42 protein-coding genes and 5 pseudogenes are annotated in these 48,332 nt (G+C 58.8%); 28 read left to right on the top strand and 19 right to left on the bottom strand.

What is annotated here, in order from left to right; genetic code table 11:
* Nucleotides 1-203, top strand: a 203-nt coding sequence (locus tag L981_RS35020; RefSeq protein WP_043616249.1) for a hypothetical protein, incomplete at its 5' end; no start/stop codon positions are given.
* Between the two features lie 231 nt (nt 204-434).
* On the opposite strand, the gene L981_RS12820 is transcribed toward L981_RS35020, so the two are convergent.
* Complete coding sequence (locus L981_RS12820) at nt 435-845, bottom strand: 4-oxalocrotonate tautomerase family protein (protein WP_043616246.1); 411 nt, start codon at nt 843-845, stop codon at nt 435-437.
* A gap of 110 nt (nt 846-955) precedes the next feature.
* Here L981_RS12820 and L981_RS12815 point away from each other — a divergent pair, with 110 nt between their 5' ends.
* Nucleotides 956-1,819 (top strand): LysR substrate-binding domain-containing protein, encoded by an 864-nt coding sequence (locus L981_RS12815; RefSeq protein ID WP_043616243.1) that lies wholly within the window; start codon nt 956-958, stop codon nt 1,817-1,819.
* A 124-nt stretch (nt 1,820-1,943) separates the two neighbouring features.
* On the opposite strand, the gene L981_RS12810 is transcribed toward L981_RS12815, so the two are convergent.
* The gene (locus L981_RS12810; RefSeq protein ID WP_043616240.1) at nt 1,944-2,693 is read right to left on the bottom strand and encodes an SDR family oxidoreductase; all 750 of its coding nucleotides are present in this window, start codon (nt 2,691-2,693) and stop codon (nt 1,944-1,946) included.
* Between the two features lie 349 nt (nt 2,694-3,042).
* Between L981_RS12810 and L981_RS12805 the strand changes: the two genes are divergently transcribed.
* Nucleotides 3,043-4,101 (top strand): GNAT family N-acetyltransferase, encoded by a 1,059-nt coding sequence (locus tag L981_RS12805; RefSeq protein WP_043616237.1) that lies wholly within the window; start codon nt 3,043-3,045, stop codon nt 4,099-4,101.
* Nucleotides 4,102-4,127: 26 nt separating this feature from the next.
* Here L981_RS12805 and L981_RS12800 read toward each other — a convergent pair whose 3' ends face one another.
* The 3 genes from L981_RS12800 to L981_RS12790 form a co-directional block, all read right to left on the bottom strand.
* A complete protein-coding gene (locus tag L981_RS12800; protein WP_043616234.1) occupies nt 4,128-4,907 on the bottom strand; it encodes an ABC transporter substrate-binding protein in 780 nt (259 codons plus the stop codon).
* 125 nt (nt 4,908-5,032) lie between these two features.
* Nucleotides 5,033-5,428, bottom strand: a complete 396-nt coding sequence (locus tag L981_RS12795; RefSeq protein WP_043616269.1) for a VOC family protein — start codon at nt 5,426-5,428, stop codon at nt 5,033-5,035.
* A gap of 76 nt (nt 5,429-5,504) precedes the next feature.
* Nucleotides 5,505-6,413 carry a DMT family transporter gene (locus tag L981_RS12790; protein WP_043616267.1) on the bottom strand — a complete coding sequence of 303 codons (909 nt, stop codon included), beginning with the start codon at nt 6,411-6,413 and terminating at the stop codon, nt 5,505-5,507.
* Nucleotides 6,414-6,869: 456 nt separating this feature from the next.
* On the opposite strand from L981_RS12790, the gene L981_RS12785 reads away from it, so the two are divergent.
* Nucleotides 6,870-7,973, top strand: coding sequence for a DUF475 domain-containing protein (locus L981_RS12785; RefSeq protein ID WP_043616232.1), 1,104 nt, complete (start codon nt 6,870-6,872; stop codon nt 7,971-7,973).
* Nucleotides 7,974-8,093: 120 nt separating this feature from the next.
* Nucleotides 8,094-8,369, top strand: coding sequence for a hypothetical protein (locus tag L981_RS12780; protein ID WP_043616229.1), 276 nt, complete (start codon nt 8,094-8,096; stop codon nt 8,367-8,369).
* 91 nt (nt 8,370-8,460) lie between these two features.
* On the opposite strand, the gene L981_RS12775 is transcribed toward L981_RS12780, so the two are convergent.
* The 4 genes from L981_RS12775 to L981_RS12760 form a co-directional block, all read right to left on the bottom strand.
* Nucleotides 8,461-8,628 carry a hypothetical protein gene (locus L981_RS12775; RefSeq protein ID WP_089045897.1) on the bottom strand — a complete coding sequence of 56 codons (168 nt, stop codon included), beginning with the start codon at nt 8,626-8,628 and terminating at the stop codon, nt 8,461-8,463.
* Between the two features lie 206 nt (nt 8,629-8,834).
* Nucleotides 8,835-10,352, bottom strand: a complete 1,518-nt coding sequence (locus tag L981_RS12770) for a tripartite tricarboxylate transporter permease (RefSeq protein ID WP_043616223.1) — start codon at nt 10,350-10,352, stop codon at nt 8,835-8,837.
* A 14-nt stretch (nt 10,353-10,366) separates the two neighbouring features.
* Complete coding sequence (locus tag L981_RS12765; protein ID WP_043616220.1) at nt 10,367-10,858, bottom strand: tripartite tricarboxylate transporter TctB family protein; 492 nt, start codon at nt 10,856-10,858, stop codon at nt 10,367-10,369.
* Nucleotides 10,855-11,799 (bottom strand): tripartite tricarboxylate transporter substrate binding protein, encoded by a 945-nt coding sequence (locus tag L981_RS12760; protein ID WP_043616217.1) that lies wholly within the window; start codon nt 11,797-11,799, stop codon nt 10,855-10,857. The genes L981_RS12765 and L981_RS12760 overlap by 4 nt, the downstream gene beginning before the upstream one ends.
* A 461-nt stretch (nt 11,800-12,260) precedes the next feature.
* On the opposite strand from L981_RS12760, the gene L981_RS12755 reads away from it, so the two are divergent.
* Nucleotides 12,261-12,710, top strand: a complete 450-nt coding sequence (locus L981_RS12755) for a DUF1801 domain-containing protein (protein ID WP_043616215.1) — start codon at nt 12,261-12,263, stop codon at nt 12,708-12,710.
* Nucleotides 12,711-12,769: 59 nt separating this feature from the next.
* On the opposite strand, the gene L981_RS12750 is transcribed toward L981_RS12755, so the two are convergent.
* Nucleotides 12,770-13,837: an ABC transporter substrate-binding protein gene (locus L981_RS12750; protein WP_043616212.1), complete on the bottom strand. Its 1,068-nt coding sequence runs from the start codon at nt 13,835-13,837 to the stop codon at nt 12,770-12,772.
* Between the two features lie 77 nt (nt 13,838-13,914).
* Here L981_RS12750 and L981_RS12745 point away from each other — a divergent pair, with 77 nt between their 5' ends.
* Both L981_RS12745 and L981_RS12740 read left to right on the top strand, forming a co-directional pair.
* On the top strand, nt 13,915-14,592 hold the full coding sequence (locus L981_RS12745; protein ID WP_043616209.1) for a response regulator transcription factor: 678 nt from the start codon (nt 13,915-13,917) through the stop codon (nt 14,590-14,592).
* Nucleotides 14,589-15,968, top strand: a complete 1,380-nt coding sequence (locus L981_RS12740) for a sensor histidine kinase (RefSeq protein WP_043616206.1) — start codon at nt 14,589-14,591, stop codon at nt 15,966-15,968. Before L981_RS12745 ends, L981_RS12740 begins: the two co-directional genes overlap by 4 nt.
* 112 nt (nt 15,969-16,080) lie before the next feature.
* On the opposite strand, the gene L981_RS35795 is transcribed toward L981_RS12740, so the two are convergent.
* The 6 genes from L981_RS35795 to L981_RS12710 all read right to left on the bottom strand — a co-directional run bounded on the left by L981_RS35795 (nt 16,081) and on the right by L981_RS12710 (nt 22,362).
* The gene (locus L981_RS35795; protein ID WP_255381084.1) at nt 16,081-16,203 is read right to left on the bottom strand and encodes a hypothetical protein; all 123 of its coding nucleotides are present in this window, start codon (nt 16,201-16,203) and stop codon (nt 16,081-16,083) included.
* Between the two features lie 213 nt (nt 16,204-16,416).
* Complete coding sequence (locus L981_RS12730) at nt 16,417-17,442, bottom strand: ABC transporter permease (protein WP_043616203.1); 1,026 nt, start codon at nt 17,440-17,442, stop codon at nt 16,417-16,419.
* Between the two features lie 34 nt (nt 17,443-17,476).
* A complete protein-coding gene (locus L981_RS12725; protein WP_043616199.1) occupies nt 17,477-19,018 on the bottom strand; it encodes a sugar ABC transporter ATP-binding protein in 1,542 nt (513 codons plus the stop codon).
* Nucleotides 19,019-19,183: 165 nt separating this feature from the next.
* Entirely contained in the window at nt 19,184-20,113 is a 930-nt protein-coding gene (locus L981_RS12720; protein WP_043616196.1) for a sugar ABC transporter substrate-binding protein, read from the bottom strand.
* 174 nt (nt 20,114-20,287) lie between these two features.
* Nucleotides 20,288-21,154, bottom strand: coding sequence for a TIM barrel protein (locus L981_RS12715; protein WP_052201771.1), 867 nt, complete (start codon nt 21,152-21,154; stop codon nt 20,288-20,290).
* Between the two features lie 176 nt (nt 21,155-21,330).
* A complete protein-coding gene (locus L981_RS12710; RefSeq protein WP_043616194.1) occupies nt 21,331-22,362 on the bottom strand; it encodes a LacI family DNA-binding transcriptional regulator in 1,032 nt (343 codons plus the stop codon).
* 164 nt (nt 22,363-22,526) lie between these two features.
* Here L981_RS12710 and L981_RS12705 point away from each other — a divergent pair, with 164 nt between their 5' ends.
* The 15 genes from L981_RS12705 to L981_RS12645 all read left to right on the top strand — a co-directional run bounded on the left by L981_RS12705 (nt 22,527) and on the right by L981_RS12645 (nt 42,589).
* The gene (locus L981_RS12705; protein WP_043616191.1) at nt 22,527-23,618 is read left to right on the top strand and encodes a fatty acid desaturase family protein; all 1,092 of its coding nucleotides are present in this window, start codon (nt 22,527-22,529) and stop codon (nt 23,616-23,618) included.
* A gap of 30 nt (nt 23,619-23,648) precedes the next feature.
* A complete protein-coding gene (locus L981_RS12700) occupies nt 23,649-23,966 on the top strand; it encodes a MocE family 2Fe-2S type ferredoxin (protein ID WP_043616188.1) in 318 nt (105 codons plus the stop codon).
* Between the two features lie 48 nt (nt 23,967-24,014).
* Complete coding sequence (locus L981_RS12695; RefSeq protein ID WP_043616185.1) at nt 24,015-25,241, top strand: NAD(P)/FAD-dependent oxidoreductase; 1,227 nt, start codon at nt 24,015-24,017, stop codon at nt 25,239-25,241.
* Between the two features lie 48 nt (nt 25,242-25,289).
* On the top strand, nt 25,290-26,087 hold the full coding sequence (locus L981_RS12690) for a 3-methyl-2-oxobutanoate hydroxymethyltransferase (RefSeq protein WP_043616183.1): 798 nt from the start codon (nt 25,290-25,292) through the stop codon (nt 26,085-26,087).
* Nucleotides 26,088-26,170: 83 nt separating this feature from the next.
* Nucleotides 26,171-26,983, top strand: a complete 813-nt coding sequence (locus tag L981_RS12685; protein WP_052201770.1) for a sterol desaturase family protein — start codon at nt 26,171-26,173, stop codon at nt 26,981-26,983.
* 145 nt (nt 26,984-27,128) lie between these two features.
* On the top strand, nt 27,129-29,063 hold the full coding sequence (locus L981_RS33285; RefSeq protein WP_197067127.1) for a glycosyltransferase: 1,935 nt from the start codon (nt 27,129-27,131) through the stop codon (nt 29,061-29,063).
* 92 nt (nt 29,064-29,155) lie between these two features.
* Nucleotides 29,156-30,163, top strand: a complete 1,008-nt coding sequence (locus L981_RS12675; RefSeq protein WP_156134067.1) for a hypothetical protein — start codon at nt 29,156-29,158, stop codon at nt 30,161-30,163.
* 59 nt (nt 30,164-30,222) lie between these two features.
* Nucleotides 30,223-30,795: a dTDP-4-dehydrorhamnose 3,5-epimerase gene (gene rfbC / locus L981_RS12670; protein WP_043616181.1), complete on the top strand. Its 573-nt coding sequence runs from the start codon at nt 30,223-30,225 to the stop codon at nt 30,793-30,795.
* A 17-nt stretch (nt 30,796-30,812) separates the two neighbouring features.
* Nucleotides 30,813-31,868, top strand: coding sequence for a dTDP-glucose 4,6-dehydratase (rfbB, locus tag L981_RS12665; RefSeq protein ID WP_043616178.1), 1,056 nt, complete (start codon nt 30,813-30,815; stop codon nt 31,866-31,868).
* Complete coding sequence (rfbD, locus tag L981_RS33750) at nt 31,865-32,752, top strand: dTDP-4-dehydrorhamnose reductase (RefSeq protein WP_082006003.1); 888 nt, start codon at nt 31,865-31,867, stop codon at nt 32,750-32,752. The genes rfbB and rfbD overlap by 4 nt, the downstream gene beginning before the upstream one ends.
* 14 nt (nt 32,753-32,766) lie before the next feature.
* Complete coding sequence (gene rfbA, locus L981_RS12660; protein WP_043616175.1) at nt 32,767-33,627, top strand: glucose-1-phosphate thymidylyltransferase RfbA; 861 nt, start codon at nt 32,767-32,769, stop codon at nt 33,625-33,627.
* A 32-nt stretch (nt 33,628-33,659) separates the two neighbouring features.
* On the top strand, nt 33,660-38,465 hold the full coding sequence (locus L981_RS12655) for a glycosyltransferase (RefSeq protein ID WP_197067126.1): 4,806 nt from the start codon (nt 33,660-33,662) through the stop codon (nt 38,463-38,465).
* 242 nt (nt 38,466-38,707) lie between these two features.
* The gene (locus L981_RS36015; protein WP_197067125.1) at nt 38,708-39,943 is read left to right on the top strand and encodes a glycosyltransferase; all 1,236 of its coding nucleotides are present in this window, start codon (nt 38,708-38,710) and stop codon (nt 39,941-39,943) included.
* A gap of 38 nt (nt 39,944-39,981) precedes the next feature.
* Complete coding sequence (wecB, locus tag L981_RS12650) at nt 39,982-41,094, top strand: non-hydrolyzing UDP-N-acetylglucosamine 2-epimerase (protein WP_043616252.1); 1,113 nt, start codon at nt 39,982-39,984, stop codon at nt 41,092-41,094.
* 13 nt (nt 41,095-41,107) lie between these two features.
* Nucleotides 41,108-42,589 carry a hypothetical protein gene (locus L981_RS12645; RefSeq protein WP_156134066.1) on the top strand — a complete coding sequence of 494 codons (1,482 nt, stop codon included), beginning with the start codon at nt 41,108-41,110 and terminating at the stop codon, nt 42,587-42,589.
* 51 nt (nt 42,590-42,640) lie between these two features.
* Here L981_RS12645 and L981_RS36010 read toward each other — a convergent pair.
* Nucleotides 42,641-42,795 (bottom strand): annotated as a pseudogene (locus tag L981_RS36010) (transposase domain-containing protein); the annotation flags it as partial.
* 196 nt (nt 42,796-42,991) lie between these two features.
* Between L981_RS36010 and L981_RS12640 the strand changes: the two are divergent.
* Nucleotides 42,992-43,225: a DUF6429 family protein gene (locus L981_RS12640; protein ID WP_082006000.1), complete on the top strand. Its 234-nt coding sequence runs from the start codon at nt 42,992-42,994 to the stop codon at nt 43,223-43,225.
* On the opposite strand, the pseudogene L981_RS12635 reads toward L981_RS12640, so the two are convergent.
* Nucleotides 43,206-43,561, bottom strand: a pseudogene (locus L981_RS12635) (transposase domain-containing protein); the annotation flags it as partial. The gene L981_RS12640 and the pseudogene L981_RS12635 sit on opposite strands and share 20 nt — an antisense overlap.
* 195 nt (nt 43,562-43,756) lie before the next feature.
* Between L981_RS12635 and istA the strand changes: the two are divergent.
* The 3 genes and pseudogenes from istA to L981_RS33740 all read left to right on the top strand — a co-directional run bounded on the left by istA (nt 43,757) and on the right by L981_RS33740 (nt 46,641).
* Entirely contained in the window at nt 43,757-45,298 is a 1,542-nt protein-coding gene (gene istA / locus L981_RS12630) for an IS21 family transposase (RefSeq protein ID WP_043616165.1), read from the top strand.
* Nucleotides 45,299-45,316: 18 nt separating this feature from the next.
* A pseudogene (gene istB / locus L981_RS12625) lies at nt 45,317-46,082 on the top strand (IS21-like element helper ATPase IstB).
* Nucleotides 46,083-46,329: 247 nt separating this feature from the next.
* Nucleotides 46,330-46,641: a transposase gene (locus tag L981_RS33740; protein WP_156134065.1), complete on the top strand. Its 312-nt coding sequence runs from the start codon at nt 46,330-46,332 to the stop codon at nt 46,639-46,641.
* Nucleotides 46,642-46,697: 56 nt separating this feature from the next.
* Here the strand turns inward: L981_RS33740 and istB (L981_RS12615) are convergent.
* A pseudogene (gene istB, locus L981_RS12615) lies at nt 46,698-47,453 on the bottom strand (IS21-like element helper ATPase IstB); the annotation flags it as partial.
* Nucleotides 47,454-48,123: 670 nt separating this feature from the next.
* Between istB (L981_RS12615) and L981_RS35380 the strand changes: the two are divergent.
* Nucleotides 48,124-48,332, top strand: a pseudogene (locus L981_RS35380) (hypothetical protein); the annotation flags it as partial.

The following is a 48,332-nucleotide window of genomic DNA, read 5'->3' as shown; positions in this document are numbered from 1 at the left end:
ACGGCCTGATCCTGTCGCCGACGATCGGCGCCGATGTCGGCTTTGCGTCGCTCGATGGCGAAGGCCTGTTCGGGCGGGTCTCGGCCGGGCTTGCGCTTTCCAACAACGACAACTGGGACCTCGACTTCTCGCTGTTGTTCAACATCGAGGGCGATGGTTCGCAAGCCGCCGGCGCCAAAGTCGGCGCCCGCGTCCGGTTCTGACGCCCACGATACGGCGGTATCGCGTTGCGCTCGACGCGATACCGATGGATGGGTGGCGCTTGGGCGATACGTCTGTTGCGATCGACCGAACTTCGATTGACCGGCGGCTCACCGGCGACCATTGGCTCCATGCTATGCGCGTGCCCGTTTGGGTTTGCCGGGTAAACGTCTCGCCATGGTCAAGCTTCGCCTGCGCCTGAATGAAGGCCGCAGAAAGCGGGCCGAAGGGCTTCAGATGCCGGATTTGAGCTTGCCGCTGATGTAACGGAACTCCTGCGTCTTGCCGCCATAACCATAGGCGGCGGCCGAAACCTCGTGGACGAGAACGTAGCTCTCGTGGTGCACCCGCCCGAGCAGCTGTTCAAAGCGCCCGAAGATGGCTTCGAGATAGGCAGCCATTTCCTGCTTGGTGTTGGTGCCGTCGACGACCTTGATGTCCAGCCAGAAGCTGTTGGTATCCTGCTCGGCAAGCGACTTTCCGCCGGCGAACCAATGTTCCGGGTCCGCATAGGTGACGACGATGGCTGTGATCGTCGGATCCTTGCGCAGGTGGGCAGCCGTCAGTTCGCTGACTGAAGCGGCAATCCGCGACGAGAGTGCCGGATCCGGCTTGCCGCTGACGGTGACGTTGATGATGGGCATTGGCTGGTTCCTTTCGTGTTTCCCATTTCTTGTGTGAGCCCAATCTGCCATGTCCCTATCTTCGGAAAAATCGAATTGTTTGGCATTATAAATTCGACTAAATTGAAGTAATGCAAACCTTCGATCCTGACCTGCTTCGCACCTTTCTTGCTTTCGCCGAGAGCGGGTCTCTCGCGAATGCGGCTGCGGCCGTGGGGCGGACACCTTCGGCGGTGACCGCCCAGATGCAGCGCCTTGAAACGATGATCGGCGAACCGTTGCTTGCACCCTCAGGCAGAGGGCGGATTCTGACTCCGGCCGGAGAGGAACTGGTCGTTCATGCGCGCCGGATCCTCGAGGTTCACCGGGACGCGTGGCTGAGCCTCAAGGGCGCCAGCACCGACGGCCGCCTGGCGCTCGGCTGCACCCAGGATTTTGCCGACAGCAACCTGCCGGATCTCCTACGTCGCTTCGGGCGCACCCATCCGCGTGTGCGGCTGGACTTGAGGGTCGGCCGGTCCCGCGAACTGACATCGGCCTACGATCAGGGGCTGATCGAGGTGCTGATCGTGATGCGGGAAGGGCCGACACCTGACGAGATCACCATTCTGCGCGAACCGATGCTGTGGCTATCGGCATCGGATGTTCCATCCATGGCTGACGGCGAATTGCCGATTGCTGTGCTGGATCCGCCTTGCGGCTTCCGCGCGGCTGCGACGGCGGCCCTCGACGAGGCGGGGCGCCATTATCGCATCGCGGCGACCAGCCCGAGCCTTTCTGGTCTGCGCGCGGCGGTGAGAAGCGGCATCGCCGTCACCGCCCGCACGCCGCGCTTCCTCGGAGAAGGCATAGCGCTTGCACCCCCGGCACTTTCGCTACCGGCATTGCCGAATGCGGATTTCAGCCTGCGGCTGAAAGCAAAGGCCGACAAGCCGGCGTCGAGCCTGGCGGCACTGCTTGCCGAAGGCTTGGCGGTCGGTATCGAGCGGTGGTGAAGACGATCGCCCGGCAAGGCTGCGGCGCGGCCGCGCTGATCTACGGGCACTTCAGATCCGAGCACACAGCGAAAAAGCGAGATGCGAAGCAGCCGCTGCAGCGGAAAATTGTCGACGATGACACTCACATCTGCGCGGTCATACCGCCGTCCACGGTCAAGGTGATGCCGTTGACGAAGCTGGCAGCGGGCGAGGCCAGGAACACAGCGGCCGGCGCGATCTCCTCCGGTCGGCCCCAGCGTTTCAGGGGAATGCGGACATCGACGAAGGCCTGCAGCGCCGGATCGGCGGCAAGGGCCGCATTGGTCTCGGTTGCAAACCAGCCGGGCGCGATCGCATTGACCGTGAGTGTCGCCGACCCAAGCTCCACCGCCAGCGAACGGGTGAGGGCATCGAGACCACCCTTGGCCGCGGTATAGGCGGGGTCGCCCGGCCGCGCCACGGAGGCGGCGATCGAGGTGACGAAAATCAGTCGGGCGGACGAGGACCGGCGAAAATAGGGAAGTGCCGCTCGCGCCATAGCATAGGCGGCCGTCAGGTCCGTGTTGACGAGGGCGGCAAAGGCTGCAGGGTCCATGACGTCGGTCCCACGCCGATCGCGCTCGCCCACGGCATGAATGAGGATGTCGAGTTGGCCGGTCTTGGCCGCGGCCGCCGCGACGATCTCTTCCGCATCCGTCGAAACGTCGCCGACGACAAGGTCGAGTGCGATGCCTTCGGCGGCGGCCTCGTGGCGCGCCAGATCGAGGGCCGCTTCATTACGGCCGTTGATCGTAACGATCGCGCCGGCCCGCGCGAGCGCCTTTGCCATTTCAAGGCCGAGACCGCGGCCGCCGCCCGTTACCAATGCCGTCATTCCGCTGAGGTCGAACATGTCGGTCTCCGATGCTTTCCGCCGATTCCGGGGTGAGGCTACACCAAATCCGGGCAGGAGAGCTTTAGCGCCTGCCGTTGCCGCCGCCAATGGCGCAAGCCCGCCGGACCGCAGACCAGTCTGGAGCGGTTACCGTAAGGCGCTTGCGCTGCACGGCCCGGCTGTCTAGTCCGACGATTGCAATCGCGCTCGATCCGAGGGCGCAGGTATAGAGAGGTAACAAGATGACAGTGTCCAACGCCGTGCGCCGGTCGGCTGAAGCCGGTCTGAAACGGGACGACCTGATCGTCTCCACCCTTTCTTCTAGCGGCAGGGATGGGATATCCCGCCGCAACAGGATTGCATTTTCATGTTTCTACTCGAACAAGCCGCCTATCCGGCTGCTCAATCCCTCCTAAAGGACCTTTCCTCCACGCACGTGGCCATCGCTGCCGTACTCGACGGCATCATAGAAGGTGAAGTCTGGGTCGATCGTCCGGTAGAGCCGCGCGTTGCGCTGCTCGCCAATGGCGATGCCTACTATCTCGCGGGCGTGCCGGACGAGGCGGCCGACAGCTTTGCCGAGCTGAAGGAACTGATCCCCGACTGGGCCTATTTCTTCGTCGAAGACCGCTGGTCCGATCGTCTGGGCGATATCTGGTCCAATGGCTTCGCCCGCCCGCATCCGCGCGTCAGGATGGGCTTGCCGGGAGTAAGGCATGGCCTCACGGCGACGGCGTTGCCTGACGGCTTCCGCCTCGTGCAGATCGACCAGTCCCTGCTCGATCTGGGACCCGGCGATATCGAGACCGTGACCGATCTCATGGAAGGCTGGGCCTCCCCCGAAGTCTTCCTGGAGAACGCCATCGGCTTCTGCGTCCTTCACGACGGATCCATCGTCAGCCATTGCGCAACCGACAGCGTCAGCGGCACCCGTTGCGAAGTGGGTGTCGGGACCGAGCCTGCGTATCGGCGCCTGGGGCTCGGCAAGGCGGCAGCGGCTGCGACGATTGCCGAGTGCGTCAAGCGAGGTCGGCCCGATATCGAATGGCACACGCATGCCTCCAACAAGGGATCGATCGCGATTGCCAGGAGCATCGGCCTCATCGAACGCGACCGGCATGTTGCCTATAGCGGCAACTTGCCGGCGGAGAACGTCGGCGATCTCGATCTCGATACTTGCCGGGAATGGGGGCTGCATCTGGAGCGGGCAAGCGATCACATCAACTGGTATCGCTTCCACGCAACCGGAGCCTGGGCGCTTGCCGGCGACCGCACCCGGGCGCTTGCCAATCTTCGCCAGCTTGTCGATGGCGGTTGGGAAGGCGAGGCCGAGTGGCTCGAGGGCTACTGGGCCGTGCAATCGCTCGTCGACGATCCCGAATTCAAGGCGATCGTGGCGGAGCAGCGCGCGGTAAACGAAGCCTAGCCATAAACAGACCGGCCATCCATGCGTCACTTCATCGTATAGACGTCGATGGTGAAGTACTTGTCGTTGATCTTCTTGTAGGTCCCGTCGGCACGGATTTCGTCGAGGGCCTTGTTCAGCCGCTCGCGCAGGTCGTTGTCCTCCTGGCGCACGGCAATGCCGACGCCTTCGCCGACAAATTTCTTATCGGTGATCGGTTCGCCGATCAGTTCGCAGCATGCCTTTCCGTCGGCATTCTTCGTCACCCAGTCGAGTAGCGGCAGCATGTCGCCCACCTGCAGGTCGAGGCGGCCGTTGACCATGTCGAGATTGGCCTCGTCCTGGGTCGGATAAAGCTTGATCTCCGCATCGGGATAGGTGGCGGTGATGTAGTCGGCCTGGGTCGTGCCCGACTGCGCGCCGATCACCTTGCCCTTGAGCGCTTCATTGGTGAACGCGGTGATGCCGGCGCCCTTCGGGGCGGCATGGGTCATGGCGGCGAGGTAGTAGGGGTTGGTGAAGGCGACCTGCTTCTTGCGTTCGTCGGTGATGAACATCGAGGCGATGATCAGGTCGTATTTCTTGGCGACCAGACCCGGAATGATGCCGTCCCAGTCCTGGGCTACCACTTCGCATTCGACCTTCATGCGCTCGCAAAGCGCAAGTCCGATATCGACGTCGAAGCCGCCGATCTTGCCGGCGGGATCGATGAAGTTGAAGGGCGGATAGGCGCCCTCCGTGCCGATCTTGATCTTCTCGGCGGCCTGGGCCGTGACCGCCGTTGTCGCCATGATGGCGAGCACTGCTGCTGCAATCCGCTTCTTCATTCGCGTTCCCCTGTTGTGCATCATTCTTGATGCTTCCAGGGAAGACTAAGTCGCGCTCGCCTATAAGCGAAATAGATAGGCGCGATAATCGCTATTGTTTTCGTTGATTGCCATGGCCCGCTCGGTCACTTGTAGCGACCGTGGCGCTGCAGTACCTCGACCTTGTAACCGTCCGGATCGACCAGGAAGAAGAAGCGCGCAAGCAGGGCGCCGTCGCGGTTGAAATCGACGATCTTGCCCGGGTTAAGGCCAGCGTCCGTCAACCGCTGGTGCTCGGCACCGAGGTCGTCGACCGACAGCGCCAGATGGCCATAGCCGTCACCGAGCGCATAGGGCTCGGTCCGGTCCTTGTTGACCGTCAGCTCCAGCTCGAATTCGCCTTCCTCGTTGCTGAGATAGATCAGCACGAAAGTTTCGAACTCCAGCCGTTCGGCGATTTCGAGCCCGAAGGCCACACGATAGAAATCGATCGATCGCTTCTCGTCGAGAACACGGATCATCGAATGGATCGCTTTGGCCACGGGCATCTCCTTCACGCTTTGACCTCGGCGGCGTAGCAGAGTGTCGCCGATGATGGAACCCCGCCGGGGGTGGAGGTCAGGCTTTTGCCTTTCGCTTCTTCAACTGCTGTTCGCGGAAGAAGATGAAGAGGCCCGAGGCGACGATTAGTGCCGCGCCGACGAGCACGGTCGGACGTGGTGTGTCGCCGAAGAAGAACCAGCCGAAGACGACGGCCCAGAAGAGCAGCGTATATTGCAGCGGGACGACGGTGGCGGCATCGGCCAGCTTGAGCGACCGATTGACAAGGATATGCGCGAGCATCGCGACGATGCCGAGTGCCCCGAGCTGCAGCAGCGCCTCGCCATCGACGGGTGCCCAGCCCGAAGGATTGGCGGCAACGCCGACGAGCGAGAAGATGAGCGCGCCGACGATCTGCCAGAAGACCAGCGTGGTGTCAGGCGTGGAGCGAAGCGTGCGACCGAGCATGAGCGCAAAGGCGAAGGCGGTGCTGCCGGCAAGCGCAATCAGGGCCGGGAGGCCGAGGCTTTCCTTGGAGGGCTCGAGCGCGATCAGGACCCCGGCAAAGCCGATGAGGATCGCCGTCCAGCGACGCCAGCCGACCTTCTCGCCAAGCAGGAACGGCGAGGCTGCAGCGACATAGATCGGCGCTGCCAGCCAGTAGGTCATGGTATCGGCAAGCGGCATGTAGGCGACCGCGAAATAAAACGCCGAGGCGTCGATGGCAAAGAGCAGCGAGCGGAGAGCCTGGAGGCCGGGACGTTCGACCTGGAACATCGAGCGCAGGCCGCGCCTGAGAATGAAGGGCGACAGGAACAGAAGGGCCGCGACGCTTCGGATCACCATCAGCTGGCTGACGGAGTAGGTCGCGACCAGCCACTTGCCCATGACGTCGTTCAGCGAAAACATCAGCATGCCGAGCAGCATGATGAGAACCCCGGTCCGGGCGGCGTTCGGGGCGGTTATGGGGGCGGTCATCACGGTCATGTCGGGGCTCTCGATAAGTTGCGCACGCCATGCCACATTCGGTGCGGCCGATCCATCGCCGTGTGCATATGGAACCATAAGTTTTGCGAATGAATCGGCGCCGGCGCCCGGGGCGATAGCAGAACCAAGGCAGAGCTTGGTAACAACCGTTTTGTGATCCTTTGTCAAAGCGCGAAGCGGCCCCCTTGACGTTCCGCCCGACACTGCTAATTAGTCAATCGTTCCCGCCGTCCAGACATCGGATCGCGGGTCGAACACTGGTGCCGGGCCCCTCTGGCGAGAGTTTTTACGGCGCTCTCGTGATGTCGGTACCGCCAGCAAATTAGCCGGCGGATTAGCTCTCATGAAAACTGATCTCATGCCTCACGCATGTGCCCCTTCGGCCGTGCGCATTTCTGTTTTGAAACCCCATCTTTTCACCGAATCCGGCGTCGTCCGCGCGAAGGAGGCACGTCGATGAACCAGCCTCAATCGCATTCGAGCGCGCTCGGCTATTTCACCTGGGCCTTCATCGTCACCGGCGTCGGCCTCTTGCTCGGCGCCTGGCTCGGCTGGCAGTCGACCGGCACCATCGGTGGCATGGCCTCCGTCTTCTTCATCTGCACCGTGCTTGCGGTGCTCGAAATCTCCCTGTCCTTCGATAATGCGATCGTCAATGCCAACAAGCTCAAGGACATGACGCCTGAGTGGCAGCATCGCTTCCTGACCTGGGGCATTCTCATCGCCGTCTTCGGCATGCGTATCGTCTTCCCGCTCCTAATCGTCGTTATCGCAGCGAAGATCGGTCCGATCGAAGCGATCGTTCTGGCGGCAAGCAAGCCCGAAGAATACGCGCGCATCATGAACGACGCGCACCTGCCGATCGCGGCTTTCGGCGGCACCTTCCTGATGATGGTCGGCCTCAGCTACTTCTTCGACCATGAGAAAGACGTGCACTGGATCAAGTGGGTCGAAACCAAGATGGCGCGTTTTGCGACCATCAAGGGCGTCGAGATCGCGTTTGTCCTCGCGCTTATCCTCGGCTTCTCGACGCTGCTTAAGCCGGAAGACGTTCACACCTTCGTCTATTCGGCGATCTATGGCCTCCTGACCTTCCTCGTGGTCGAAGTGGTCGGTGGCCTGCTCGATGCGCAGCAGGAAACCATGAGCGCTGCAGCAAAGGGCGGCTTCGGTGCCTTCCTTTATCTCGAAGTTCTCGATGCCAGCTTCTCGTTCGACGGCGTTATCGGCGCCTTCGCGCTGACGCAGAACCTCTTCATCATCGCGATCGGCCTTGGCATCGGCGCCATGTATGTGCGCTCGATGACGATCATGCTCGTCGAAAAGGGCACGCTCAGCGAATATCGCTACCTGGAGCACGGCGCGTTCTACGCAATCCTGATCCTCTCGGTGGTCATGTACTTCCAGACGCTGGTCCACATTCCGGAAGTCATCACCGGCCTCGGCGGTGCTGCGCTCATCGGGATCTCGCTCTGGTCGTCGATCCGCTACAACAAGCGGGAACGCCAAGAAGAGCTTGCTGGCGCACACCAGGAAGAGCGGGCTCGCGCAGAAGCCTAAGCGGCGGACGCTCTTTTCAAATCGGAAACGGCCCGGCGGAAACGCCGGGCCGTTTTTCTTTTGGTCTGGGTTCGACCGTGCCGCGTTGTCAAATCACGCAGCACACCGGATAAGGAACGGATGCTGGCTGCCGATCTGAAGAATGTACTTGAGGAGCTGTACAGGGCAGGCGCCCATCGCGTGCCGGCCGAAGATATCGATTGGCCAGAGCACCTGCATGCGGCGGTCTTCCGTGCGCTCAACATGCAGTACATGGTCCGCCGGCAGGACGACGCCGGTCGGGTCGAGTTCTCGCTGACGCGAGCCGGTTACGCGGCGATCGATGCGGAGCTTCCCTGGGCGCAGATTCTTCGGATGCGATTGCGGGATTTCCTAACCTTCCGAAAATCTCGCTGATACCCAAATGCAAAGCGGCCCGGTGGTCTCTCGACCCCGAGCCGTTCTTCATCCTTGGGAGGATAAGGCGCCCCTGAGGGCGCTGGAATTGTTAGCCGCGGCGCGTATCCGGGAAGTTCGCGGGGTCGATGCCCAGCGTGCGCAGGTCGCTTGCCTTCGGGCGGCGGTGACCTTCGACAGCGGCGGCGGCAGCGCTAGCAGCGCCGAGAACTGCGAATGCACGACCGATGAAACCCTTGTGATAAGTTGTGGTGGCCATCTTCTTGCTCGCTTTCGTTTTCTCTTTGATGAGCAAAAGATGGGGTGCGGGCAGACTTTTTGCAATGCACAATCGGACACGCCAGCCATGCAAAGGAAGCAGGCCCGGTCGGTTTTCAAACCGGCCGGGCCTGCGGATAGGCCTTGGGAGGAGGCGCTAATTCGATCAGGTCCGGAAGGGTTTCCGGACCTGACTGTTATTGGGGCTTAGTCTTCGTTGGCGGCGAGCTGCGAAAGGACTTCGCCGCGGCCACGGGCCCGAAGGATCAGCGGTACGATCAGTGCGGCAGCCGCGATGATCAGGAGGCCGGCGGCGATAGGTGAGGTGAACAGCACCGAGATGTCACCCTGGCTGATCGCGAGGGCACGACGGAGCTGTTGCTCGGCCAGCGGCCCAAGGATCAGGCCGACGACGACAGGAGCGATCGGATAGCCGAAGACGCGCATCGCGTAGCCAAGCAGGCCGAAAGCGAGCAGCATGCCGAGTTCGTAGACCGACGGGTTGGCGCCGATGGTGCCGAGCGTCGCGAACAAGAGGATGCCGGCATAGAGCCACGGCTTCGGGATCGTCAGCAGCTTCACCCAGAGCCCGATCAGCGGCAGGTTCAGGACCAGCAGCATGAAGTTGGCGATGAGCAGGCTGGCGATCAGGCCCCAGACGAGCTGCGGGTTGGTCGCAAACAGCAGCGGGCCAGGTTGAAGGCCATATTGCTGGAAGCCGGCGAGCATGATCGCGGCCGTTGCGGTGGTCGGCAGGCCGAGCGTCAGCAGCGGCACGAGCGTGCCGGCGGCCGAGGCGTTGTTGGCCGCTTCCGGACCAGCAACACCTTCGATCGCGCCATTGCCGAACTCTTCGGGATGTTTTGCCAGCTTCTTTTCGGCCGCATAGGACAGGAAGGTGCCGATCTCGGCGCCGCCGGCCGGCATCGCGCCGATGGGGAAGCCGATGAACGTGCCGCGAAGCCAAGGCTTCCATGAACGCGCCCAATCGAGCTTGCTCATCCAGACCGAGCCACGCACGGCCTCGACCTTGTCCGGGCCTTTTTCGCCTTGCGCGGCGATGAACAGCGTCTCACCGATCGCGAACATGGCAACGGCAAGGGTCGTAACCTCGATGCCGTCGAGCAGTTCGGGAACGCCGAAGGAGAGGCGCGCCTGACCGGTCAGCTGATCGATGCCGACGACGGACAGCGCCAGGCCGACGAAGAGGGCCGTCAGGCCGCGAAGCGTGCTGTCGCCGAATGCCGAGGATACGGTGACGAAGGCAAGAACCATCAGCGCGAAGTATTCGCGCGGACCGAAGACCAGGGCCAGCTTGACGATGTAGGGTGCGATAAAGGCGAGGCCCAGCGTCGCGATCAGGCCGGCAACGAATGAGCCGATGGCGGCGGTGGCAAGGGCCGGTCCACCGCGTCCGGCGCGCGCCATCTTGTTGCCTTCGAGCGCGGTGACGATCGAGGCGCTTTCGCCCGGCGTGTTGAGCAGGATCGAGGTGGTCGAGCCGCCATACATGCCGCCATAATAGATGCCGGCGAACATGATCAGCGATCCGGCCGGATCGAGCTGGTAGGTAACGGGCAGAAGAAGTGCCACGGTCAGCGCCGGGCCGATGCCGGGAAGGACGCCGACGGCGGTCCCGAGCGTCACGCCGATCAAGGCGTAGAGCAGGTTCATCGGCTGGGCAGCAACCCACAATCCCTGGATCAGGAAGTCAAAAGTAGCCATGGTCGACGGCCCTCTTAGAAGAACAGGTGTTCAAGCGGCCCTGCGGGCAGCGACAACTGCAGAAGCTTGGCGAAAATCACCCACACGACGAAACAGAGCGCGATGCCGACTGGCAGGGAGAACCAGAGCTTGCGCTTGCCAAAGCCGCGCGCGGTGAGCGCAAAGAGAATGCCGGTGGCGATCGAGAAGCCTGCGACCTTCAGGAGCAGCATCTGTGCTGCAAGGCCCGCCACGATCCAGATGACCGGTGCGACTTCCTGGCGCTCGCGCTCTGGAAAATCGTTGCGAAACGCAGCGAAGATCGTCCAGACAGCGAGGGCTGCAAGACAGCAGGCAATCGCATAGGGGACCGTCGTCGGTCCAACCTGGGAGTAACCGGCAGCGCCCGTCAGGCGCGACACGTCCCAGAAGATGAGGCCAGCGATAGCGGCGAGAACCGCCGCGATGAAGAGCGCCGCCCGATCCGGGCGACGCGTTGAAGTTGAAGGGTTATGCCCCGTGGTCATTTCACCAGTCCAATGTCCTTGAGAACACCTTCGGTGGCCGCAACATCCTTGTCGAGCTGGGCGCTGAAGGCGTCACCGGCGAGGTAGCTGTCCTGCCAGCCCTTGGTCTTCAGCACTTCCTGCCAGCCAGCGGACTTAGCAAGCTTTTCGATGTCGGCAGAGACGGCTGCCTTCTGCTCGTCGGAGAGGCCCGGAGCTGCTGCGACCATGCGCCAGTTTTCGACGACCACGTCGAGACCGGATTCCTTGAGCGTCGGGGCATCGATGCCGGCGACACGCTCGGGACCGGACACGGCGAGCAGGCGAAGCGTGCCGGCCTTGACCTGCGATTCGAATTCGCCGTAGCCCGAAATGCCAGCCGTTACCTGGCTGCCGAGGATTGCGGCTAGTGCTTCACCGCCGCCCGAATAGGCGATGTAGTTGATCTTGGTCGGGTCGACGCCGGCCGCCTTGGCGATCAGGCCAACGGCGATGTGGTCGGTACCGCCGGCCGAACCGCCAGCCCAGGAAACCGCGCCAGGATCTTTCTTCAGGGCTTCGACGAGGTCGCCCATCGTCTTGATGTCGGACGAAGCCGGAACGACGATTGCTTCGTATTCGCCGGTCAGGCGAGCGATCGGGGTGACGTCCTTGAGGGTGACCGGCGACTTGTTGGTGAGGATCGCGCCGACCATGACGTAGCCGCCGACGATCAGGGCGTTGGCATTGCCCTTCTGCTGGCTGGCAAACTGGGCAAGGCCGATCGTGCCGCCGGCGCCCGGTACGTTCTGGACCTGAACGTTGCCGGAAATGCCTTCCTGCTGCAGCACCGTCTGAAGCGAACGGGCCGTCTGGTCCCAGCCGCCGCCCGGGTTTGCCGGAGCAATGATCGTGTAGTCAGCGGCAACCGCCGGGAGCGACATGGCGCCGGCGAGAATCGTTGCGAGGAAAATATGTTTCAAGGTCAGTCCTCCGTGAGGCGCGTTTTCACCGCGCACGTTGTTGCTGTGTGCGAACGGGAAGACAGCGACGGGCTCTTTCGACCCTTATCGCTTGACCGGATTGGTGGCTTCCTCCCAGTGCGCAACCGGCGGCCCGCCTCCACGGGTGCCAGTGACCTTAAGGCACCATAGAAAGCTGACATTTAGCTGACATCAAGTCCCGAATGCGAAAATCCTGCCGCACCGTTTACGGAATTTTAGGCTCTCGCATGCGCTGACGGGCGATGTTTCCGGTCCTCGGCACCCCAAATGAGCAGGCCCGCAGACCGAATTTCGCGACGGAGCTTCGAATCGCTACTCGGATATTGCCGCCAGCGGGGGCGAGCCTAGGTATGAGGAGGCGGCGCCGGCAAAGTGACGACAGGTTTGCGCCGGCGCGCCTGAGGGCGAGTTCCGGCAAGGATGACGGGAGAGTAAATTCGATGGCGAAAGCGACGACAAAGGCGAAAAACAACGATGTGGCGGAAGAGGCCGTTTCCGCCTCCAGTCAGATCGATGCGAGGATCGCGGAACTTGGCGACTGGCGCGGAGCGACGCTCGCGCAGATCCGCAAGCTGATCAAGGAAGCCGATCCTGATATGGTCGAGGAATGGAAATGGCGGGGTGTTCCGGTCTGGGAACATGCCGGCATCATCTGTACCGGCGAGACTTACAAGGCGGTGGTGAAGATGACCTTTGCCAAGGGGGCAGCGCTTGAGGATCCGGCCGGACTTTTCAACTCCAGTCTGGAAGGCAATACCCGACGCGCCATCGACATCCATGAAGGCGAGGCGATCGACGAAGAGGCTTTGAGGGCATTGGTTTTGGCAGCCGTTGAACTGAACCTTTCCGCGCAGGCCTCACGGTCCGGGCGCCCGCGGAAGAAGGTTTAAGGCCGGGGCCTAGCGCGTTTCCGGCTTGGCCCGAGGTGTCGCGCTTCCGTCCACTGCGGTCAATGAAGCCTCAGAACCTCGTTCCATTTGGCAATCAGCCGTGAGCGCTTCACCTGGTCGAGATAGACCATCAGGCCCGGGCTTACCGGGACGGGGCGCAACTGGCCGCCAAGCATCTCCTGCATGGTGTTGGCGGTGTTTTCGCCCGCCACTTCGGGGCTGACGGCAGGGATCTGCAGTTCCCGCGCCATGATCGTCTGGCCTTCCTTGGACATGAAGAATTCGAGGTAGCGCCGGCCGAGGTCGGGGGAGGCGGCGGCCTGGGGCACGAGGCCGATACGCGACATCACCACGGTGTAATCCTTCGGCAGGACGATGCCGACATCCGGATGCCGTGCCGCCCAGTCGGCGGCATAGGAGCCGAGGATGTTGTAGCCGAGCACGAAGCGGCCGTCGGCGACGCGCTCGAGGATTGCTTCGCTGGTCGAGTAGAGCTTGACGCCGGCCGCCCCCATGGCCTGGATGACGTCCCAGATATCGCCGAACTGTTCCTGGTCGCGCGACATGAAGAGGAAGCCGACGCCGGACCGCTCGATGTCATAGGTTCCGATCCTGCCGAAGACGGCCGCCCCCTGGCGCTTCAGGTAATCGACGAATTCTGCGCGCGTCGACGGCGGCTTTTCCTTGGTGAAGCTCGGCTTGTGGTAAACGAAGACGGCAGGCTCGAAGGTCAGCGCATAAGCCGTGTTGCGCCAGTTGGCCCAGGCCGGCCAGCGTTCGCTCATCGGCAGGTCGCTGCGCTGGGCGTAACCGTCGTTGCTGAGCTTGACTTGCAGGTCCATGGCGGAAGAAAAGGCGAAGTCCGCCGTCTTCATTCCGGCGTCGGTCTCCTTGATGATGCGGTCGTAGATTTCTCCGGTCAGCATGTCCTCATAGCGCACGGCAACGTCCGGATTGGCCCGCTGGAAACCGATGATCATCGGCTTTGCAAGCGGTTCGTCGAGCGATGAATAGACGACCAGCGTACGCACGTCCGCTTTGCCGGAAAGAGCCGGGAATATGATGGGGGCCGCAAGGAGCAGCTGGGGACAAAGGGCGAAAAAAAGAAAAGAAATCAAGAACCGCATGAATCCACAATGCCTCAGTGTCGCACCGTTCACAAGCAAGGCATCGGCGGATAAGGTGGTCGGGGGAGTGATGATAATTGCGTATCTTGCTTGTTGAGGACAACCAGGACCTGGCTGAGGGCCTGTCGGCGATTTTGCGCGGCAGCGGCTATGCCGTCGATGTCGTCAGCGACGGTGCGTCGGCGCATGCGGTGGCCGCCACCGAAACGTTCGACCTTGTCATTCTCGATCTCAATCTGCCGGAGATGGATGGCCTGGATGTGCTGAGGGCGATGCGCGCCCGCCAGAACCGCGCGGCGGTCTTGATCCTTACGGCAAGGGGCGCGCCCGAAGAACGGATCAAGGGGCTCGACCTCGGCGCCGACGACTACATGATCAAGCCGTTCGACGTCGGCGAGCTCGAAGCGCGCGTGCGCGTGCTCTTGCGCCGTCAGGCGGGGCTTAGGGCCTCGACCGTCAGCTACGGCAATGTGTCGCTCGATCTCAACACGCGCAGCTTCTCGTCCGGTGGCGCGCCGATCGAGATCCCGGCGCGCGAGCTCGGCCTTCTAGAGCTCCTGTTCATGCGTGCCGGCAAGGTGGTCGCCAAGGATGCGATCATGCAGTCGCTGACCGGCTTTGACGACGATCTGAGCCCGAATGCGATCGAGCAATATGTCAGCCGGCTGCGCAAGCGCCTTGCGCCGCATGGGCTGACCGTGCGCACTGCCCGCGGCATCGGCTACTATCTCGACAAGGCGGCCGGGCCGGAATGAGGGCGACGGTCTACTCCCTCCGCCGGCGCCTGCTTGGCTGGCTGTTGATCTCGACGGTGGTCATCGGGGTCATCGCGCTGACGGATACCTATCGGGAGGCCGTGACGACCGCCAACGTCGTTTCCGACCGGGTGCTTGCCGGCTCGGCGCTGGCAATCGCCGAGCGCGTGGTGGTGGCCGAAGACGGGTCGCTCGAAGTCGACATTCCCTATGTTGCCTTGGAAATGCTGACGTCGGCCGCGCAGGACCGTGTGTTTTACCGGGTCGACGGACCGCCCGGCCAGTTCATCACCGGCTACCAGACATTGCCGTCGCTGGCGGAGGAACCGGGAGCATCGACCACCTTTGCGGATTCGATCTTCCGCGGCGAACCGATCCGCATCGCTGCCCTACGACGCTCCGCCTCGACGGGTATCAATTCCGTGCCCTTCGTGGTCACGGTCGCCGAAACGACGATCGCGCGCCGACATCTGGCGCAGACGATCCTGGTGCGATCGGCGCTGCGCCTCGGGATGATGATTGCGGGTGCGGCCGTGATCGTCTGGATCGCGGTCACGTTTTCCTTGCGGCCACTTTACAGGCTGGGTGACGCGATCTCGGAGCGCAGTCCGGACGATCTGCATCCGATTGGCGAGCGGGTTCCGAACGAAGTCCAGGGTCTCGTCGATACCGTCAATTCCTTCATGGGGCGCCTGCAGTCGGCGCTCGATGCGCTCCGCAACTTTACCGGCAATGCCAGCCATCAGCTGCGTACGCCGCTCGCCATCATCCGCACGCAGCTCGCGCTTGCGCAACGCGCCGGCTCGATCGAGGAAACGCGAAGTGCTGTGAAAAAGGCCGACGAGGCGGTTGCCAATGCCGAGCGCATTCTGGGGCAACTGCTGCTGATGGCGAAGATCGATGCTGCCGGCAAGGATGAAGCGCGTTCGCTGGAGCGCGTCGATCTCATCGAACTCGTGCGGGAGATAACGGCCGAGCACGTGCCGGCGGCCGGGGACGCCGATATCGATCTCGGCTTTGACGGCGAGGGCGAGGCTTTCATTCGCGCCGAGCCGTTGCTGATTGGCGAGCTGCTCAAGAACCTCATCGGCAATGCTTTGCTTTATGCCGGCCGCGGCGCGGAGGTGACGAGCCGTGTCTTTGCGCGGGACGGTTCGGTGTCGCTGGAGGTGGAGGACAACGGACCGGGAATTCGGCCGGAATTGCGCGAGACGGTGCTCCGGCGTTTCGAACGTGGCGGCAGTGATGCGCCCGGTTCCGGGCTCGGTCTGCCGATCGTCGAGGAGATTGCCGAGCTTTACGGCGCGACGACCAGTCTCAGCGAAGGGGCTGACGGTCGCGGTCTCAAGGTGACCATTCGCTTTCCGGAGGGCTAAGCACAAATGGGCTCTATCCGGCGCCGCCAAATGCGGGCCGGTTGAGCGAAAGCCATCTGTGAGCGGTGACACGCTCAGATGGTTCAGGCAGTTTTCGTTTTTTGGGTCTTGCTTAGCGGCCGCGGTGGCCGAAGAAGGAAGCTGTCTCGCGGGTCTGTACCCGCAGCATCGCGTTCCAAAGCTGAAGAACGAAACGCGGCTGAAACTGGCTCGCAAGCTTGCGCTGCGACAACATGGGAAGTCTCCAATAGTTTTGAACGCCTGGCATATAGTGCATCCCCAAGGATTTTGCCAGAGCGCGTGCGCTGGGGCAGCCCTGCGCGCCAAGCATATGTGGAAAACGCCTTGAACCTGCCGATATAGCCTCCTGAACAAAATAAAATGCCGGGATGACTTTCGTCATCCCGGCCAGTTGGCTTCACTGGGAGGAGGGTATTACTTTTGGGTGTCAGGCCTTCTTGCGGTTCTTCTGTCGATAGACGTCGATGACGACGGCGGCGACGATGATCAGGCCCTTGACGATTTCCTGGTAGTAGGCGTCGACCCGGAGGAAGGTGAAGCCCGAAGTCATGACGCCAAGGATGATGGTGCCGATGACCGTGCCGGTGACCCGGCCAACGCCACCCGTCAGCGAGGTTCCACCGATGACGGTCGCGGCGATCGCGTCGAGTTCGTACATCACACCCATGCCAGCCTGTGCCGTCTGGGCACGGGCAGCCGTGACGACACCGGCGAGGCCCGCCAGCATGCCGGCAATCGCATAGACCTTGATCAGATGCGCCTCGACGTTGATGCCGGAGACGCGGGCGGCCTGGACGTTGGCGCCGATCGCATAGGTGAACTTGCCGTAGCGGGTGTAGCGCAGTGCGATGTGGAAGATGATCGCGACGACGAGGAAGACGATGACGGGCCAGATGCCGGTGCCAATGAAGTTGAACTGCTCGGTGAGGCCCGAGACCGGCTGGCCCTTGGTGTACCACTTGGAGATGCCGCGTGCAGAGACCATCATGCCGAGCGTGGCGATGAAAGGCGGGATCTTGGTGCGGGCGATCAGCTGACCGTTGATGAAGCCGGCGAGCAGGCCGATGCCGATGCCAAGGCCGATCGGAACGATCGCCGGCATGTCGGTGAGCGACGGATAGAGCGCACGCGGCCAGGTGGACGCCTGGGCCACACTTGCCGAGATCATCGCCGTCATGCCGACGACGGAGCCGGAGGAAAGATCGATGCCGCCGGTTATGATGACCTGGGTGACGCCGACGGCGATGATGCCGATCACGGACACCTGCAGGATCATGATCGTCAGGCGCTGCGGGTTCATCAGGAAGCTCTGGCCGACGAAGATCCAGCCAAGGATCTCATAGACCAGCGCGATGCCGATCAGCACCAGGAAGATGTTGAATTCGGGGGGCAGGCGGCGCTTTGCGCCGGCAAGCTGTGTGCTCGCGCCCTGTGCGGCGATGTTGGTGTCCATTTTCATTCCTCCCTTTCGTCAGGTGGCTCTTCGCTCAGCTCGCGGCGAGCTCCATGACCTTGATCTGGGTTGCTTCCGCCCTGTCGAGGAAGCCGGTGACGCGGCCTTCATGCATGACCATGATGCGGTCGCTCATGCCGAGCACTTCGGGCATTTCCGAAGAGATCATGATGACCGCGACGCCGTTGCGGGCGAGTTCGGTGACGAGGCGGTGGATTTCCGCCTTGGCGCCGACATCGATGCCGCGTGTCGGCTCGTCGAGGATCAGGATGCGCGGATTGGTGAGCAGCCAGCGTCCGATCAGCACCTTCTGCTGGTTGCCGCCCGACAGGTTCTCGATGCGCTCCTGCAGGTTCGGCGTCTTGACCCGGAGCTTGCGGCTCATCTCTTCGCATGCAGCCGTGATCTGTTTTTCGGTAACGAAGCCGCCCTTGACGAAACGATCCTGGAGAACGGCAATCTGCATGTTCTCGAGGATGTCGAGGATCAGGAGACAGCCGGTATCCTTGCGGTCTTCTGTCAGGAACGCCATGCGGTTCCTGATCGCCGTATTGGGGCTGTCGATCGAAAGCGTCTTGCCGTCGATCGAAATCGTGCCGGAGCTTGCCGGCGTCACGCCGAACAGTGTTTCGGCGACGTTCGAGCGACCAGAGCCGACGAGGCCAGCAATACCGAGGATTTCGCCGGCGCGCACGTCGAAGGAGACGTCGCGGAAGACGCCGTTAAGCGCCAGGTTCTTCACCGACAGCACGACGTCGCCGATCGGCACCTCTTCCTTCGGGAACATCTGGGTGATTTCGCGGCCGACCATCATGCGGATGATGTCATCGCGGGTGACGTCGCTCGACGCATGCGTGCCGATGAACTTACCGTCGCGGAAGACCGAGAACTCGTCGGCGATCTCAAACAGCTCGTTCATCTTGTGGGTGATGTAGACGATGCCGATACCCTGTTCGCGCAGATCGCGAATGATTTCGAAGAGATGGGCGACCTCGCGCTCGGTCAGCGCAGACGTCGGCTCGTCCATGATCAGCACGTCGGATTCGTAGGAGACCGCCTTGGCGATCTCAACCATCTGCCGGTTGGCCACCGACAGGTGACGCACTTCGATTTCAGGGTCGATCTTGATTTTCAGGCGATCGAAGAGGCGCGCGGTGATGCGGTTCATCTCGCGGTGATCGACGAAGCCGAAGCGGTTCTTCGGCTCGCGGCGGATCCAGATGTTTTCCGCCACGGTCATGAACGGCATCAGGTTTAGTTCTTGATGGATCATGGCGATACCGTTTTCGAGCGCGTCGAGCGGGGACTTCAGCCGGATCTCGGTACCTTTCAGCTTCACGTCGCCCTTGTCGGGCGTGTAGATGCCGGCAAGGATCTTCATCAACGTCGACTTGCCGGCGCCGTTTTCGCCCATCAGTGCGTGGACCGTGCCGCGCTTTAGCTTGAACTCGACATCGTCGAGCGCGACGACACCGGGGAACTCCTTGCGGATTCCTTCCGCAGAAAGAAGATATTCGGCCTTGGGTACCGCGCCGCTGGCGCGCACGGCTGCCATCGTTGTCGGACTGAGCGTCATGTTCCTTGCCTCCCCGTCGTTTCCGGCTGTCGCGGAAAGTCCTCATCGCTGGCGGGTGACCAGCTCATTTTACCGCGTACGGCATCCATTGGACGCAGAGATTTGCGGTCGGACCTGCATTTTTGAAAGAGAGCGCGGGGTTTCCCGCGCTCTCTATTGCGGCGATCAGTTCTTCGCCTGGTACTTGTCGAGGTTTTCCTTGGTCACGAGCTCGAAGGGGATGTAGACCTTCTTGTCGACCGGTTCGCCCTTGGCGAGCTTGAGGGCGGCATCGACCGAGCCCTTGCCCTGGCCGGCGGCGTTCTGGAACACCGTGACGTCGAGGTCGCCTGCGGCCATGGCTGCAAGCGCGTCCTGCGTCGCGTCGATACCGCCGATGACGACGCTATCCATAGAACGGCCGGCGGCCTTCAGCGCCTGGATCGCGCCGATTGCCATTTCGTCGTTGTTGGAAATGACGGCGTCGAATTCAACACCGGCCGAGAGCCAGTTCGTCAGAAGGTCGGAGCCTTGGGTACGCGACCAGTTGGCGGTCTGCTCCTCGACGATCTCGATGCCCTTGCACTGGTCGGTCGCAAGCACGTCGTGGATGTCCTTGGTGCGCATGCGGGCAGCCTGGTTGGACAGTTCGCCCATCATCACGACGGCCTTGCCCTTGCCGCCAAGCATCTTGCAGATTTCTTGCGTCTGCAGCGTGCCGGACTCCTGCTCGTTCGAAGCGACGAAAGCCTGCTTTTCCGGCAGCGTGTCGACGTTGACCGGTTCGCGGTTGACGTAAACGAGCGCAATGCCGGCGTCCGCCGCGATCTTCGACATGGCAGCCGTCGCATCGGTATCAACCGGGTTGACGATGATGGCGGTGACGCCAGCGGCGATGAAGTTCTGGATCTGGCTCTGCTGCTTGGAGACGTCGTTCTGCGCGTCTTCGATCTGCAGTTCGACGCCATCGAGCGTCTTGGCGTAGTCGGACATGCCGTTACGCAGGACGGTCAGGAAGTTGTCGTCGAAAAGGGCCATGGATACGCCGATGGTCTCGGCATGTGCGGCCGTAGACATCATCACGGCCAGCGCTGTGCTGAGCACGAATTTCTTCATTGTCTTTCTCCTCCACAATGGTGCCCGGCGCCACCTTCTCCTGCCGGGGACGCAATGCCGGATTGCGCTCATTCATCTCGAAAGCGGCACTCCCGCTGCGCTTCGAATAAAACGGAACAAACGAACCAGTAAATTGCGATTACGGAATATGTATTCCATTTTATGCGGACGCCGTCAAGACCCGATGCGGCGCCCGTTGTTGATTTGCCGGCCCAGCGCCGGAGATGCGCAGATCTGGCTTTGGATATAGTCCACGCTCCGCTGGACGGCTGCCGCGGGGGCCGCCAATCCATGGACTTCGGCGGCGAAAGGCTCAAAGGAGAGCGGCCCCGCATAACCGGCCGCCTGCAGGCGCCTTATCTGTCCGACATTGTCGAGCAGGTCGCTTCGATCAACGAGGACGCGGTGCGAATCACGCAGATCCGAAACGGCCACGCGTTCATCGGTGACGCCGGAAATATGGATGAGGCCGGTCATCTCGGGATAGATCGCAGGCTCCCCGGCGAGGTGGTGGTGAAACGTGTCGTGTACGAGGCGGAAGGTCTTCTCACCGTCGACGGCCTTGATTGCCTCGACAGCTTCTGTCTTCGAGCGTAGCGAGCAGATCTCGAAGCCAAGCGGTTCGACGAGGCCGATGATTCCAGCCTTTTCGAGCATCGGCTTCAGCGCCGACAGTGCCTTGCGAAGATTTTCCTGGCGCTCGCCATCGGCCTGGCCGGTGCCATCGTTGACGGGAACAAGGACAAGGGCCTTGGCGCCGCAGTCGCGTGCATAAGCGATCAGTTCCTCGGCTTCGGCCTGACGGGCCTCGTTCCATTCGTTGAAACGTTGAAGGGCATTGATCGAGATGATCGTGATGCCGTGACGATCGGCGAGGGCGGCGACATCCTTCGCCGGCGTCCCGTCGAGGATTGCGTTGCCGGTCAGATCGTTGCGGATTTCGACAGAGTTCATGCCGAGCGATCTGGCGAGTTCGAAAAAGGCGCCAAGCGGCAGGCTCGGCGTTGTCATGTGATTGAGGGCGAAGGGCAGGGCGGTCACGGGAATGTCTCCTCCAGTGGGATGGGTCATGGGCTATAAATGGAACGTTCATTCCATTTACAACCTCGCGGACAATTCACCAACTGTCGGAGCGCAGTCAAAGCGCACAACGCTCAAACGTCTTGCATCCCTGCAAGATTGCCTTTCGTCAATGATGGTATTCCATCAGCCTTTCGCTAGATATTCTCCGGCGTAAAGAGGTCGAAAGGGAGGAAGGTTTGTCCCGGCGCACCGGTCGGGCCTTTGTCGATCGCCTGGATCATCAGGTTGATCGTTTCGCGGGCCAGCGCAGCGGTTGGGGTCGATATCGCCAGGGTCACGACATCGTCGCCAAGGGCGGCACGGGAATCCGGTGTCAGCTCGTTGACGACCGCGATTAGCTTGCCTTCCAGCCTTTCCTCGCGGATAGCCGAGATTGCGCCTTCCATGCCGCCGCCGCAGACATAGAAGCCAATCAGATCCGGGTGGCGCTGGAGCAGATTGAGTGTCGCTTCATGGGTGATCTCGGCTGTGTCGAGGTTGACCATCGTGTCGAGCACTTCGAAATCGGGTGCGTGTTCGCGAAAATACGAGCGAAAGCCGATTTCCCGCAACTCATGGCCGAGAAAGCGATGGCTGCCGACGAAGGCTGCGACCTTGCCGGGACGTTTTGCCGCCTTGGCGATCATCCACGCGGCCGTGCGGCCGACCTTGTGATTGTTGAGGCCGACATAACCCTCGCGAACACCGGCGGCAAAATCCGACAGCAGCGAGAAGACCGGGATGCCGCGCTCCTTGAGTTCCTCAATCGCGGTGGTCACCGCCGGGTAATCGGGAGCGACAAGCGCAATGGCCTGGTTGCGGGCTGCGGCGGCTCGGAGCTTCTCCGTGATGGCCGATGGCGTGGAATTTGCGACGAAATCGACCTGGGCGAAGACGCGGGCATGCGACAGCGACAGCGCCGCATTTTCGATTTCCTTCGCGACTGTTTGATAGAAAGCCTGCTCCGGCTTTTGCAGGACGAAGCCAAGTCTGTATTGCGGCAGGTCCTCAAAGACGCGCTGTCGGATCAAGCCCACGGCGTGATAGCCGATTGATTTTGCAGCCTCATAGACCCGGCGCGCCGTCTCTTCCCGCACGGGGTGGCGCCCGTTGAGTACGCGGTCGACGGTGGCGACGCTGACGCCGGCGGTCCGCGCAAGGTCGGCAATGGTCGGACGGTTGCTCATCGCGTCTCCTGATAGGTTTGCATCACGCCTGAAATGCGAATGATGACATCATTTGAGAGAATATATCATTGCTGCATTGAGACCTGGCAAAAGTCAACCTATCGTCATTGCACGACATGAGACGTCGCCGGCCGGATGGGACCGGACCGCTGGGAGGAGCGCAAATGACGATGATGCCGACGAAGCGAGACTACAGCCTGCTTGGCCGAGATGCCCAGGCGGCCGTCGCCAACGGTCTCTCGGCAGCGGAGTGGTACCACACCGACATTCCGCGCAAGCAGATGAAGGAACTGATGAAGCGCGAGGATGGACCGGCTATCCGCGACACTGCGATCTGGCTCGGCTGTCTCATTCTGTTCGGTGCACTCGGCATCATCTTCTGGGGCACGTGGTGGGCGGTCCCGTTCTTCCTTGCCTACGGCGTGCTCTACGGTTCGGCATCCGACAGCCGCTGGCACGAATGCGGCCATGGCACGGCGTTCAAGACGATGTGGATGAATGACGCCGTCTACCAGATCGCCTGCTTCATGATCATGCGCAATCCGGTCACCTGGCGCTGGAGCCACACGCGCCACCACACCGATACGGTGATCGTCGGTCGCGACCCCGAGATCGCCGTGATGCGGCCGCCAGATCTGTTGCGGCTGGTGTTGAACTTCTTCGGCATCCTCGATGTCTGGCACGCCATCGTGGACATGGTTCGTAACACGCTCGGCATCATCAGTGCCGAGGAGGCGACCTTCATTCCTGAGATGGAGCAGCCGAAGGCGATCCTGGTCGCACGCGTCTGGTTTGCCATCTACGCCGCAACGATCGCTGCCTGCTTCTACCTCGGCTCGATCCTGCCGCTGATGTTGATCGGCCTGCCCAGGCTCTATGGTGCCTGGCACCATGTGCTGACCGGGCTGCTGCAGCACGGCGGGCTGGCTGACAACGTGACCGACCATCGGCTGAACAGCCGCACGGTCTACATGAACCCGATCAGCCGCTTCGTCTATTGGAACATGAATTACCATGTGGAACACCACATGTTCCCGATGGTGCCTTACCACGCGCTGCCGAAGCTGCACGCCATGATCAAGCATGATCTGCCGGAACCGAACCCGTCGATGCTTCACGGCTACCGCGAGATGATCCCGGCCTTTCTGCGGCAATTGCGGAACGAAGATTACTTTCTGAAGCGCGCGCTGCCGGCAACGGCGAAGCCCTACCGGGAAGAGTTTCACAGCGACGCGATCGTGCACGCCGCCGAATAACCAACGAATGCCAGGAACTGGGAGGAAATCATGAACGGAAACTGGGTTGAAGTTTGCGCAGCGGACGAAATCGACGAGGAAGACGTGATCCGTTTTGATCACGACGGGCGCACCTTTGCGGTCTACCGCAGTCCCGACGACGAGTATTTTGCCACCGACGGGCTCTGCACCCACGAACATATTCACCTCGCCGATGGCCTCGTGATGGACGACATCATCGAATGTCCGAAGCACAACGGCCGCTTCAACTACAAGACCGGCCAGGCCAAGGGCGCGCCCGTCTGCGTCAACCTGAGGACCTATCCGGTGAAAGTCGAGGCAGGAAGCGTGTTCATTGCGCTCGGCTGAAGCCGCTCTTGAGAAATTGGGCTCGCCGCCGCGGGCAGGGAGGTTGAGATGGGTTCCATCGTCATCGTGGGCGCTGGCGAGTGCGGCGCAAGGGCCGCCTTTGCCCTCAGGGAAAAGGGGTGCGACGGCAAGGTCACACTGATCGGCGCGGAACCGCATCTTCCCTATGAGCGGCCGCCCCTTTCGAAGGATGGCCTTAAGGCAGAGGCCCCGCCGAAATATGTCGCCGATGCCGAGCGCTACGCGGCGGCAGGGATCGAAGTGCTGACGGATACCCCGGTCGTGGCGATTGACCGCGCGGAGAAGCGCGTAACGCTCGCAGACGGAAGCAGCATCGCCTATGACCGGCTGTTGTTGACGACCGGTGCGCGGGCACGAACGATCCCCGGGATGGATGAGGCGTCGCGTCGCATCCGCACGCTTAGAACCCATCGCGACGCTGAAGAGATCCGCCGCGAACTTTCGCCCGGCCGGAAGCTTGCGATCATCGGCGGCGGCTTCATCGGTCTTGAGCTTGCTGCAACGGCGCGCGGCTTGGGTGCTGCCGTGGTCCTGATAGAAGGGCTGCCGCGCATCCTTTCGCGCGGCGTGCCGGAGGAGATCGCCGCGATCGTTGCCGAGCGGCATCGTGCCGAGGGCGTCGACATACGCTGCGAAGCGAAGATTGAACGTATCGATGCGGACGAAAACCGTGCGCGGATCGTTCTTGCCGGCGGCGAGACAGTCGAGGCCGACCTTGTCGTCGTCGGCATCGGTGCGGTCCCGAACACGGAACTTGCAGCCGTCGCCGGCCTCTCGATCGAGAACGGAATTGCTGTCGACGCAACGCTTCAAACCAGCGATCCCGATATCTACGCCGCTGGCGATTGCTGCTCGTTTCCGCTTTGTCACTATGGCGATCGCCGGATACGTCTCGAGGCATGGCGCAATGCGCAGGATCAGGGAACGCTCGTTGCCGGCAATCTACTCGGCGGTGGCGAGGCGATCGCCAGCGTGCCCTGGTTCTGGTCCGACCAGTATGACCTGACGCTGCAGATCGCGGGGCTTGCCGACGGCGCTGCGACAATCGTGCGACGCGAACTCGGTGACGGCGCTTTCATGCTTTTCCACCTCGACGATGCCGGCCGGCTGCTTGCGGCCTCCGGGATAGGCCCGGGTAATGCGGTCGCGCGTGACATTCGGCTTGCCGAAATGCTGATTTCGGCCGGAAAGCACCCGGATCCGCAGGCGCTCATCTCGCTTGAAACCAAGCTCAAAACACTCCTCGCAGCCTAGCGCGAGAGGCAAATCTCGCCCTGTTACCATGATTTCCGGAGCCTTCTCATGAAAAGCCACCGTCCGACCGTTGCCGATCTCCTGTCGATGAAGGGCAAGCGCCAACTCACCATGCTGCGAGTCGAAACGCTGGATGAGGCCGAAGCGGCGGAAGCCGCCGGCATCGATCTCGTTTCCGTCCCGCCGGAGCTCTTAGGGCCCGAGTTTCGTGAGGTGGCGCCGACCTGTTTTGCCTTTCCGGGCCTCGAATACGGCGACTACGTCACTGCGGAAGACTATATGCGTGCAGCCTTCAAGGCGCTGAAGGCCGGCGGTGACGCGGTCTATTGCGCGGCCGGGCTTTCCACCGTCCGCCGGATGCGCGAGGAGGGCATTCCCGTCTGCGGCCATGTGGGTCTCATCCCCACCAAGGCCACCTGGACCGGCGGGTTTCGGGCCGTCGGCAAGACGGCGGCGAGCGCGCTCGAGATCTGGCGGCAGGTCAAGGCGCTTGAGGAAGCCGGCGCCTTCGCCGCTGAAATCGAGGTTGTTCCGGGAGGTGTCGCAGGGGCGATCAGTGCAAGAACGTCGATGCTGATGCTTTCGATGGGAGCGGGGGCAGGCTGCGACGCCCAATATCTGTTTGCTGCCGACGTGCTCGGCAGCAATCGCGGCCACGTGCCGCGCCACGCCAAGACCTATCGCAACTTTGCCGCCGAATACGACCGGCTTCAACGCGAACGGATCGCCGCTTTCGCGGAGTTTGTCGAGGATGTGCACTCGGGCAGCTACCCACAAGAGGGACACCTCGTCGGCATTGACGGTGCGGAACTGCGGGCATTTCTGGCCGAACTCGAGCGCGCTTAGAGCCCGGATGGCTTGCGCGGAAGAGGGTGCTTGGTATAGTCCACGCGCCAGTTCAACTTTTTCTTTCCGCGACGGATCACGATTTGAGCGCCCTTCTTCAGGACAGTCTCACCTTTGTCGGCTTGCTGGCAGCGATTTATGCAGCGACGGTGGCGCTGTACTTCATCCTCGGCTACGGCATCACCTGGCTCAACGACCGCAATCCCGAGCGCCGCATTCAGAAGGGACGGCGCGGCGAGAAGCGCAAGGCCATCGAGATCCGCCAGAGTATGGCCTCGATCCTCGTCACCTGCACGTCGGTCGCGATCGGACTTTTCGTCCAGTACAAGGGATGGACGCTGTTCTCGCCCTGGGCGTTCAGCTGGTGGACGGCCGTTCCGCTCTTCGTGCTCTGCATGGTGCTTTTCGACGCCTGGTTCTATTTCGCCCACCGGCTGCTGCACACCAAGCTCTTCTATAAGTACCATCTCCTGCATCACCGCAGCGTCGCGCCGACGGCCTGGAGCAACGATTCGATCGGCCTGGTCGATACGGCCATGAGCCAGGGCTACTACGCCGTCATCACTTTCTTCGTGCCGTTCCCGCCGATCATCCTTCTGGCGCATCGCCTCTTCGACCAGATCAACGGCACCTTCGGCCACGCCGGCTTCGAATACTTCGCTTCACGCACCGCGCGCTATCCGTCGCCGATGCTTTGCACGACCTATCACGACCAGCACCACGCGGAGTTCAAATACAACTACGCCAACTACTTTTCGTTCTGGGATCGCGTGATGGGGACGGTTGCGCCGAACTATGATCGGCGGGTGGAGGTGTTTGAAGGTGAGGCGCCAGCGCTGAACCTGCGAAAGGCCGCAGTTGCGGCGGGCGTGGCTGACGGGTCGACGGTCGATTGAGCGTTCTTGTGTCGGCGGATCGGTTTCCGAGGGCCTTGGCCTAAACTGGTTTGGCTCTCGATTTCGTTGTTGTTAATCGACTTTTCTGCGACGTGGCTCGATTTGAGATATGAAGCCGTTCCAGGCGGCTGATGGATGGGAGCAGATGGCCGAGCCATCGCAGGATGAATTCAGTGTTACGATGAAGCACGGTGCGGGGCATTACGCTGACCGGCCGGTGACATTGCTGGTGCGCGACCCCGACCATCGCCTCGGGCGGCGGCCGCGGCTTGCGCTGAGGCGCCAGGACCGGACGCCCGACACGGTGTTCCGCTCATTCCTCATCGACGGTCGAGGCCGTGGGCGCTTCTACGGCTGGATGCCGGTGCAGTTGCAGGCGATGACCTTGCTCGTCGATGACGCAACGGCAAACAACAAGGCAGGGATTGAGCCGCAGATTACGATGCGACGGATGTCATTGATCGAGGTCGCAGTTCTCATCGCCTTACGGCGGACACTGGCCCTTCTGCAGATCGTCTCGCTCTTTCTCGCAGGCAACAGGAAAGGGGCAGAGTTTCGCTTCGTCCGACAATGCGATGCGCTTTCCGCCCCTGACTATCAAGACTGGACCGAGGCTCAGGCGCTGGCGGCGCAGCGCCCGAACCGGGACGATCCCCGCAACTGGCCGCGAAGGCCGCACATCCTCGTTTCGATAGAGGGCGGGGACCACGCTGCTGTCGCCGAAACCAGGGCGACACTTGCGGCGCAGAGCTGGCGCGATTTTCGTGAGATGCCTGCAGCGGACGTGACGATGATGGTGAACAGCAGTGAAGCTGTCGACGACCTCCTTTGGATGCGGCTACCGGCGGGCATGCGGGTTGCGCCGAATGCCCTGGAGAGGCTGGCTCGACCTTTTTCCTTGTCAGCCGATGTTGCGGTCGTCTACTCCGACGAGGACCATATTGATAGACGCGGCAGGCGCCTGAACCCCTTTTTCAAGCCGGCCTGGAACGAGCCGCTTGCTGTCTCCGGATGGCTTCCGCTCGAAGGGGCGCTCTTTCGTCTGATCGACATCCCCAGGGACGTTTGCCTGGAACGCACATCGGGCGCCAATATTGCTCTCGCCGTCGGCCGAACTCAGGCAGGAAGGATATTGCATCTGCCAGAGGTTCTCCTTCATTCCGGGCCGTCATGTCGCCGTCGCGCAGAGTGCGCGACGATTACGCAGCCGAAGCGGGAACGCCCGGCAGTCAGCGTTATCATACCGACGCGCGACAGGGCCGATCTGCTCGAAGCGTGCCTGAAGGGTCTCTTCGAACACACGGCGCCAGCGGACCTGGATGTTCTCGTCATCGACAATGAAAGCGTCGAACTGGCCACGCTGGCGCTGTTTAGCCGGTACGAGCAGGCCGGACTCATCCGCCGGATACCGCTTCTAGGCGCTTTTAATTTCTCTCGGGCATGCAATATCGGGGTCGATGCCGCACACAACGATCTCATCCTTCTCTTGAACAACGACGTCGAGCCCATCGGTCCCTACTGGCTAGAACAGTTGGCGGGCGAACTCGATGATCCGGCAGTCGGAGCCGTCGGCAACTTGTTGTTGTTTCCGGATGGCTTCACTCAGCACGGCGGGGTGACGCTTGGCGCCGGTACGGTCGCCCGGCACAGTTTTCACTTTCTTGACCCGCAGAGGCAGGGCGACAAGGGGCTTCTCGGTCAACGTCGCGACATGTCGGCGGTGACAGCGGCTTGCCTGCTGACGCGCAAAGAACTCTGGCGCCGTGTTGGCGGCATGGACGAAGAAAAGCTGACGGTCGCATTCAATGATGTAGACTATTGCCTGAAAGTTCGGGAAGCGGGTTTCCGTATAGTCTGGACGCCGGCGGCGGCGATGTTGCATAGAGAGAGCGTTTCGCGTGGGGCCGATGACACGCCACAGAAGCTTCAGCGCTTCGCGGGCGAAGAACGAGCCATGCACGAGCGCTGGAGCGACACCTTGAAAGCCGATCCATACTATAATCCGAACCTCTCGTTGATTGCCGAAGAATTCGTTCTCGAAGCCTATCCGAGAAACCTGGCGCCGAGGTCGAGCGTTTGACGAGCGCGCGCGAGCGACTGGCCCGCTGGATCGAGCGGCGATTACCGCAGCCGCGACTTCGGCTGGGGGGCAGTGGTGGCCCGCGGGGGCCGGTGAAGCGGATCGTCGTTTTTGGCCGCATACCGAACCCGACCTTCGACTATTACCTTGCAGCCCGCCTCGACGCACCGGACATGCCGCCATATGAGGTGGCCGATATCCGGGGTCGAGATACACCGGCGCTGAATGCCGATGGGGCCTTCGTCATCCTTTGCCGCTATGCGTCTCCCTCGGTCTTGCGCTGGATCGAGAGCAATGCAAAGCATCTCTCCGGCGTGGGACTGTTCCTCGATGATGACATCCCCGCTGTTGTTACAGGCAAGGACGCGGATTTCCTCTACCGGCTGTTCCTTTGGTACCGCGCCCTCTGGCCGCTTCGCCGACTGAACCGGCATCTCGATATCGTCTGGGTCTCGACACCGCACCTAGCGTCCCGACTGGCGAGGGTCGAGGCAATGGTCTTGCCGCCAGCGCCGGCGAAGGAACTTTGGAGGGGGGACGGGAGTGATGGTGATTGGCATTGTCAGTCAAACGGAGATGTCTTGATTGGGTATCATGCGACCGGAGTTCATCTCGAGGAGCATCGGTTTCTTCGGCCAATCATTGCCGAAGTTCTGCGCGCACGGCCACGCGCCCGGTTCGAAGTATTTGCGGATCGCCGTGCCAAGGCAATCTGGCACGGTCTGGACCGGGTGCAGATCCGGGAGCCAATGCCTTGGGCTGAGTATTTGGCGGACGCGAACACCCGACGTATCGATATTATGCTTGTTCCGCTCTCTCCTTCACACGTGAACGAAAGCCGTTCGCCGACGAAGCGGATCGACGCGGCCCGGTACAAGGCGGCCGGGGTGTTTTCGGAAAGCATTGCATACGGCTGGTCCCGTGATACCGAGGAACTGCGGATTCCCTATGCTGCAGATGCCTGGCGCGAGGTCATCCTTCAACTTGTTGATGACGACGAATTGCGTCGCAGGGTTGCAGGCGCGATGCACCAAACAGTATTGCAAATGACGACGGCAGCGGATACGGGTCTTGAAGTTCTTGAAGGGCGACAAGTGTAGGTTCGTCGCGCGGTTGGTGGGGTTTAGGAGCCCGGGCCTTTTCACATAAGGTATTTGTAATGACTTCCAAGGTTGTGTTGCTTCGTCCCAAACGATATGGCGACGATCGCGGATGGTTCACTGAAGTTTACAATGAGAAGGCTTTTGCCGGTTACGGCATCGGCGATCGGTTCGTTCAGGACAATCATTCACTTTCGGCTCCCGTTGGGACTCTGAGAGGCCTGCACTTCCAGACACCGCCCTTTGCACAGGCTAAGCTTGTTCGTTGCATCCGGGGTCGAATGTTCGATGTTGCAGTGGATATCCGCCGGAATTCACCGACCTTCGGGCACTGGGTCGGCGCCGAACTCTCCGCTGAAAATGGCCATCAGCTTTATGTTCCAGTGGGCTTTGCTCATGGGTTTGTCACATTGGATCCGTCTACGGAAGTAACATACAAAGTCTCCAATTTGTATTCGCCGCAGAACGATGGGGGCATCTTATGGAACGATCCAGCGATCGGTGTCGAGTGGCCACTGCCGCAAGGGGTTGGTCCGATGTTGAGTCCGAAGGACGGGCAGCAGCAGCTGCTCAGCGATTTCGATAGTCCGTTCGACTATGACGGGACTCCGCTCGAATTGGTCGAAGTATAATTTTAGAGGAATCGATCATGCGTATATTCGTCACCGGCGGCGCTGGCTTCATTGGATCGGCCTTGGTTCGGCACCTCATCGAAAACACGGAACATGAAGTTCTGAACTTCGACAAGCTGACTTATGCCGGCACCCTGACTTCTCTGTCATCCGTCGCTGCTTCGTCGAGATATAGCTTCAAGCAGGGCGACGTCTGCGACGAGCGAGTCGTGGCGGCCGCCATCGGCGACTTTCAACCCGATGTAATTACGCACTTGGCAGCCGAATCTCACGTCGACCGATCGATTGATGGTCCTGGCGCCTTTATCCAAACGAACATCGTCGGCACCTACACAATGCTGGCCGCTGCGCTCGACTACTGGCGAAAGCTTGGAGAGGAGCGCGGGCTGCAGTTCCGTTTCCACCACATCTCAACAGACGAGGTCTTCGGATCGCTGGGAGAAACCGGCTACTTCACCGAAACGACGCCCTACGATCCCCGTTCGCCTTACTCGGCTTCCAAGGCGGGTTCGGATCATCTCGTCTCCGCGTGGGGGCACACCTTTGGCCTGCCCGTTCTCATTACCAACTGCTCGAACAACTATGGACCTTACCACTTCCCCGAGAAGCTCATTCCGCTGATGATAGTCAAGGCACTCGCCGGCGAACCGCTTCCGGTCTACGGAAATGGCTCGAATGTGCGCGATTGGCTTTATGTAGAGGACCATGTTCGTGCCCTGCAATGCGTATTTGAGAAGGGGATCCCTGGGCAGACATACAACGTTGGCGGTAGCTCAGAGAGAAGCAACATCGATGTCGTGACGACGGTGTGTGCAATTTTGGATCGCTTGCGACCGCGCGATGATGCGCACTCTTATACCGAGCAGATCACATACGTTTCCGATCGCCCTGGTCACGACCAAAGATATGCGATCGATGCAGCCAAGATTTGCGGCCAACTCGGGTGGACACCAGTCGAAAGCTTCGAAAGCGGAATAGAGAAGACGGTGGCCTGGTATTTGAGCAACCGCGATTGGTGGAGAGAGATTCTTGATCGCAGTCAGGCCGTTAGGCGGCGAGGTCTGGGCTCGTGAGCAAGCGGCGGATTCTTGTTACCGGTGGTACAGGGCAAGTTGGCACCGAACTACTTCGTAGTATTTGGCCAGAAGATGTCCAATTGGTTGCGCCAACGCGGCAGGAATTGGATCTGAGTGATTGTGACAACATCGCCCGTTACATTTCAGCGGGAGATTTTTGCGCGGTTATCAACTCGGCTGCCTATACTGGAGTAGATCGGGCGGAGGACGATTTCTTGGCGGCGTGGAAAGTAAATGCATTAGCGCCGGCAGCGCTCTCCGAGGCGACAAAAAAACAATCGATTCCGCTAATTCAGGTTTCAACAGACTATGTGTTCGACGGAGAAAAAGGTGAGGCATATGCAGAGGACGATCCGGTGGTCCCCCTTAATGCATACGGAGCATCTAAGGCGGCGGGCGAACAGGCTGTGCGGTCTGGAAATCCTCTTCACGTCATCGTCAGAACGTCTTGGGTGTATAGCGAACACGGTAGTAACTTCGTCAAAACAATGCTCCGGCTCCGAGAGCAAGGGGGAAAGATTCGTGTTGTCAACGATCAGCAAGGCTGTCCGACAAGCGCCGCAGATCTCGCGGAGGTCCTGAGTAGACTCACTCTCGCCTTACTTGACTGCCAATCCGCTCCAACGGGCACATATCATTTCGCTAACGCGGGCATGGCAACTTGGTACGACTTTGCTCGCGAGATATTTAGGCAAGGAAACGTAGCAGATTCAGTCGATGTTGTGCCGGTTCAGACGCACGAGTTTGCGCTCAGGGCTCACCGGCCAAAGAATTCGGTTCTGTCGGTACATAAGATAGCCTCAGACTACGGAATCGTTCCGCGCGACTGGCGCATGGCTCTTGAATCGGTACTCGCTTCACTACGACGCTCTGCCAAATAAGAGGAAGAACAGATATGAAGGGGATAATACTAGCCGGGGGCGCGGGGTCGCGGCTTTATCCAGCAACACTTGTTGTGAACAAGCAACTGTTGCCTGTATACGACAAGCCGATGATTTATTACCCCTTGTCGACTTTGATACAGGCCGGTATCGCAGACGTGCTAGTCATATCCGCAGGAGAGTTTGTCGAAAGCTATCGAAGACTTCTGGGAGATGGATCCGATTGGGGAATCACAATCACATATGCCGTTCAAGAGTCCCCAGATGGTTTGGCGCAAGCATTTGTAATCGCCGAAGAATTTATTGGAAGCGACAATGTTTGCTTGATACTAGGTGACAATATCTTTTTTGGAGCCGGGCTGGAAGATATGTTGTCACGAGCCCGGGATCGCACGGTGGGCGCAACGGTTTTTGCGTACGAAGTCGAGGACCCGCGCCGGTATGGGGTTGTAGAACTTGATACGGATCGACGCGCGGTTTCCTTAGAGGAGAAGCCGAACGCTCCAAAATCGAACTTTGCGGTTACGGGACTATATTTTTACGACAATAGCGTCATCGAAATTGCGAAGAAATTGACGCCGTCTCCCCGGGGAGAGTACGAAATTACAGACGTCAATATAGAGTATTTGAGAAGGGGCGAGTTGTTCGTTGAAACCATGGCGCGAGGTTACGCTTGGTTGGACACGGGTACCCACGACAGTCTTCTTGAAGCATCTGAGTTCGTCCGGACCATCCAGCACCGACAAGGAACACAAATCGCATGCCTGGAAGAGGTCGCTTATCTGCGGGGCTTAATATCCAAGTCCGACGTCCAAAGGATAGGACGTAGGTATGAGAAAACGGCCTATGGGCAATATCTTCTTCGAATTATTTAGTAGAATGCGGTCGATAAATAATGGAAATTCTTATGAAGCGAAGGTTCGGACGTCTTCCGTCACTATTCCAACGGTTCCAAACAAACGCCAAGGCGCTTTTTGATCGCGATTTCTACCTGAGAATGAATGGTGATGTACGGCTAAGCGGCATTGAGCCCTGGCGTCACTACCGCAGGCATGGCTTCAAAGAAGGACGTCGACCAAATAGCTTGTTTGATCCCAATTGGTACCTGGAGCAATATCCGGATGTGAAACGTTCGGGCATTGAGCCTCTGCTACACTATTGTATGCACGGGTTTACCGAAGGTAGAGATCCAGGACCACAATTCTCGACGCGTGGCTATCTCGCTATGAACCCCGACGTAGCGGTTGCGCGAGCGAATCCCTTGCTTCATTATCTTCAGCACGGCAGAACCGAGGGGCGAGCGATTGTCGTAGCAGAGGCATTGCGGAACTCGGCCATCAGCTTCGCAGAATGCAGCAAAAAGCAGGTTGCTGATTCTACAGAAGAAAGTACGGCGATCTCCGGGAGCGGCCTATTTGACAAAGACTTTTATTTGTCAAGATATCCGGAACTCGGTCTGAGTGGCGTTGACACCGTCTCACATTTTTGTGAGCGAGGTTGGAGGGAGGGTCGTTGGCCGAACCCAACTTTCGACGTGCCGTATTACCTCAAACAAAACCCGGATGTAGCTGCTGTGGGCATGAACCCGTTGCTGCATTGGATCAACTTCGGGCGTGCAGAAGGGCGAAAAGTCGGCGCGGTTCAGTTGCCTGCGGATGATCTTGGCGTGGGCGCCCAGGGCCCCACCGTAATCTTTCTTTCTCACGAATCTTCCCGCACCGGCGCCCCGCGGGTATTGCTCAACCTGATCGAGTGGGTTTCTCGAAACACCAGCGTTTCATTCCGTATCGTCATTGGCTCTAGGGGCGCGTGGTCCGACAAATTTGAGGCACTTGGCGAGTGTTTCCATCTGGATGGAGATCATGGGAGCTCGTTCGAACGCAATCTTCGAGAGTTTTGTGGAGATAGGGTCGGCCTCATTTACGCAAATACGATTGCGGCTGGGCACTACATCCATCTTTTTGATTTTCTTGACGCTGAAGTGTTAACTCACGTCCACGAAATGGAAAACCTGTTCGCTCTCTATGAGAAGTCCTTTGCGGCATTGAAGGAAAGAACAAATAGATACATTGCAGTGTCCGAGGCGTCAGTGACTTGTTTGCGCTCTCGTGGAGTGCTCGCCGATAGCATTAACTTGTTGCCGCCATTCGTGGCGCCGAGCTTGCCGACGAACTCAGTCGAGCGGTTGGGCGGAGCACGTATCATCTTAGGCTGTGGCACGGTTGAAAGTCGAAAGGGCTTCGATATTTTCTGTGAAGTAGGCGCGGCGTTGAAGCTTACAACGACGTTGGACTTTCAGATGTATTGGATCGGATCTGCCAGTGAGAGTGGACCCGATCCCGAACTGGAAATTTCGAGGCGCGGCGTTAGCGATGTCGTAAAATGGCTTGGTCCCAAAGATGTCCCAAGCGACTATTTCCGGCAGGGGCATGTATTTCTGCTGCCCTCTCGCGAGGATCCATTCCCCTTGGTTTGTTTGGAAGCCGCACAACTTGGCCTACCAGTTGTGTGCTTTGATGAGCGCGCGGGTGGAATGCATAGTTTCGTAGAGCAGGATGCGGGCATTGTTGTAGACTATCTAAATGTTGAGCAAATGGCTGCAAAGGTCAGGGAGTTGCTCGAGGATGATGCTCACCGCGTAGCTCTAGGTTCTAAGGCTAAGGAAAGAGCATTCTCCAAATATAGCGTCGACAGCGCTGCTCGGCGAATAATAGCACTATATCCGGACTTTACGCTGGACCCGGATTCGACTTGGCTTCATCGTGCCCTACGGTGGATCGACCGATCCGAAATCGTCTCTTTCGACATCTTCGACACTTTGGTCACGCGTCGGCTCAGCCAACCGGAGATCGTTTTCGATTTAGTTGAGTTCCGGCACACTCGCCAAGAGGCGGCTCCCGTAAAACTATTCCCGGAGCGAATGGAAACCGCGGGACGGGTTTTGATGTCGCACGGCGGAAGTCGCGACGACGTTGATATCGATCAAATCTATGCGGAAATGGCGTTCTTTAAAAATTCCGAGATAGAAAAGGAAATGGAGGTATCTGTCTCCGTTGCTCATCCAACAGGGCAATTGCTATACAATTACGCTAGGGAGAAGCAGAAGAAGATATTTATCGCTAGCGACATGTACTTGGATGCAGATACGATCAAGAGCATTCTACGCAAGAATGGCTACATGCATTGGGATCACTTCTTTCTCTCGTCCGTTACAGGAAGAAAGAAAGAAAGCGGCCGGATGTATGAATTGCTGAAGGCGAGCGCAAACGAAATCGGGATCGCTCCTGACAAGATTATCCATTTTGGCGACAACCGGCATAGTGATGTCGACATGGCTCGTTTGGCCGGACTAAAAGCTTTTCATTTCCCCGCGTTGTACGAAGAGCGCGCGTCGGTTCTGGATCCTGGTGTCGTCAGTAGTCTATCTCAAATCGGACGTCTCTGGGCTAGTTTGTCTGAACAATCATTAAAGCTCTGGCGCAAGACCCCGATCGGAGCGACGGCCTCGTTTTTTACGCGTCTCGGGTTTGAGGTCACGGGCCCCCTCTCCGCAATGATGGCGCTTTTCGTCAAGCAGACAGCAGATGAAACTGGTCTCTCCGAGATCGTTTTTATGGCTCGTGATGGTCGGATTATAAAAGACGCATTTGATGGACTATTTAAGGACGATATCGCCTCGGGAAAATATGTTTCGCACTACCTGCATTTGTCACGAGCAACTGTGGTTCCTGCGACTTTTGAGCGCGAACTATCATCGAACGATGTCTATTTTCTATTGGAAGGTTTGCATCTTGGTGTAAAGCCAATAGCCTATTTTCTTACCAAGGCGGGCTTGGATCCCAATGATCGCGCCATTGCAAAAAAGGTAAGAGAATACTTCGCTGGACCAGACTTTGTACCGAACTGGAGCCATCTCGCTGAAGCCGCAAAGCTTATGAGAAGCTTGTCTGACGCCATCTTCTCGGCAGCGGCTTTAAATAGAGCTCTACTAAAGGACTACCTGACGCAAAATGGCCTTTTGAAATGTGGAAAATTTCTTGTAGTAGACGTCGGGTGGTTACTGAACATACAATCTCGACTGGAGCGTTTTGTTGCTGAGATTGGCTCTGATGTAACGGTAAGTGGGTGTTATGTCGGCTCGCGTGATCGTGTCAGCAAAAGCGTTAAACACAGGTCGTTCCTGTTCGATTGTGGCGATCCAAGCTACTATGCGTCGTTCGTGGAGTCTCATACAACGCTATTTGAACTACTTTTCTCCGCAGGGGAACCTTCTGCAAGCGGACTGACGCGAAATGAGGCGGGGAAAGTCCTGCCCGCGCTAAAGGCTGTGACACATCCACTTTCAACCGAGTTTACTGCGGCATTGGCTCTTCAGCTTGGTGCCCGTTGCTACTTCGAGTATCTTTCAGGTGCACTTGCTGACTTTTTCCCTCAGCAAGTTTCGCGGGACTATTTTTTTGCTTTGTTCGAAAGACTGGTGCGAACCGAAAGTCCTTTAGCACATGCGATGTTGAACGGTGTGCAGGTCAAACTTGGCGGCCATCACGAGTTTCTCGCGACTCAAAACCTGCTGCCAGCAACGCTGGATGTCGAGTACACCGCAGGGCCAACGAACGAATATTTTGAGCCCAAAGTTCTTACTGGGGCTACGTTGCGTAATATCGTTATTGTTACCGCGGCGGGTCTTAATAACGCGTCGACGCGATATAGAGCGCTATGGTTGGCAGAATCCTTGAATAAGGTCGGCTACCAAACAGTTGTTATGCACGCAAGCACACCAGTGGGCATCGCAGAAACGTTCATTTCCAAAGCATCCGCAGTCGTTTTCCAGCGTTGCTTTGAGGCTCAGGGACACGTTGGGACCTTTTACGCCATGGCAAAGAGCCGAGGGCTTTATTGTATAGGCGAAATGGACGATCTAATTCTCCCGGATCAGATAGGTATCGTCGGCTCGGTCAAGGGCGGCGAATGGGATAAAAAAGAGGCAACGTTCGTCGCGCAATCATATGACGATTTTATGCATAAGATGGATGGGTTCGTTGTTTCAACCCCAGCGCTCAAGAAGGCGTTCGAAAAACGTTACAGGAAAAGTGCGGTAGTCTATCGAAACAAGCTACCGGCGAAGTATGTCAAGGCTCCAGAACGGGAGTTTGGACAACTTAGAATGATATACGCTTCTGGAACACAGTCACACAAATCGGACTTCTCTATAGTTGAGAATGTTCTATATCAGTTGTTGGTTGACCGGCCCGGTGTTAAGTTGACATTGCTCGGAGCTGTGCAAAGTTCCGAACGTTTGTTGGCACTTCCGAACGTGCGAAGTCTACCTTTACTTCGATATGATGCGATGATGAGTGAATTGGAGAACCATAACGTTCTGCTTGTACCGCTGGAAGACACGCCGTTTAACGAATGCAAATCATCGGTTAAATTCGTTGAATCTGGTGCGGTATCACTTACCGTGGTGGCGTCAAAGATCTCTGAGTTTGATCTTGCAGTCAAAGACGGTTTTAGTGGCTACATCGCTGCCGGATCCGATGATTGGTACAAAATTCTGAGCAGACTAGCGGATGATCCAATGAAACTTGCCGAAACCGGCGACGCGGCGCGTCAATCAGTTGCCAAAAGCTTCACGACGGATTTCTTAGAGCCTGAACTCAGCGATTTCCTGAGCGCGGTGTTACACTCTCCAAGTTATCAAAACTTCAGGTGAAGAAATGGGTGATCTGCATTTGAATCCTCATATCTGGACGATTCTCATCTCTTTTTGAGTGCTGCCGGAGTTACTCAAAAGTTTCAGAAGTTGCTGAGCTCGGGTTGGCAGCGATCGCCCTCGCGGGCTGTTGAGTTCGGACTCGGAGTGCCGAGTTGCGAAATTGGTATTCGTCGGGAGCAGTCCCGCGCCAATTTCCAACAAGTTGATGATGAGAACGGAGGTTGGAAAGGAAACATCCCGTGTCAGTGGCCGTTCATGTACATATTCTGGAGTCAATCGGCCTGGGAGGCTTGGAGTCACGTTTAGAGGCAATTCGCCGCCTGGATCGCAGCGTTGAACATGTAATTGCCATACCGCGCGGCCTGCAGGCAAACGTTCCGAAGTACTGGGGCGGAGGTGTAATCGAGCTACCGGTCAGCCCGAATTTGGTATGTACTTACCGAGAACTTGTGGAATTCCATGAGTTTCTAGGGCGTGTCTTGGGTCGAAACGACCGTAGCATCATTCATACACACACGCCATGGCCTGCGATTGCCGTCGCATCGGCGCCATGTATGGTGACGGGAGTGCACGTACACACGATCCACGGGCCTATCTGGGTCCCCTGGATTGGTAAGGGCAGGCGAACTTTCAAAGATGTCATTACCACGCTCGTTGACCGCACTATAGCCGTGTCTAAAGAGGTGGAGGAACGTGCGCGGTCGGTTGGCGTGGTAAGAAGATTGCTAACAATTTCTAACGCATCGGCAATCGAACATTGTCCGAAGTCGCCGGTGCGGCAAAAGAGTGGGTTTTCGCCCTTGAAGGCCGCTTTTGCTGCACGTCTAGATCACGGAAAATGCGAGGGCCTCTACCAACTTTTCGATCTAATGAAGGACTGCCCAGCCCAAATCCAACTGGACATTTTTGGTGATGGTCCGTTGTTGCGCGACGTCAGCGAAAGCGCTCGGGAAGTCGGAGAGTATGTTCGGATCCTGGGAGCTGACCATTGGTTTAGATCCAGAATACCGGAGTACGACTTGATAGTCGGCGAAGGGCGCGTGGTGTTGGAGGCGCTTTCGGCGAGTAGGTCGGTACTTGTTTGTGGTTCCCAGCTTGCCACCTTCGCAACATTCGAAAACATTGACGCCCTAACTTATGCAAATTGCACCGGCCGCGGGCTGACAGACACTAGACCGCCAACAGCAGTGGAGCTCTTAGATCCGCCTGCGCCCCCCCCGTTTCCGGTAGCACCTTCGATTTCCAAGCTGAATTCTCTCCTTGCTGTCCGCTCGACCAGAGCCGCCTTAGCGCGCCGGCGGTTCGCTTCAATTTTTGCGAATATGGTCCGACGCACGGAGGGTTCCGCCGCGAATGTGATTGAAGTATTAGATAAGCTAGAAGAAGAGAACGCCTTAGGCCTGAATGATGAGTTGAGCGGGGATTCTTTCAGGCATTCCATTCGGTTACCAGAAACCGCTGAGGGTCTTCCATGACCTCTATCTTATTTCCTTGATGGTTGGGGATTGGTGACGTGAACAAAACGGTAGTCGTTGTTTTTGGGACTCGCCCGGAGGCAATCAAGATGCTTCCAGTCCTGAAACAGCTCCGCGCTGAGAGCTTTTGTAATGTGCTTTCAGTTTCGACTGGGCAGCACAAACAAATGTTAGAGCAGGTGCTTGCGTTCTTTGACGAAAAAGTGGACGTCAATCTTAACGTGATGACGCCGAACCAAACTCTGGCCGAACTTACTGCGAAAATCCTTGCGGAGTTTACCGACCTTTTAAGCAAGGTGCAGCCAGCCTTAGTCCTCGTGCATGGTGACACGACAACCGCAATGGCTACGGCCCTCGCCTGTTTTTATTCGCAAGTTCCTATCGGCCATGTCGAGGCCGGCCTTAGAACGCGAAATTACGGCCAGCCGTGGCCCGAAGAAATGAACAGGGTATTCATAGATTCGGTCGCAAAGCAGCTTTATGCTCCAACATCCCAAGCGAAGGACAATCTCCTCAGTGAAAAATCAGTGCGGGGAGAGATCTATGTCACGGGAAACACGGGAATTGATGCGCTGTTTTATGCTCAAGCAAAGCTAGACCGCGCCGATTCAGGGTTCCAACGTCCCGACTTCCTTTCAAATGACAAGAGAATGATCTTGGTAACCGGTCACCGACGAGAAAGCTTGGGGGAAGGACTTCGCTCAATCTGCACGGCGTTGCTGGAGCTTGCGAGAAGACCTGACATTCAAGTCGTCTATCCAGTGCACTTCAACCCTATTGTGAGAGCAACGGTAAACGAGGTATTGCAAAGCAGCGCCAACATACACCTCATTGATCCTGTGAGCTATATGGAGATGGTCTTTTTGATGACGAAGTCTCACCTGATTTTGACTGATTCGGGTGGTGTTCAGGAAGAGGCGCCCTCGTTGGGCAAGCCCGTTCTCGTCATGCGCGAAGTCACTGAGAGGCCAGAGGCCGTTTCGGCTGGAGTTGTTAAACTGGTTGGGACACAAAAAGACGTGATAGTTACGGAGGCTAATCGCTTGCTTGACGACGAATCAGCTTATATGGAGATGTCCCGTAGTATTTCCCCTTATGGTGATGGCAGGTCGGCTCAGGCAATCGCTAATATAATACGAGGTACACTTTAGCTGGGTGAGTAAAATGGTTGATAATAGATATGCATCTCCGGACACTATTGCTCAGAGCTCCATTGATACCTTGAGGTTGCATTCAGAAATTACGCGGCTTTCGACTGAGTTGATGACGGCGAGGGCTCTGTTGGCGTCGGACCGTGATGCTAGACGCGAGTTAGAGCGAGTACGAAAATCGTTAATGGAAGCAAAGTATAATTTAAGAACAACAGGGTCATTTCAGGAAACATTCGGTGCCGATTTGGCTTCTGCCGCTGTTATATTGCAACATGCGGATACAAGCGTGGCTGATCGCCCCTCGTCTAGCAATGGGACCGGAGGGTTTCCCAGACGTTGTTTAGAAATCCGGCCATATGATATCAGCGTGGGGCTTCGTCTCGGTTGTCATCTGGTGAAAACTGGGTTGCGACAAGGGCTTTTCGTTGTGAATTCCGAATTTGAATTCAAGCCCGAGTACAATCAGCGCGCCGTTGCAATGGCGAAGGAAGCTGCCACGGCAGGCTACTTCGTGATTTTCGTGGTCTCTGAACGGGAACGGGAGCCAGAATCGACCCACAGAGGGCGCATGTTTGGCGGCTCCGTCCTTGAGATCGGCCGCATTGATCTCGATTTTCTCGAGCAAGTGGTGCGTGAGGCGGCTGTAGAAGCCGAAGGGGTTTATCTTCTAACGCGGCCAAGCAGCGAGTTTGTCGATTTTATCCCCTTGGCTCAGTCGCTTGGTCTAAAGGCAATCTATGACATCATCGACGACTGGGAAGAACTCAATGAAGTCGGCCAGGCGGCTTGGTGGCATGAAGATATTGAGTTGAGGGCGATCCAGTCAAGTGACAGAGTAGTTGCGGTATCGGACGTACTTATCGCGAAATTTTCGCGCCTACGTCCCGATATTGTGTGCGTTCCAAATGGCCTGGGGACGATAAACTATCGTGAGCACTTCGTTTCCAACCGGAACCAATCCCAGAATGGGAAAGTTGTAGTTGGATATTTCGGTCATCTTACGGATGAGTGGTTCGATTGGCCTGGGGTGATTGAACTGGCCACCTGTCATCCCAACATCGAACTGCAAATCGCTGGTTATGGCGAGCCAGGATGGGTTCTAGAGCGCTGCAGAGACCTTCCGAATCTTAAGCTAATAGGAATCATTCCTGGTGATAGGCGGGCAGAGGTTGCCGCTTCCTGGCACCTCGCCATAATTCCATTCGTTGACGGTCCTAGGATTCGTGCCGTCGACCCGGTTGCGATCTACGAGTATCTATACTTCGGATTGCCGGTAATAGCGAGTGGTATACCACACCTCGCGGCCTACCCTGAAACGGTTGTACTTGAACGTTTCCGCGACAGTGCTAAGTTAATCAGCCAAATTTATCAGCGATTGTGCGCCGGCGTAGTAGATTACCGAGCGATGGCCCGTTTCACCAGCTCGGCGATGTGGCATGAGCGTTTCGCTGCTTTGATGGTTGACGGTGAAGACGTATGTGATGGTGGCCATTAGGCGGACCCGGCGCAGGTGATGGCAGCAGGTGACCGATTCCAGGGGAGCGGTTAGTCTTTTGATCTTATGATCGTGGATGCGGTCGAGCACATCGGCGAGATAGGCCTGCGGGTCGATGCCGAACGGCATGCCTTTTCAATGATCGGCACGGCGCGCGCGAAGGTTTCCTCGCCAGTGCCGGAGCCGCCGCATATCCAGCTCCTTCGTCAAATTCCAACCAGCTGCCGGTGGAGTTGTCCGTCACCTGAACACTATACAACGCGAGGCTGCTTTACGGTAACTGGTGTTCCACTCGCACGTTGTCCTTGCCGCCGTGATCTGTGATGGGCTTTCATGGACGAGCAACGTATCCATCCGAGCAGGGCCGCGGGATTTTGGGCCCGCGCGTGGTAACGTCGGTTCATAGAGATCGATGAGGACAAGATCGACGATGCCGTTTTGTCGCTGTTATGGCTGACGCTACATAACGAGCGTTGTGCCTGGAAGGGTTTCGACTGGGCAGCGACGGATCGGCTTCGCCAGAAGGGCATGATCGGCGACCCAGTCAACAAGTCGAAGTCATTGATCCTGACTGATGAAGGCTTGGAGCGTTTGGAAGCGTTGTTCCGGAAGCTGTTTACGCGGCCGCCGCCATAGCCTTCTCTTTGTGTGTCTTCCATTGCCAGGGCAGTAGTTCGTGCAGGCGGGAGACGGGAAGATCGTCGATGCGGGCGAACACATCGGCAAGCCATGCCTTTGGGTCGACGTCGTTGAGACGGCAGGTCGTGATGACGGAGAGCATGATGGCGGCTCGATCGGCCCCACGCTGGGAACCGGCAAAGGTCCAGTGGCGATGCCCGAGCGCAATTCCTCTCAGCGCCCCTCGGCGGCATTGTTCGTGAGACAAATCCGGCCATCTTCGAGGAAACGGGCAAAACCATCCCAACGCTTCAGCATGTAATCGATCGGTTCGATCACCTCGGACAATTTGCTGCGGGTTTCGGTAATTCGCGGACAGGGTTTCCATTAAATCCCGGACAGCGTTTTCACTAAATCCGGGACAGCATCTCCGCTAATTCCCGGACAGCGATTCCGGTAAGTCCCGGACAGTCTTTCGGCGATTAAAACATCGACTTTCGCACGCGCCGTTTTGCCATTCTGGACCCCGATTTGAGAGAGGTGCGGGGAATGGCGAGACGGAAGCAGGCGAGACTTACTGACGTGAAGGACATTCGATCGATATTGCGATTGACGCACGAACAGGGGCTTTCGGTTCGTGCGATATCGGAACGGCTGAAGATCAGCAAAACGACCATTTCGACCTACCTGCTGCGGGCGCGTGAGGCCGGGCTGACGGGCTGGCCGTTGCCGCCTGGGCTTGACGAGTACGCTGTGTTGCAGCGTCGCCTGTTCCATCGTCGCGGTCGCCCGCCCCAGGACATGCACGCGCCCGACTGGGGCCAGATCGCCAGTGAACTAAAGCGAAAGGGCGTGACGCTGACGCTGTTGTGGCAGGAATATCGCGAGCGTCACCCCAACGGTTATGGATACACATGGTTCTGTGAGCGTTTCGCCGCTTTCGAACAGCGCGCCAGCGCCACTTTCCGCCATCGCCGCACTGCCGGCGCGGCGATGCAGACCGACTATGCTGGCCACACCGTCCCCGTCATTGATCCGGCGACGGGCGAGATCCGGCCGGCGCAGATCTTCGTCGCGGTTCTGCCGGCCCCCTTGTACACCTTCGCCTATGCGAGCTTCACTCAACGGCTGCCAGACTGGATCGAGGGTCAGCAACGGGCTTTGAGCTTCTTCGGTGGCGTAACGAAAGCGATCGTCTGCGACAACCTCAAGGCCGGCGTTGCGAAGCCCTTGTGGTTCGAGCCGACTATCAACGCCACTTTTGCAGCATTCGCCGAACATTACGACACGACGATCCTGCCGACCCGCCCAAAACGGCCGAAGGACAAAGCCAAGGTCGAAGGCAGCGTTCTGATCGTTGAGCGCTGGATCCTGGCGCGACTGAGGAATGAGCGCTTCTTCAGCCTCGTTGATCTCAACGTGCGGATCAGCCAGCTCCTCGGCGATCTCAATAACCGGCCGATGCGGCGTGTTGGCAAATCCCGACATCAACTCTTCGAGGCGATCGAACGCGAAGCGCTCGCCCCATTGCCAGCAACGCCATTCGAATATTCCGAATGGAAATTGGCAAAGGTTCATCCCGACTATCATGTCGAGGTCGATAAGGCCTTCTACTCCGTGCCGCACCGCCTGATTGGCCGCCAGGTCGATGTCCGGCTCACAAGCCGGATCGTCGAGGTCTTCCATGATCACCAACGCGTCGCCAGTCACCGCCGGACGTCGCAGCGGGCTGGTCACGTCACCGTCAACGAACACATGCCCAAGACGCATCAGCACTATTGCCAACACCACCCCGGCGAGCCTGATCAAGCAGGCCGCAACGCTGCGATCTTGATCGAACGGCTGATGCGCGACAGGCCCCATCCCCAGCAGGGATACCGCGCCGCTCAAGGCGTTTTATCACTCGCGCGCCGGTACGGACCTGAGCGTCTTGAAGCCGCGTGCGATCGGGCGCTGACGATCAATGCGGCCAGCTATTCCTCCGTCAGCACCATCCTCAAATCCGGCCTTGATCAAGCTCCACCAGCCGCCGAGCCGGTCAAGCCAGCCCCGCCGCATGGCAACATCCGCGGCAGTTCCTATTACCAGTGAAGAAAGGAAGACACTTGAATGCTCACACATCCAACCCTCGACCAGATGCACGCACTCGGTCTATCCGGCATGGCAGCAGCTTATCGTGAACTGGCCAATCGGCCCGAGGGCAGCGATCTCAACCGCGACGAATGGCTGGGTCTGATGCTCGACCGGGAGATGGCCGTGCGCGGTGACAAGCGCCTGACCAACCGGCTTGCAATCGCCAAACTGCGCTTCCCCGACGCTTGCATCGAGAACATCGACTTCGCCGCCCATCGTGGCCTTGACCGCAGACAGCTTCTCTCCCTGGCACAAGGCGAATGGCTCAAACTTGATCCTGACCGGACAAACGGGAACCGGCAAAACCTGGCTTGCCTGTGCCATCGGCCGGCAGGCGGTCCGCCTCGATTATTCCGTTCTCTATGTCCGGATGCCTCGTCTCTTCGAGAATTTGGCCCTGGCGCGCCTCGACGGTCGGTTCCCTCGATTGGTCAACAAGCTCGCGCGTGTTCAACTGCTCATCTTGGATGACTGGGGAACCCATGCGCTCAGCGATCAGCAGCGGCTGGATCTCCTGGAAATCTTCGAAGAGCGCTACCGCAGGAAATCAACTCTGATCACCGCCCAACTCCCCGTGGCGCAGTGGCACGAGATGATCGGGGAACCAACCATCGCTGACGCCATCCTCGATCGCATCGTTCACAACTCTCACCGAATTGCGCTCGAAGGCGATAGCATGAGGAGGCAAAAGCAAACCTCGCTCTTGACCGAAACGCGAAACGCCGAAATCAATAACAAATGACATCAACCAGGCGAACGAAAGTCGATCCCGCGAGACTGTCCGCGATTTAGTGAAACGACTGTCCGGGATTTACCGGAAATCGCTGTCCCGTTAATCCGAAATCCGCACTCCGACCAGTGTTGACAATCTCAAGGCGGTGTTCACGCTGACTCTCACTATAGATGTCCATACCCGCAGTCAGCTATGTTTCAGGAGATCTCTCAAGGCGGCCTTCCACGTAAGCGTACTGAGCAACAGGAGTTTCTCCATGGAGAGTACATTGGAGCTTCTCACGATCAGGAAGTCTGGACGTGAGGTTCACGGGAATTGTTCGGATGAGGTTAAGGCGCAGATCATTTCGGAGAGCCTTCGGCCAGGTGCGATGGTGAATGAGGTCGCTGAGCGACATGGCCTGAAGCCGAACCAGCTGTCCATCTGGCGGACGATGGCTCGGCAGGGCAAGTTGGTTCTTCCCGCACCCGAGGATGCGGTAGAATTTGCAGCGGTCATCGTTGATCCACCCGTTTCGGAAAGCCAGCCGTCCCGAGATCATAATCGGGTCCGTCACCATCCGCCTTGAAGAAGTGTCAATGCCGTTCGAATTTTCCCCAAAAGTGCCGAAGTAAAATTCCCCACTTACGCCGACGTAGACGGCACGAATGCGTGACCATTTTTCGGTGGCCGTCCCCGTGGTTTTTCTGGTGGCGCGAAAGCGGGCGGCGTGATGAGGGCTTTCGAGCGAAAAGGCTCTGGCATCAGTTCCGCATGTTGTCGCAGGCGGTAGCTTGATCCTTCGATCTGAATGACGACGGCATGGTGAAGGAGCCTGTCGAGCAGCGCGGTGGCGACGACGGGATCGCCAAAAACGTCGCACCACTCGGCGAAGCCGCGGTTTGAAGTCAGGATCATAGCGTCGCGCTCGTAGCGAGCATTGACGAGTTGGAAGAAGAGGTTGCCGCCGCCGGCGACCACCGGCAGGTATCCAATCTCATCGACGATGAGCAGGCTCGGCCTGCAGAAGAAGCGGACACGTTCCTGTAATCTGCCTTCCCGTTCAGCACGCGCGAGCGAGGCGATCAGATCGGCAAGCGTCGTGAAGTAGACGCTTTTGCCGGCCTTGACGGCTTCGACGCCCAGTGCCGTGGCCAGGTGGCTTTTGCCGGTTCCGGGTGGGCCGAGGAAGTGAACAGCTTCATGGCGCTCGATGAAGCCGAGCTGCGCCAGCGTGAAGACGCGATCTCTATCGAGCGACGGTTGGCAGGTGAAGTCGAAGCCTGCCAAGGTTTTGATGGTTGTGAGCCTGCCCATCCGCAACGCCGTCTTGATACGGCTGTTCTCACGCAATGTCAGTTCTTCCGATAGCAGAATGTCGATGGCCTCCGGCGCCGCCAATCACGGCTCTCTTCCCGCCCACCTTCTGCGAGTCGAGGAGATCGTCGAGCCGGAAGCCTAGTCTCCTCTCGGCCGAGAATATAAAGGTCAAGTGATGCAGCCAATCGATAACACGATGTGGGAATAGAACAGCGCTTACGCTTTACGTGCGGTCCTGGTCGGATGGTCATCGTACGCTCGTCCGATCTCTGTTGAGAATGACGCCGAGAATACGATTGGTTGATCAACGGGAGTCGAGCTAGGCAGGAATGTCGATAAGATGCCGAAAATTCATGGTCGTGCTCAGAGTTGAGCCCGAAAAGAAGAGGCTCATCGTGACGCTAAGTCGTCACGGCACATGCATCCACCAAGAGGCAGTTCACTTGGGCATAAAAAATGTCCTCATAAAGAGGTGCTGCCCCATTCGACAAAGCTCGATGAACTGTATACTAAAATCGGGTCCGAGATGTGCTTTTTTGTTGAGTTCGCGGCATGATTCACGAGAGCTCTCGGCGCAAATGGCTATTGTTTGTGGGAAATCCGGCGGTCTTCAACTGGCGCCGTTAGAAGGATCTTGAATGCGTTTTCTTGGAACAAGCGTATCGCTGGTAGACCTGTCGGATCTAAGGACGCACTCTTGCCTGGTGGAAAGGACGTCGCCTGGCATTTCCTTTTTTGGGCTGTGAACTAGATGGACATTTTCCTGAAGAAAAGAAAAGCCAACCGCGGAGTCGCGTCACGAGTTGGCAACGCAATCGAGCGCGAGGCTGCTCGAATATTTGATAGCTCGTGGTATTTGGCCACATACCCGGACGTCGAAGGTTCGCATTTGGCTCCGTATCTTCACTACACCAAGTTTGGTTGGCGTGAAGGGCGTCAGCCAAATCCTCTGTTTGACGG

The sequence above is a fragment of the Ensifer sp. ZNC0028 genome, from assembly GCF_000799055.1.
Taxonomy (GTDB): domain Bacteria; phylum Pseudomonadota; class Alphaproteobacteria; order Rhizobiales; family Rhizobiaceae; genus Ensifer.
The sequence above is the reverse complement of the archived record's forward strand: the minus strand, read 5'-3'. Positions and strand labels throughout refer to the sequence as shown.

Bases quoted from the DNA above. Each gene is read 5' to 3' on its own strand.
- L981_RS12790 (WP_043616267.1), bottom strand. From the start codon at position 6,413: ATGACCGTGATGACCGCCCCCATAACCGCCCCGAACGCCGCCCGGACC.
- L981_RS12810 (WP_043616240.1), bottom strand. From the start codon at position 2,693: ATGTTCGACCTCAGCGGAATGACGGCATTGGTAACGGGCGGCGGCCGC.
- L981_RS12720 (WP_043616196.1), bottom strand. From the start codon at position 20,113: ATGAAGAAATTCGTGCTCAGCACAGCGCTGGCCGTGATGATGTCTACG.
- L981_RS12755 (WP_043616215.1), top strand. From the start codon at position 12,261: ATGGCGAAAGCGACGACAAAGGCGAAAAACAACGATGTGGCGGAAGAG.
- L981_RS12785 (WP_043616232.1), top strand. From the start codon at position 6,870: ATGAACCAGCCTCAATCGCATTCGAGCGCGCTCGGCTATTTCACCTGG.
- rfbB (WP_043616178.1), top strand. From the start codon at position 30,813: ATGCGTATATTCGTCACCGGCGGCGCTGGCTTCATTGGATCGGCCTTG.
- L981_RS12775 (WP_089045897.1), bottom strand. From the start codon at position 8,628: ATGGCCACCACAACTTATCACAAGGGTTTCATCGGTCGTGCATTCGCA.
- L981_RS12725 (WP_043616199.1), bottom strand. From the start codon at position 19,018: ATGACGCTCAGTCCGACAACGATGGCAGCCGTGCGCGCCAGCGGCGCG.
- L981_RS12710 (WP_043616194.1), bottom strand. From the start codon at position 22,362: ATGAGCAACCGTCCGACCATTGCCGACCTTGCGCGGACCGCCGGCGTC.
- L981_RS12800 (WP_043616234.1), bottom strand. From the start codon at position 4,907: ATGAAGAAGCGGATTGCAGCAGCAGTGCTCGCCATCATGGCGACAACG.
- L981_RS12705 (WP_043616191.1), top strand. From the start codon at position 22,527: ATGACGATGATGCCGACGAAGCGAGACTACAGCCTGCTTGGCCGAGAT.
- L981_RS12695 (WP_043616185.1), top strand. From the start codon at position 24,015: ATGGGTTCCATCGTCATCGTGGGCGCTGGCGAGTGCGGCGCAAGGGCC.
- rfbA (WP_043616175.1), top strand. From the start codon at position 32,767: ATGAAGGGGATAATACTAGCCGGGGGCGCGGGGTCGCGGCTTTATCCA.
- L981_RS12820 (WP_043616246.1), bottom strand. From the start codon at position 845: ATGCCCATCATCAACGTCACCGTCAGCGGCAAGCCGGATCCGGCACTC.
- L981_RS12815 (WP_043616243.1), top strand. From the start codon at position 956: ATGCAAACCTTCGATCCTGACCTGCTTCGCACCTTTCTTGCTTTCGCC.
- L981_RS12780 (WP_043616229.1), top strand. From the start codon at position 8,094: ATGCTGGCTGCCGATCTGAAGAATGTACTTGAGGAGCTGTACAGGGCA.
- L981_RS35795 (WP_255381084.1), bottom strand. From the start codon at position 16,203: ATGTTGTCGCAGCGCAAGCTTGCGAGCCAGTTTCAGCCGCGTTTCGTT.
- L981_RS12765 (WP_043616220.1), bottom strand. From the start codon at position 10,858: ATGACCACGGGGCATAACCCTTCAACTTCAACGCGTCGCCCGGATCGG.
- L981_RS33740 (WP_156134065.1), top strand. From the start codon at position 46,330: ATGGAGAGTACATTGGAGCTTCTCACGATCAGGAAGTCTGGACGTGAG.
- L981_RS12690 (WP_043616183.1), top strand. From the start codon at position 25,290: ATGAAAAGCCACCGTCCGACCGTTGCCGATCTCCTGTCGATGAAGGGC.
- L981_RS12740 (WP_043616206.1), top strand. From the start codon at position 14,589: ATGAGGGCGACGGTCTACTCCCTCCGCCGGCGCCTGCTTGGCTGGCTG.
- istA (WP_043616165.1), top strand. From the start codon at position 43,757: ATGGCGAGACGGAAGCAGGCGAGACTTACTGACGTGAAGGACATTCGA.
- rfbC (WP_043616181.1), top strand. From the start codon at position 30,223: ATGACTTCCAAGGTTGTGTTGCTTCGTCCCAAACGATATGGCGACGAT.
- L981_RS12645 (WP_156134066.1), top strand. From the start codon at position 41,108: ATGGTTGATAATAGATATGCATCTCCGGACACTATTGCTCAGAGCTCC.
- L981_RS12805 (WP_043616237.1), top strand. From the start codon at position 3,043: ATGTTTCTACTCGAACAAGCCGCCTATCCGGCTGCTCAATCCCTCCTA.
- L981_RS12770 (WP_043616223.1), bottom strand. From the start codon at position 10,352: ATGGCTACTTTTGACTTCCTGATCCAGGGATTGTGGGTTGCTGCCCAG.
- L981_RS12750 (WP_043616212.1), bottom strand. From the start codon at position 13,837: ATGCGGTTCTTGATTTCTTTTCTTTTTTTCGCCCTTTGTCCCCAGCTG.
- L981_RS33285 (WP_197067127.1), top strand. From the start codon at position 27,129: ATGGCCGAGCCATCGCAGGATGAATTCAGTGTTACGATGAAGCACGGT.
- L981_RS12655 (WP_197067126.1), top strand. From the start codon at position 33,660: ATGAAGCGAAGGTTCGGACGTCTTCCGTCACTATTCCAACGGTTCCAA.
- L981_RS12700 (WP_043616188.1), top strand. From the start codon at position 23,649: ATGAACGGAAACTGGGTTGAAGTTTGCGCAGCGGACGAAATCGACGAG.
- L981_RS12730 (WP_043616203.1), bottom strand. From the start codon at position 17,442: ATGGACACCAACATCGCCGCACAGGGCGCGAGCACACAGCTTGCCGGC.